Annotated in this window: 45 protein-coding genes and 4 pseudogenes (1 of these 49 running past the window's edge); 19 read left to right on the forward strand and 30 right to left on the reverse strand. The window is 71.2% G+C overall.

Features of this window, described 5'->3' with window-relative positions:
- From ABZ441_RS24510 to ABZ441_RS24555, 10 genes are all read right to left on the reverse strand, one after another.
- Positions 1 to 6,167, reverse strand: a 6,167-nt coding sequence (locus tag ABZ441_RS24510) for a type I polyketide synthase (RefSeq protein ID WP_358977871.1), incomplete at its 3' end; no start/stop codon positions are given.
- A gap of 125 nt (positions 6,168 to 6,292) precedes the next feature.
- Entirely contained in the window at positions 6,293 to 17,131 is a 10,839-nt protein-coding gene (locus ABZ441_RS24515; protein WP_358977873.1) for a type I polyketide synthase, read from the reverse strand.
- A gap of 118 nt (positions 17,132 to 17,249) precedes the next feature.
- Positions 17,250 to 18,503: a methylaspartate mutase gene (locus tag ABZ441_RS24520; protein ID WP_358977875.1), complete on the reverse strand. Its 1,254-nt coding sequence runs from the start codon at positions 18,501 to 18,503 to the stop codon at positions 17,250 to 17,252.
- Positions 18,500 to 18,943: a cobalamin-dependent protein gene (locus ABZ441_RS24525; RefSeq protein ID WP_358977877.1), complete on the reverse strand. Its 444-nt coding sequence runs from the start codon at positions 18,941 to 18,943 to the stop codon at positions 18,500 to 18,502. Before ABZ441_RS24525 ends, ABZ441_RS24520 begins: the two co-directional genes overlap by 4 nt.
- Positions 18,943 to 20,181: a type III PLP-dependent enzyme gene (locus ABZ441_RS24530; protein ID WP_358977879.1), complete on the reverse strand. Its 1,239-nt coding sequence runs from the start codon at positions 20,179 to 20,181 to the stop codon at positions 18,943 to 18,945. Before ABZ441_RS24530 ends, ABZ441_RS24525 begins: the two co-directional genes overlap by 1 nt.
- Positions 20,178 to 21,704 carry an AMP-binding protein gene (locus ABZ441_RS24535; protein ID WP_358977881.1) on the reverse strand — a complete coding sequence of 509 codons (1,527 nt, stop codon included), beginning with the start codon at positions 21,702 to 21,704 and terminating at the stop codon, positions 20,178 to 20,180. The genes ABZ441_RS24530 and ABZ441_RS24535 overlap by 4 nt, the downstream gene beginning before the upstream one ends.
- Positions 21,701 to 23,269, reverse strand: a complete 1,569-nt coding sequence (locus ABZ441_RS24540) for an AMP-binding protein (RefSeq protein WP_358978033.1) — start codon at positions 23,267 to 23,269, stop codon at positions 21,701 to 21,703. Before ABZ441_RS24540 ends, ABZ441_RS24535 begins: the two co-directional genes overlap by 4 nt.
- A 25-nt stretch (positions 23,270 to 23,294) precedes the next feature.
- Complete coding sequence (locus ABZ441_RS24545; RefSeq protein ID WP_358977883.1) at positions 23,295 to 23,546, reverse strand: phosphopantetheine-binding protein; 252 nt, start codon at positions 23,544 to 23,546, stop codon at positions 23,295 to 23,297.
- A 36-nt stretch (positions 23,547 to 23,582) separates the two neighbouring features.
- Positions 23,583 to 24,518, reverse strand: a complete 936-nt coding sequence (locus ABZ441_RS24550; RefSeq protein ID WP_358977885.1) for an acyltransferase domain-containing protein — start codon at positions 24,516 to 24,518, stop codon at positions 23,583 to 23,585.
- 65 nt (positions 24,519 to 24,583) lie between these two features.
- Positions 24,584 to 25,501: a proline iminopeptidase-family hydrolase gene (locus ABZ441_RS24555; protein ID WP_358977887.1), complete on the reverse strand. Its 918-nt coding sequence runs from the start codon at positions 25,499 to 25,501 to the stop codon at positions 24,584 to 24,586.
- 356 nt (positions 25,502 to 25,857) lie between these two features.
- On the opposite strand from ABZ441_RS24555, the gene ABZ441_RS24560 reads away from it, so the two are divergent.
- From ABZ441_RS24560 to ABZ441_RS24575, 4 genes are all read left to right on the forward strand, one after another.
- A complete protein-coding gene (locus ABZ441_RS24560; RefSeq protein WP_358977889.1) occupies positions 25,858 to 27,090 on the forward strand; it encodes a cytochrome P450 in 1,233 nt (410 codons plus the stop codon).
- Between the two features lie 55 nt (positions 27,091 to 27,145).
- Positions 27,146 to 28,381, forward strand: coding sequence for a cytochrome P450 (locus ABZ441_RS24565; RefSeq protein WP_358977891.1), 1,236 nt, complete (start codon positions 27,146 to 27,148; stop codon positions 28,379 to 28,381).
- Between the two features lie 26 nt (positions 28,382 to 28,407).
- Complete coding sequence (locus tag ABZ441_RS24570; protein WP_358978035.1) at positions 28,408 to 28,599, forward strand: ferredoxin; 192 nt, start codon at positions 28,408 to 28,410, stop codon at positions 28,597 to 28,599.
- Between the two features lie 108 nt (positions 28,600 to 28,707).
- Positions 28,708 to 30,069 carry a methylmalonyl-CoA mutase family protein gene (locus tag ABZ441_RS24575; protein ID WP_358977893.1) on the forward strand — a complete coding sequence of 454 codons (1,362 nt, stop codon included), beginning with the start codon at positions 28,708 to 28,710 and terminating at the stop codon, positions 30,067 to 30,069.
- A 63-nt stretch (positions 30,070 to 30,132) separates the two neighbouring features.
- Here the strand turns inward: ABZ441_RS24575 and ABZ441_RS24580 are convergent, their stop codons facing one another.
- Entirely contained in the window at positions 30,133 to 31,008 is an 876-nt protein-coding gene (locus tag ABZ441_RS24580) for an SDR family oxidoreductase (protein WP_358977895.1), read from the reverse strand.
- A gap of 256 nt (positions 31,009 to 31,264) precedes the next feature.
- Between ABZ441_RS24580 and ABZ441_RS24585 the strand changes: the two are divergent.
- The 6 genes and pseudogenes from ABZ441_RS24585 to ABZ441_RS24610 form a co-directional block, all read left to right on the forward strand.
- Positions 31,265 to 31,534, forward strand: a pseudogene (locus ABZ441_RS24585) (hypothetical protein); the annotation flags it as partial.
- A gap of 212 nt (positions 31,535 to 31,746) precedes the next feature.
- Positions 31,747 to 32,178: a hypothetical protein gene (locus ABZ441_RS24590; protein ID WP_358978036.1), complete on the forward strand. Its 432-nt coding sequence runs from the start codon at positions 31,747 to 31,749 to the stop codon at positions 32,176 to 32,178.
- Between the two features lie 18 nt (positions 32,179 to 32,196).
- A pseudogene (locus ABZ441_RS24595) lies at positions 32,197 to 32,859 on the forward strand (RHS repeat domain-containing protein); the annotation flags it as partial.
- 11 nt (positions 32,860 to 32,870) lie between these two features.
- The gene (locus ABZ441_RS24600; RefSeq protein ID WP_358977897.1) at positions 32,871 to 33,440 is read left to right on the forward strand and encodes an RHS repeat-associated core domain-containing protein; all 570 of its coding nucleotides are present in this window, start codon (positions 32,871 to 32,873) and stop codon (positions 33,438 to 33,440) included.
- The gene (locus ABZ441_RS24605) at positions 33,323 to 34,324 is read left to right on the forward strand and encodes a hypothetical protein (protein ID WP_358977899.1); all 1,002 of its coding nucleotides are present in this window, start codon (positions 33,323 to 33,325) and stop codon (positions 34,322 to 34,324) included. Before ABZ441_RS24600 ends, ABZ441_RS24605 begins: the two co-directional genes overlap by 118 nt.
- Before the next feature lie 251 nt (positions 34,325 to 34,575).
- Positions 34,576 to 34,966 (forward strand): annotated as a pseudogene (locus ABZ441_RS24610) (hypothetical protein); the annotation flags it as partial.
- A 68-nt stretch (positions 34,967 to 35,034) separates the two neighbouring features.
- Here the strand turns inward: ABZ441_RS24610 and ABZ441_RS24615 are convergent.
- The 6 genes from ABZ441_RS24615 to ABZ441_RS24640 all read right to left on the reverse strand — a co-directional run bounded on the left by ABZ441_RS24615 (position 35,035) and on the right by ABZ441_RS24640 (position 39,774).
- On the reverse strand, positions 35,035 to 35,565 hold the full coding sequence (locus tag ABZ441_RS24615) for an SRPBCC family protein (protein ID WP_358977901.1): 531 nt from the start codon (positions 35,563 to 35,565) through the stop codon (positions 35,035 to 35,037).
- Positions 35,566 to 36,010: 445 nt separating this feature from the next.
- A complete protein-coding gene (locus ABZ441_RS24620; protein WP_358977903.1) occupies positions 36,011 to 36,883 on the reverse strand; it encodes an amino acid ABC transporter permease in 873 nt (290 codons plus the stop codon).
- Positions 36,880 to 37,524 (reverse strand): amino acid ABC transporter permease, encoded by a 645-nt coding sequence (locus ABZ441_RS24625; RefSeq protein ID WP_358977905.1) that lies wholly within the window; start codon positions 37,522 to 37,524, stop codon positions 36,880 to 36,882. Before ABZ441_RS24625 ends, ABZ441_RS24620 begins: the two co-directional genes overlap by 4 nt.
- Positions 37,525 to 37,540: 16 nt before the next feature.
- Positions 37,541 to 38,452, reverse strand: a complete 912-nt coding sequence (locus ABZ441_RS24630) for a glutamate ABC transporter substrate-binding protein (protein WP_358977907.1) — start codon at positions 38,450 to 38,452, stop codon at positions 37,541 to 37,543.
- A gap of 14 nt (positions 38,453 to 38,466) precedes the next feature.
- Positions 38,467 to 39,210: an amino acid ABC transporter ATP-binding protein gene (locus ABZ441_RS24635; RefSeq protein WP_358977909.1), complete on the reverse strand. Its 744-nt coding sequence runs from the start codon at positions 39,208 to 39,210 to the stop codon at positions 38,467 to 38,469.
- 102 nt (positions 39,211 to 39,312) lie between these two features.
- Complete coding sequence (locus tag ABZ441_RS24640) at positions 39,313 to 39,774, reverse strand: DUF6278 family protein (protein WP_358977911.1); 462 nt, start codon at positions 39,772 to 39,774, stop codon at positions 39,313 to 39,315.
- A 107-nt stretch (positions 39,775 to 39,881) separates the two neighbouring features.
- Here ABZ441_RS24640 and ABZ441_RS24645 point away from each other — a divergent pair, with 107 nt between their 5' ends.
- Positions 39,882 to 40,661, forward strand: coding sequence for an SDR family oxidoreductase (locus ABZ441_RS24645; RefSeq protein WP_358977913.1), 780 nt, complete (start codon positions 39,882 to 39,884; stop codon positions 40,659 to 40,661).
- 54 nt (positions 40,662 to 40,715) lie between these two features.
- Here ABZ441_RS24645 and ABZ441_RS24650 read toward each other — a convergent pair whose 3' ends face one another.
- The 4 genes from ABZ441_RS24650 to ABZ441_RS24665 form a co-directional block, all read right to left on the reverse strand.
- Positions 40,716 to 41,465 (reverse strand): Clp protease N-terminal domain-containing protein, encoded by a 750-nt coding sequence (locus ABZ441_RS24650; RefSeq protein WP_358977915.1) that lies wholly within the window; start codon positions 41,463 to 41,465, stop codon positions 40,716 to 40,718.
- A 132-nt stretch (positions 41,466 to 41,597) separates the two neighbouring features.
- Positions 41,598 to 42,377 (reverse strand): exodeoxyribonuclease III, encoded by a 780-nt coding sequence (locus tag ABZ441_RS24655; RefSeq protein WP_358977917.1) that lies wholly within the window; start codon positions 42,375 to 42,377, stop codon positions 41,598 to 41,600.
- 35 nt (positions 42,378 to 42,412) lie between these two features.
- Positions 42,413 to 43,060: an MBL fold metallo-hydrolase gene (locus ABZ441_RS24660; protein WP_358977920.1), complete on the reverse strand. Its 648-nt coding sequence runs from the start codon at positions 43,058 to 43,060 to the stop codon at positions 42,413 to 42,415.
- A gap of 12 nt (positions 43,061 to 43,072) precedes the next feature.
- Positions 43,073 to 44,356 carry an alpha/beta fold hydrolase gene (locus ABZ441_RS24665; protein WP_358977923.1) on the reverse strand — a complete coding sequence of 428 codons (1,284 nt, stop codon included), beginning with the start codon at positions 44,354 to 44,356 and terminating at the stop codon, positions 43,073 to 43,075.
- A gap of 644 nt (positions 44,357 to 45,000) precedes the next feature.
- On the opposite strand from ABZ441_RS24665, the gene ABZ441_RS24670 reads away from it, so the two are divergent.
- Together ABZ441_RS24670 and ABZ441_RS24675 are read left to right on the forward strand one after the other, a co-directional pair.
- The gene (locus ABZ441_RS24670) at positions 45,001 to 45,426 is read left to right on the forward strand and encodes an NUDIX domain-containing protein (protein ID WP_358977925.1); all 426 of its coding nucleotides are present in this window, start codon (positions 45,001 to 45,003) and stop codon (positions 45,424 to 45,426) included.
- Complete coding sequence (locus ABZ441_RS24675) at positions 45,423 to 47,411, forward strand: ABC transporter ATP-binding protein (protein ID WP_358977927.1); 1,989 nt, start codon at positions 45,423 to 45,425, stop codon at positions 47,409 to 47,411. Before ABZ441_RS24670 ends, ABZ441_RS24675 begins: the two co-directional genes overlap by 4 nt.
- A 138-nt stretch (positions 47,412 to 47,549) precedes the next feature.
- Here the strand turns inward: ABZ441_RS24675 and ABZ441_RS24680 are convergent, their stop codons facing one another.
- The 3 genes from ABZ441_RS24680 to ABZ441_RS24690 all read right to left on the reverse strand — a co-directional run bounded on the left by ABZ441_RS24680 (position 47,550) and on the right by ABZ441_RS24690 (position 49,324).
- Positions 47,550 to 48,158: a hypothetical protein gene (locus ABZ441_RS24680; RefSeq protein WP_358977929.1), complete on the reverse strand. Its 609-nt coding sequence runs from the start codon at positions 48,156 to 48,158 to the stop codon at positions 47,550 to 47,552.
- A gap of 2 nt (positions 48,159 to 48,160) precedes the next feature.
- Positions 48,161 to 48,664: a sigma-70 family RNA polymerase sigma factor gene (locus tag ABZ441_RS24685; RefSeq protein ID WP_358977932.1), complete on the reverse strand. Its 504-nt coding sequence runs from the start codon at positions 48,662 to 48,664 to the stop codon at positions 48,161 to 48,163.
- Positions 48,665 to 49,144: 480 nt separating this feature from the next.
- Positions 49,145 to 49,324 (reverse strand): hypothetical protein, encoded by a 180-nt coding sequence (locus ABZ441_RS24690; protein ID WP_358978038.1) that lies wholly within the window; start codon positions 49,322 to 49,324, stop codon positions 49,145 to 49,147.
- Here ABZ441_RS24690 and ABZ441_RS24695 point away from each other — a divergent pair.
- Positions 49,319 to 49,616: pseudogene (locus ABZ441_RS24695) on the forward strand (IS630 family transposase); the annotation flags it as partial. The gene ABZ441_RS24690 and the pseudogene ABZ441_RS24695 overlap by 6 nt on opposite strands.
- Before the next feature lie 35 nt (positions 49,617 to 49,651).
- On the opposite strand, the gene ABZ441_RS24700 reads toward ABZ441_RS24695, so the two are convergent.
- Positions 49,652 to 50,077, reverse strand: coding sequence for a contact-dependent growth inhibition system immunity protein (locus ABZ441_RS24700; RefSeq protein WP_358977934.1), 426 nt, complete (start codon positions 50,075 to 50,077; stop codon positions 49,652 to 49,654).
- Positions 50,078 to 50,392: 315 nt separating this feature from the next.
- On the opposite strand from ABZ441_RS24700, the gene ABZ441_RS24705 reads away from it, so the two are divergent.
- The 4 genes from ABZ441_RS24705 (at position 50,393) to ABZ441_RS24720 (ending at position 53,694) form a co-directional block, all read left to right on the forward strand.
- Positions 50,393 to 50,767 (forward strand): PadR family transcriptional regulator, encoded by a 375-nt coding sequence (locus tag ABZ441_RS24705; protein WP_358977936.1) that lies wholly within the window; start codon positions 50,393 to 50,395, stop codon positions 50,765 to 50,767.
- The gene (locus tag ABZ441_RS24710) at positions 50,764 to 51,360 is read left to right on the forward strand and encodes a hypothetical protein (protein ID WP_358977938.1); all 597 of its coding nucleotides are present in this window, start codon (positions 50,764 to 50,766) and stop codon (positions 51,358 to 51,360) included. The genes ABZ441_RS24705 and ABZ441_RS24710 overlap by 4 nt, the downstream gene beginning before the upstream one ends.
- 276 nt (positions 51,361 to 51,636) lie before the next feature.
- Positions 51,637 to 52,188, forward strand: coding sequence for a hypothetical protein (locus ABZ441_RS24715; RefSeq protein WP_358977940.1), 552 nt, complete (start codon positions 51,637 to 51,639; stop codon positions 52,186 to 52,188).
- A 384-nt stretch (positions 52,189 to 52,572) separates the two neighbouring features.
- A complete protein-coding gene (locus tag ABZ441_RS24720) occupies positions 52,573 to 53,694 on the forward strand; it encodes a peptidoglycan bridge formation glycyltransferase FemA/FemB family protein (protein ID WP_358977942.1) in 1,122 nt (373 codons plus the stop codon).
- 325 nt (positions 53,695 to 54,019) lie between these two features.
- Here ABZ441_RS24720 and ABZ441_RS24725 read toward each other — a convergent pair whose 3' ends face one another.
- On the reverse strand, positions 54,020 to 54,448 hold the full coding sequence (locus tag ABZ441_RS24725; RefSeq protein ID WP_358977944.1) for a nuclear transport factor 2 family protein: 429 nt from the start codon (positions 54,446 to 54,448) through the stop codon (positions 54,020 to 54,022).
- Between ABZ441_RS24725 and ABZ441_RS24730 the strand changes: the two genes are divergently transcribed.
- Complete coding sequence (locus tag ABZ441_RS24730; protein WP_358978040.1) at positions 54,352 to 54,771, forward strand: hypothetical protein; 420 nt, start codon at positions 54,352 to 54,354, stop codon at positions 54,769 to 54,771. The genes ABZ441_RS24725 and ABZ441_RS24730 overlap by 97 nt on opposite strands.
- 100 nt (positions 54,772 to 54,871) lie before the next feature.
- Here ABZ441_RS24730 and ABZ441_RS24735 read toward each other — a convergent pair whose 3' ends face one another.
- The 4 genes from ABZ441_RS24735 to ABZ441_RS24750 form a co-directional block, all read right to left on the reverse strand.
- On the reverse strand, positions 54,872 to 55,216 hold the full coding sequence (locus tag ABZ441_RS24735; RefSeq protein ID WP_358977947.1) for a VOC family protein: 345 nt from the start codon (positions 55,214 to 55,216) through the stop codon (positions 54,872 to 54,874).
- Between the two features lie 5 nt (positions 55,217 to 55,221).
- Positions 55,222 to 55,902 carry a hypothetical protein gene (locus ABZ441_RS24740; protein WP_358977949.1) on the reverse strand — a complete coding sequence of 227 codons (681 nt, stop codon included), beginning with the start codon at positions 55,900 to 55,902 and terminating at the stop codon, positions 55,222 to 55,224.
- Between the two features lie 97 nt (positions 55,903 to 55,999).
- The gene (locus ABZ441_RS24745; protein ID WP_358977951.1) at positions 56,000 to 57,166 is read right to left on the reverse strand and encodes an ROK family glucokinase; all 1,167 of its coding nucleotides are present in this window, start codon (positions 57,164 to 57,166) and stop codon (positions 56,000 to 56,002) included.
- A gap of 132 nt (positions 57,167 to 57,298) precedes the next feature.
- Positions 57,299 to 57,671 carry the 3' end of an ATP-binding cassette domain-containing protein gene (locus ABZ441_RS24750; protein ID WP_358977953.1) on the reverse strand. 488 nt of this gene lie beyond the right edge of the window, so 373 of the gene's 861 nt are visible here — the last part of the coding sequence; its start codon lies off the right edge, out of view; its stop codon occupies positions 57,299 to 57,301.

Raw genomic sequence — 57,671 nt, forward strand, 5'->3', positions numbered from 1 at the left:
CCCAACTCCGTCCCCGTACCGTGCGCCTCCACCACATCCACATCAGCCGCCGACACACCCGCCGACACCAACGCCTGACCCAACACCCGCTGCTGCGAAGGACCATTAGGCGCCGTCAGACCATTCGACGCACCATCCTGATTCACCGCACTCCCCCGCACCAACGCCAACACCCGATGCCCCGACCGCCGCGCATCCGACAACCGCTCCAACACCAGCACACCGGCGCCCTCGGACAGAGCCGTGCCGTCCGCCGCGTCGGAGAAGGACTTGACCCGGCCGTCCGCGGCGAGGTTGCGCTGCCTGCTGAAGTCGACGAACGTGTCGACGGTCGACATCACGGAGACACCACCGGCCATCGCCAGGGTGCACTCGCCGCGCCGCAGCGCCTGGGCGGCCAGGTGCAGCGCCACCAGGGACGAGGAGCACGCGGTGTCGACGGTGAGGGCCGGGCCCTCCAGTCCGAGGGCGTAGGCGACCCTGCCCGAGACGACGCTGCCGAGGCTTCCGTTGCCGAGGTAGTCCCGGACGGCCTCGGGGACGTCGCGCAGCCGGCTGCCGTAGTCGTGGTACATGACACCTGCGAAAACGCCCGTGCGGCTGCCGCGCACGCTGTGCGGATCGATGCCGGCGCGCTCCAGGGCCTCCCAGGAGGTCTCCAGCAGCAGCCGCTGCTGCGGGTCCATGGCGAGGGCCTCGCGGGGGCCGATGCCGAAGAAGTCGTGGTCGAAGTCGGCGGCGTCGTGGAGGAATCCGCCCGAGCGGGTGCTGCAGTGGCCGGGCTTGCCGGGTTCCGGGTCGTACAGGGTGTCGAGGTCCCATCCCCGGTCCTCCGGGAAGTCGCCGATGCCGTCCCCGCCGTCGGCCAGCAGCCGCCAGAACTCCTCGGGGGTGGTGACACCGCCGGGGTAGCGGCAGGCCATGCCGACGATCGCCACGGGTTCGTCCGCCGCCAGTTCCGTCCCCGGTGCCACGGTCCCGGGGGCGTCCCCGGCGTCGGCGCCGAGGAGTTCCGTCCTCAGATACCTCACCAGGGCGTCGGCGTCGGGGTGGTCGAAGACGAGGGTGGCGGGCAGCCGCAGGCCGACCGCGCCGCCCAGGCGGTTGCGCAGCTCGACCGCGGTCAGCGAGTCGAACCCCGCTTCGCGGAAGGAGCGGCGCGGGTCGAGCACCATGTCGCTGCCGTGGCCGAGGACGGCGGCCACCTGGGTACGGATCAGCTCCATCAGCTCCGCGTCCCGTTCGGCGGCGCCCAGGGCGGCCAGCCGGTCGGCGAGCGAGGACCCGGCGGCACGGGCGGCCGCGGCCCGGCGGACGGGGGCGGGCAGCAGGCCGCGCAGCAGGGCGGGTACACCGTCGGCACGGCGCAGGGCCCGCAGGTCCAGGCCGATGGGCAGCAGCAGCGGCTCGTCGGAGGCGAGCGCGGTGTCGAGCAGCCGCAGTCCCTCCTCGGTGGGCAGGGGCCGGACCCCGGCGCGCGTCATGCGCTCGACGTCGGCGTCGGTGAGATGGGCGGTCATGCCGGTGCGCTGCTCCCAGAAGCCCCAGGCCAGGGAGAGCGCCGGCAGCCCCAGGGAGGCGCGGTGCGCGGCGAGGGCGTCGAGGAACGCGTTGGCGGCGGCGTATCCGGACTGGCCGGCTCCGTCGACGGTGCCCGCGGCCGAGGAGAACAGGACGAACGCCGCCAGGTCCGCGTCCCGGGTGAGCTCGTGCAGGTTCCAGGCGGCGTCCGCCTTGGGGCGCAGCACGGCGTCCAGGCGCTCGGGGGTCTGGTCGGTGACCAGCCCGTCGTCGAGGACACCCGCGAGGTGCACCACGGCGGTCAAGGGATGCGCGGCGGGTACTTCGGCCAGGAGGGCGGCCAGTTGCTCGCGTTCGGCGGCGTCGCAGCGGGCGACGACGACCTGGACGCCCGACTCGGCGAGGTCGGCGAAGTCGTCCGCGGAGGTGCCGCTGCGCCCGGCCAGGAGCAGGCGGCGCACGCCGTGTGCGGTGGCCAGGTGCCGGGCGACCACGGCCCCGAGCACGCCGGTCCCGCCGGTGATCAGTACGGTGCCGTCGGGGTCGAGCGTGGCGGCGCTCCCCCGTACGACGGCGCGGGCCAGCCGGGGCACCCGGACCGTGTCTCCGCGCAGGGCCAGTTGCGGTTCGGCGCTCGCGGCGGCGGCGCGGACTGCGGCTGCGATCCGGTCGTCGCCGTCCACCGTCCCGGGGGCGGTGTCCACGAGGACGACGCGGTCGGGGTGTTCGCCCTGGGCGGCGCGGACGAGGCCCCACACGGCGGCGGCCGCGAGGTCGACGGGGCCCTCCTCGCCGGTGGTGACGGCGCCCGCGGTGAGGACCAGCAGACGGGCGGCGGCCGTCCGGTCGTCCGCCAGCCAGTCGTGCAGCGCGTTCAGGACCCGTCCGGTCTCCTCGCGCACCGAGGCCGCGGGGTCGTCGCCGCCGGCCACGGGCAGGACCACCCAGTCGGGCAGCGGTGCGAGCGCGGCCGTGCCGCCCTCGGTCAGGACGCCGTGGGCGGGGGTCGCGGCATCCGGTACGGGCACCGCGGGCCAGTCCAGCCGGTACAGGTCGTCGGCGCGGACCGGGGAGGCCAGCGCTCCGCCGTCGACCGGGCGGGAGACCAGGGCCTCGACGGCGGCGACCGGGGCACCGGTGGGGTCGGCCAGTTCCAGGGACAGCGTGTCGCCGCCGCGGAGGCGGACCCGCAGGGCGGTGGCCCCGGCCGCGTAGAGCGACACACCGGTCCAGGCGAAGGGCAGCCGGGCCGTCCCCTGACCGTGCGTGCCGAGGCCGTCGGCGTGCAGGGCGGCGTCGAACAGCGCGGGGTGGAGGGCGAAGCCGCCCGCCTCGGCGGGCAGTTCGACCTCGGCGTACGTCTCGTCGCCGCGTCGCCAGGCCGCGCGCAGGCCTTGGAAGGCCGGCCCGTAGTCGTAGCCGAGGGCCGCCAGTCGGCCGTAGGCGTCGTCCGCCGGGACCGGTTCGGCGCCGGGCGGCGGCCAGGCCGCGAGGTCGAAGGCGGGCGGAGCGGCCTGCGGTGCGAGGAGGCCCGACGCGTTCTGGGTCCAGGCGGCCTCGTCGTCGCTCTCGGGGCGGGAGTGGACGGTCACCGCGCGGTGCCCCTGGGCGTCGGCGGCGGCCACGTGCAGCTGGAGCTGGACGGCGCCCCGCTCGGGCAGCAGCAGGGGTGCCTGCAGGGTGAGTTCGGTGACGTGTCCGCAGCCGAGGTCGTGGCCGGCGCTCAGCGCCAGCTCCACCAGGGCGGTGCCGGGCAGCAGGGTGGTGCCGGAGACCGCGTGGTCGGCCAGCCAGGGTGTGGTGGACAGCGAGAGCCGGCCGGTGAACAGGGTGCCACCGCCGGCGACCGGGACGGCCGCGCCCAGCAGCGGGTGACCGGCGCTCCGGAGGCCTGCGGCGGTGACGTCGCCGGTGGCCGCGGACCGGCCGAGCCAGTAGCGCTCACGCTGGAAGGCGTAGGTGGGCAGGTCCGCGGTCCGTACCGGCATCCCGGCGAACACCGGGGCCCAGTCGACCGGTACGCCGGCCACGAACGCCTCGCCCAGCGAGGTGAGCAGGCGCTCCGCGCCTCCGTCGTCGCGGCGCAGGGAGCCGAGGCCGGTGACGGTCCCGTCGGCGGCGTCGGCGGTCTCCTCGATGCTGTTGAGCAGGACCGGATGCGGGCTGCACTCGACGAACACCCCGTAGCCGGCGGCCAGCAGCGTCCGTGTGGTCGGCTCGAACAGGACGCCCTGGCGCAGGTTGGTGTACCAGTAGCCGGCGTCCAGCGTGGTGGTGTCCAGCACGCTGTTGGTGACGGTGGAGTAGAAGGGCACGTCGGCGGGCCGCGCCCGCACGTCCGCGAGGTCGGTGAGGAGCCGTTCGCGGATCGACTCGACGTGGGCGCAGTGCGAGGCGTAGTCCACGGGCAGTCGCTTGGCGCGTCCGCCGTCGGCGACGATCGTCCCGCGCAGGGCGTCGAGGGCGTCGGCGTCCCCGGAGAGCACCACGGAGGAGGCGCCGTTGACCGCGGCCACGGAGACCCGCCCGTCGTGGGCGGCGACGAGTTCCCGTGCCCGGGACTCGGGCAGGGCCACCGACATCATGCCGCCCAGGCCGGAGAGTGCCTCGGCGATCGCCCGGCTGCGCAGGGCCACGACGCGGGCCCCGTCGGAGAGGCTGAGGGCGCCGGCCACGCAGGCGGCGGCTATCTCTCCCTGGGAGTGGCCGATGACGGCGGCGGGACGCACGCCGTGCGCGCGCCACACCTCGGCCAGCGACACCATGATCGCCCACAGTGCGGGCTGTACGACGTCCACCCGTTCCAGCGGGCGGCGTTCGCGCACGGTCCCGAGGAGGTCCCAGTCGGTGAAGGGCGCGAGGGCCTCGGCGCAGTCGGCCATGGTGGCGGCGAACACCGGGGAGGCGTCCAGCAGGTCGGCGGCCATGCCTGCCCACTGGGAGCCCTGTCCGGGGAAGACGAACGCAATGCGGGACTCCCCCGCCGGCGCGCCGCGCACCACACCGGACGCCGGGTCGCTGTCGGCCAGGGCGGTGAGGCCCGCGGTCACGGCGGCCGGGTCCGCGCCGACGACGACGGCCCGCCGGTCCAGGGCGGCGCGGGTGGTGGCCAGGGTGTGGGCGACGTCGGGCACCGGGTCGGTGCCGGTCTCCAGGTGGTCCAGGAGACGGCGGGCCTGCGCGGCGAGTCCCGGCTCGTCACGGGCGGACAGCACCAGGGGCAACGGGCGGTCCCAGACCGGCTCCTCGTCGCGCGGCTCGGGGTCGGGTGCCGCCTCGACGATGACGTGGGCGTTGGTGCCGCTGATCCCGAAGGAGGACACTGCGGCGCGGCGGAGCTCCCCGGGGGCCGGCCACTCGCGCGGCTCGGAGAGCAGTTCGACGGCACCGGCCTCCCAGTCGACCTGGGTGGTGGGCCGTCCGGCGTGCAGGGTCCGGGGCAGCCGGCCGTGGCGCATGGCCATCACCATCTTGATGACTCCGGCGACTCCGGCGGCGGCCTGGGTGTGCCCGATGTTGGACTTCACCGAGCCCAGCCACAGCGGCTCCTCACGGTCCTGGCCGTAGGTGGCCAGGAGCGCCTGGGCCTCGATCGGGTCACCGAGCGGGGTGCCGGTGCCGTGTGCCTCCACGGCGTGGACCTGGCGGGGTTCGAGCCGGGCGTCGGCGAGGGCCGCGCGGATGACGCGCTGCTGGGAGGGGCCGTTGGGGGCGGTCAGGCCGTTGGAGGCACCGTCCTGGTTGACGGCGGTGCCCCGCACGACGGCGAGCACCTTGTGGCCGTTGCGACGGGCGTCACTCAGCCGCTCCAGGAGCAGCATCCCCACGCCCTCGCCCCAGCCGGTGCCGTCCGCGCCCTCCGCGAACGACTTGCAGCGGCCGTCCAGGGCGAGGCCGCGCTGGCGGGAGAAGTCGATGAAGGTGTCGGGGGTGGACATGACGGTCACTCCGCCGGCCAGGGCGAGGCCGCACTCACCGGTGCGCAGGGCCTGCACGGCCAGGTGGAGGGCGACCAGGGAGGAGGAGCAGGCGGTGTCGATGGTGACGGCCGGGCCCTCCAGTCCGAGGGTGTAGGACACGCGGCCGGAGGCGACGCTGCCGAGGTTGCCGTTGCCGAGGTAACCCTCGACGCCCTCGGGAACATCCGTGAGCCAGCTGCCGTAGTCGTGGTACATGACGCCGGCGTAGATGCCGGTGCGGCTGCCGCGCAGGGTGTGCGGGTCGATGCCGGCGCGTTCGAACGCCTCCCAGGCGGTCTCCAGCAGGAGCCGCTGCTGCGGGTCCATGGCGACGGCCTCGCGTGGGCTGATGCCGAAGAACCCCGGGTCGAACCGCGGTGCGTCGTGGAGGAATCCGCCCTCGCGCACGTGGGTGCGGCCCGGCGCGTCGGGGTCGGGGTCGTAGATGGCGTCGACGTCCCAGTCCCGGTCCGCGGGGAAGTCGCCCACGGCGTCCACTCCGGCGTCGACGAGCTGCCACAGCTGTTCGGGCGTGCTGACGCCGCCGGGGTAGCGGCAGCTCATGGCGACGACGGCGACGGGCTCGTGCGCGGCTTCGGAGATCCGGTCGTTGGCCCGGCGCAGCCGCTCGTTCTCGAGCATGGCCTCGCGCAGCGCCTCGACGATCTGCTCGACAGATGTGTCCACGGTCGGTGTCGCTCCCTGCTGACTCGGCGGCGCTGATGATGCGGTGAAGGTGGAGGTGCGGTGGGGGTGCGCCGGACGTGGATCGCCGGTGCCGGACGCGGCGCGTCGTCCGGCACCGGGGCGGGTCACTGGGGGGTGCTGCGGTTCAGGGCGGCCCTCACCAGGTCGGCCACGCCCATGGACTTGATGTCCATGGGCTGCTCGGCGGCGGCCACCGCCGGTGCGGGTCCGGAGAGTTTCAGCAGTCCGTCGAGCAGTCCCGCTTCGCGGAGCCTCGCGACCGGGATGCGGGCGATGAGGTCCCGCACCTCGTCGTCGGCCTGCGGGTCGGCGGGCTCCGGGCCGGCGTCCGGGGCGAACCGGTCGAGCAGGTGGTCCGCCAGGGCCGTCGGGGTGGCGTAGTCGAAGATGAGGGTGGAGGGCAGGCGCAGACCGCTGACTGCGTTGAGCCGGTTGCGCAGTTCGACGGCGGCGAGTGAGCCGAAGCCCAGCTCGGTGAAGGCACGCCGGGGGTCGACGGCCGCGGGTCCGTCGTGGCCGAGGACCGCGGCCACTTCGGTGCGGACCGCTTCCAGCACCGTGTGCCCGTGGTCGGCCTCCGGCAGCCCGGCCAGGCGCTCGCCGAGTGTGCGGGTCCGGTCGTCCTGCGCCGCACGGGCGGTGACACCGGCCAGGGTGCGCAGCACGGGCGGTACGTCGTCACCTCGGCGGCGCAGCGCGGCGGTGTCCAGCCGGACCGGCACCAGGGCCGGGTGCCCGGACTCCAGGGCCGCGTCGAGGAGTTCCAGTGCTTCGGCCGGGTCGAGCGCGCCGATACCGGACCGTTCGATGCGCTGTACGTCGTCCTGGTCGAGGCCGGCGCCCATGCCGCTGCCGGCCCAGAGGCCCCAGGCGAGCGAGGTGGCGGGGAGGTTCAGCTCGGCGCGGTGCGCGGCCAGGGCGTCGAGGAAGACGTTGGCGGCGGCGTAGTTGCCCTGGCCCGCGGCGTCGATGGTTCCTGCGGCCGAGGAGAACAGCACGAAGCGGGACAGGTCCCGGTCGAGGGTGAGCCGGTGCAGGTGCCAGGCTGCGTCCGCCTTCGGCCGGAGCACGGTGTCCAGGCGCTCGGGGGTGAGCGCGGGGACCAGTCCGTCGTCGAGTACGCCGGCGGTGTGCACGACGCTGTCGACGGGGTGGGCGGACAGCAGTGCGGCGAGTGCGGACCGTTCGGAGACGTCGCAGGCGACGACGTCGGTGCGGGCGCCCAGGGCCGCGAGGTCGTGCGCCAGTTCGGCGGCGCCGGGCGCGTCGGGTCCTCGCCGGCCGGCGAGGACCAGGCGGGTCACACCGTGCCGGGTGACGAGGTGGCGGGCCACCAGGGCGCCGAGCCCGCCGGTGCCGCCGGTGACGAGGACGGTGCCCCAGGGGCGGCCGGTGTGCGGGGCGTCCGGTTCCGCGGCACGCGTCAGGCGCGGTGCGTGGGCGCGGCCGTCCCGCCACAACACCTCCGGCTCGCCGGAGTCGAGGACGGCGGCCAGCGCGGCACGGTCGGGCACGGAGCTGTCGGGCCCGGTCCGGCCGACGAGGACGATCCGGTCCGGGTCCTCGGCCTGGGCGGCGCGTACGAGTCCGTGGACGGCGGCGTCGGCAAGGGTGCCGGCGGTGAGGACCAGCAGCACCGAGCCGGACCATCGGTCGTCGCCCAGCCACTCCTGGACGGTCGCGAGCGTCGCGTCCAGCGTGGCGCGCACCGCCCCCGGCACCTGCTCCGCGTCATGGTGGGGGGCGCGTACCGGGAGGACGACGACATCGGGCACGGGGCCGTCGATCGCGGCCAGTCCGGGGTGGGCGGGGGCGCCGAGGCCGGCGTCGTCGGGGCCGAGCACGGCCCAGGTGCGGCGCTCCGGGCGGCCTGCGGATTCCGGCAGCGGTTCGCGCTCGATGACGTAGAGGGATCGTACGCGTCCGGTGAGCCGGTCGGCGGTGACGGGGCGGGTGACGTAGGACTCGACGGTGGCCAGCGGCCTGCCCTCGGTGTCCGTGAGTTCGAGCCGGGTGCCCTCCTCGCCCGGGGTGACCCGGACGCGTGCGGTGAGCGCCCCCCGGCCGTGCGCGGTGACCCCGGTCCAGGCGAAGGGGAGGGCGATCGTACCGGCGGGCGTGTCGTCGCCGGGGCCCTCCTCCGTGAGAGAGGTGGTGTGCAGGGCGGAGTCCAGCAGCGCGGGGTGCAGGGTGTGCCGGGCGGCGTCCTGCCGTGCGTCGGCGGGCAGTTCCAGTTCGGCCAGGACGGTGTCGCCTAGCCGCCAGGCGGCCCGTACGCCGCGGAAGACGGGCCCGTAGTCGTAGCCCTCGCCGTGCAGGCGCGGGTAGAGGCCGCCGGTGTCGAGCGGGACGGCGCCCGGGGGCGGCCAGGCAACGTCCGTTGCCGTTTCCGTGCCGGTGAGGGCGCCGGTGGCGGTGAGGGTGCCGGTCGCGTGGAGCGTCCATCCCTCGTCCTCGGGTGCGTTCGCGGGCCGGGAGTGGATGTCCACGGAGCCGTCGGGCCGCGCGGCGACCTGGAGGCGTACGGCGCCGTCCCCGGGGAGCGCCAGCGGGGCCTGGAGGGTGAGTTCCTCCAGGACGGGCCGGCCGGTCAGCCGGCCGGCGTGCAGGGCGAGATCGACCAGAGCGGCGCCCGGTACCAGCACCGATCCGAGCACGGCGTGCTGGGCGAGCACCGGGTGGGTGGCGGTGGAGATCCGTCCCGTGAGCAGCAGTCCGCCGTCACCGGGCAGGTCCAGTCTGGCGCTGACGAACGGGTGGTCGGCGGTGGCGAGCCCGTGTCCTGCGGCGTCGCCCCTGGCCGCGGTCGTCGGCAGCCAGTAGTGGCGGTGCTCGAAGGCGTAGGTGGGGAGTTCGGTGCGGCGGCCCGCGTAACCGTCGTAAAGGACCGGCCAGTCGACGTCCGTGCCCCGGGTGTGCACGGCGGCGAGCGCGGCGAGGAGGCCGGGGACCTGGGCGGTGTCCTTGCGGGCCGTGGAGACGAACTCGGTCCCCTCGGCATCGGGTAGGCAGTCCGGGCCCATGGCCGTCAGGACGGGTGCGGCGCCCAGCTCGAGGAAGGTGTCGACACCGTGGGCGGCCAGCGTCCCGACGGCGTCGGCGAAGCGCACGGTCTGCCGTACGTGCCGCACCCAGTAGTCGGCGGAGCCGAGTTCGGCGGCCGTCGCCTGGACGCCGGTGAGGGTGGACACGATCGGCAGGGCCGGTTCCGCGGCCGGGAGGGCCGCCATGACCTGGCGGAACTCCTCCAGCATGGGCTCCATGCGGGGTGAGTGGAAGGCGTGCGAGACACGCAGCCGCCGGGTGGTCGCGAAGTGCGCGGCGACGGCGGTGACGGCGTCCTCCTCGCCGGATACCACCACGGCGCGCGGGCCGTTGACCGCGGCGATCCCGCACCGATCGTCCAGCAGCGGCTCCACCTCCTCCTCCGAGGCCTGTACGGCGATCATCGCGCCGCCCCCGGGCAGCGCCTGCATCAGCCGGCCGCGGGCCGCGACGGCGGTCACGGCGTCCTGCAGTGACCAGACCCCCGCGACGTGCGCGGCGGCGAACTCGCCGACGGAGTGGCCGGCCAGCCACGCGGGCCGCACCCCGAACGACTCCAGCAGCCGGTAAAGGGCGACCTGGGTGGTGAACAGGGCGGCCTGGGTGTAGGCGGTCTGCTCCAGGACGTCGGGGTGGTCGCCGAGGACCACCTCGGCGAGCGGCCGTTCCAGGTGCTTGGCGAAGAGTTCGGCGACGCGGTCGAAGTGCTCGGCGTACACCGGGTAGGTGGCGTACCAGTCGCGGCCCATGCCGGGCCGCTGGGCGCCCTGTCCGGAGAAGAGGTGGGCGAGGGTGCCGTCGGTGGCGGCGCCGGTGACGAGCAGGCCGGGCGCCTCGTGTCCCCGGGCCAGGGCGTCCAGCGCTTCGGCGGTCCGCGGCTCGTCGGTGGCCAGGACGACGGCGCGGTGGGGGTGGGTGGTGCGGGTGGTGGCGAGGGCCAGGCCGAGGTCCGCGGGTTCGGTGCCGGTCAGGTCCCGCAGCCTGGCGGCCTGGCCGCGCAGTGCCTCGGGCGAGCGCGCGGAGACGGGCAGGACGAGCACGGGCGGCGCGGTGGCCGGGTCGGGCTCCGCGGTCTCCGGCTCTTCGGCGGTGAACTCCTCCAGGATGACGTGGGCGTTGGTGCCGCTGATCCCGAAGGAGGAGACCCCCGCGCGCCGCGGCCGGTCCGGGGCGGGCCAGGGCCGTTCGTCGGTGAGGAGCCGCACCGCGCCCGCCGTCCAGTCCACCTGGGGCGAGGGCGCGTCGACGTGGAGGGTGCGGGGCAGGGTGCCGTGCCGCATCGCCATGACCATCTTGATGATGCCGGCGACTCCGGCGGCGGCCTGGGTGTGCCCCATGTTGGACTTGACGGAGCCCAGCCACAGCGGCTCGTCGTCAGGCCTCTCCTGTCCGTAGGTGGCCAGCAGGGCCTGCGCCTCGATCGGGTCGCCGAGCGTGGTGCCGGTTCCGTGCGCCTCGACGGCGTCGACGTCGGCGGTGGTGAGCCCGGCGGCGCTCAGCGCGGCGCGGATCACCCGCTGCTGGGAGGGGCCGTTCGGAGCGGTCAGGCCGTTGGAGGCGCCGTCGGAGTTGACGGCGGAGCCGCGCACCGTGGCCAGCACCCGGTGGCCGTTGCGGCGGGCGTCGGAGAGGCGTTCGACGACGAGCATGCCGACGCCTTCGCCCCAGCCGGTGCCGTCGGCCGCCGCGGCGAACGACTTGCAGCGGCCGTCGGCGGCCAGGCCGCGCTGGCGGGCGAAGTCGACGAAGGTGTCCGGGGTCGACATGACGGTGACGCCGCCGACCAGGGCGAGGTCGCACTCGCCCTGCCGCAGGGCCTGCGCGGCGAGGTGCAGGGTGACCAGTGAGGAGGAGCAGGCGGTGTCGACGGTGACGGCCGGGCCCTCCAGTCCGAGGGCGTAGGCGACCCGGCCGGAGACGACGCTGCCCAGGCTGCCGTTGCCGAGGTAGGCGGCGAGGTCGTCGGGTACGTCCGTCAGCCAGGTGCCGTAGTCGTGGTACATGACACCCGCGAACACTCCGGTGCGGGAGCCGCGCAGGGCCGCCGGGTCGATCGCGGAGCGCTCCAGGGCCTCCCAGGAGACCTCGAGGAGCAGGCGCTGCTGCGGGTCCATGGCGGTGGCCTCGCGCGGGCCGATGCCGAAGAAGCCGGGGTCGAAGTGGGCCGCGTCGTAGAGGAAGGCGCCCTCCCGGGTGTACGTGCGGCCGGGGGTGCCGGGCTCGGGGTCGTACAGGGTGTCCGTGTCCCAGCCGCGGTCGGCCGGGAAGTCGCCGACCGTGTCGACGCCGTCGGCGACGAGGCGCCAGAGGTCCTCCGGGGAGCGGACGCCTCCGGGGTAGCGGCAGCCCATGCCGACGATGACGACAGGGTCGTCGCCGGCGGCGGGGCGCGGTCCGGTGGCGGGCTCACCAACAGGCCGTGAGGTGCCGAAGAGGGCGTCCTGGACGTGGTCGGCGAGGGCGCGCGAGGTGGGGTGGTCGAAGACGAGGGTGGCCGGCAGCCGCAGTCCGGTGACGGTGTTGAGCCGGTTGCGCAGTTCGACGGCGGCCAGGGAGTCGAATCCCAGCTCGGTGAAGGCCCGTCCGGGGTCGATGGCGGACGGGGAGTCGTGCCGCAGGACCGCGGCGACCTCGGTGCGGACCAGGTCCAGCAGAGCGCGTTCCCGGTCGGCGGCGGGCAGGTCGGCCATCCCCCGCTCCTGGTGGGCCGCGGTGTGGGCGGCGGCCCGGCGGGTGACGGGGCGGACGAGGCCGCTCAGCAGCGGGGGCGGTCCGTCGGGCCGGCGGCGTACGGCGGCGGCGTCGACCTCCACGGGGACGAGGTGGGGGCTGCCGGAGCGGACAGCGGCGTCGAAGAGCCGCAGGGACTGTTCGGCGGGCAGCCCGGGGATTCCGTACGCGGCCACGCGCTCCAGGGCGGCGGTGTCCAGTGCGGCGCCCATGCCCGTGCCGGTGGCCCACAGGCTCCAGGCGAGGGCGGTGGCGGGCAGTCCGTGCGCCGCCCGGTGGACGGCGAGGGCGTCCAGGTAGGCGTTGGCAGCTGCGTAGTTGCCCTGGCCCGGCCCGTCGAGGACGGCGGCGAGCGAGGAGAACAGCACGAAGTGGGACAGGTCCCGGTCGAGGGTGAGTTCGTGCAGGTGCCAGGCGCCGACGGCCTTGGCGTGGAAGACCTCGTCGATCATGTCGTCGGTGAGGCTCTCGACGATGCCGTCGCGCACGGTGCCCGCGGCGTGGACGACGGAGTCGACCGGGTGCCGGTCCAGCAGGTCGCGCAGCGCCTCCCGGTCTCCGACGTCGCAGGCGACCACGGTCACCTCGGCGCCGAGCGCGGTCAGTTCGGCGTGCAGTTCGGGGGCGTGCCCCTGGCGGCCGACGAGGATCAGGCGGGTGACGCCGTGGGCGCGCACCAGGTGGTGGGCGAGCAGGGCGCCGAGTCCGCCGGTGCCGCCGGTGATCAGGACGGTCCCCCAGTCGGCGGCCGGCCGGGGTGCGCCAGCCGGCTCGACGGTGAGCCGGGGCACGGCGAACCGGCCTTCCGTGAGAGAGAGTTCGGGCTCCTCCGCAGCGAGGACCTGGTGCAGCTCCGCCTCGGAGGGCAGGCCTTCGTGCTCGACGAGGACGTAGCGGCCCGGGTTCTCGGCCTGCGCCGAGCGCACCAGACCGCGCAGCGCGGCGTGGGCGGGGCTGCCGGGCTCGGTGACGAGGACGAGGCGGGTCCCGGAGGCCCGTTCGTCCGACTGCCAGGTCTGCAGGAGACGCAGGGTGTCCAGGACGTGGGCGCGTGCCTCGGCGGCGTCGTCGCCCGCCGGACCGGCCGGGCGGTACACCACGGCGTCCACGGCGGGGCTGTCGAGCAGCGCGTCCAGGGCGCGGGCGAGCGCGTCGCCCGCCGGGGCGGCCGGGTGGGGACCGCCGTCCAGGACGGCGGTGCGCAGGGGTGCGGTGGTCGTCGGCCGGGGGTGGGTGACCCACCGCACGGCGTACAGGACGTCCTCGTCGGGTACCGGCAGGGAGGTCATGGCCTCGACGTCGGCCACGGGTGCGCCGGTGGTGTCGAAGAGGTGCAGTCCTATGGTGTCGCCGTCGCCACGGGTGATGCGTACGCGCAGGGCCGGGGCTCCGGTGGCGTGCAGCCGGACGCCGGTCCAGGCGAACGGCAGGAGTACCTCGCCGCGCGGCGGGGCGTCGAGGTCGGCGGCGTGCAGTGCGGCGTCCAGCAGCGCGGGGTGGAGTCCGAAGCGCGCGGCGTCGGCGGTGGCGTCCCCGGGCAGGGCGACCTCGGCGAGGACGTCCTCGCCGTGCCGCCAGGCGGCGCGCAGGCCCTGGAAGACGGGACCGTAGGCGTAGCCCTGGTCGGCGAGGTCCGCGTAGACCTCCGTGGTGTCCAGGGGTTCGGCGTCCGGCGGCGGCCAGGAACCCGGCTCGGTGCCGGCGGCCGGTGCGGTGCCGGCGGCCGGTGCGGTGCCGGCGTCGGTGAGCAGGCCGGCCGCGTGCCGGGTCCAGGGCGCGTCCTCGTCGGCCCGCGAGTGGACGGTGACGGTGCGGCGTCCGGAGTCGTCGGGTTCCCCGACGGCCACCTGGACGGCGACGTGCTCGTCCGCGGCGAGCACCAGCGGGGCGCCGAGGGTGAGTTCCTCCAGCACGGTGGCGCCGACGTGGTCCCCCGCCCGCAGGGCGAGTTCGACGAAGGCGGTGCCGGGCATCAGCACCCGGCCGGCGATCACGTGCTCCGCGAGCCAGGGATGGGTGCGGGTGGAAAGGCGTCCGGTCAGGACCACGCCCTCCGCGCCGACCGCGACCACGGCCGCCAGCAGCGGGTGTCCGGCCGCGGTCTGCCCCAGTCCGGCCGCGTCGGCGGGGGTGCCCGGCTCCAGCCAGAAGCGACGCCGCTGGAAGGGGTAGCCGGGCAGCTCGACGCGGCGGGTGTCCCGGCCGGCGTGGTGCCGTGCCCAGTCGACGGGAACGCCCCGGGCGTGGGCCGCCGCGAACGCGGTGAGGGCCTCGCGGGCCTCGGGCCGCTCACGCCGCAGAACCGGCAGGAAGGCTGTGCCGGGCGCGTCCGCGCAGTCGGGACCCATGGCGGTCAGCACCGCGTCGGGGCCGATCTCCAGGAACGTCCGTACACCGGCGTCGGAGAGCCACCGCACCGCGTCGTGGAAGCGGACCCGGGCGCGGACGTGCTCCACCCAGTACTCGGGGTCGCACAGTTCGCGGCCGACGGGGGCGCCGGTCACGGTCGACACGACCGGCACGGTGGGTTCGGCGTAGTCCAGCACCTGTACGACCCGGCGGAACTCGTCCAGCATCGGTTCCATCAGCGGCGAGTGGAAGGCGTGACTGACGCGCAGGCGCTTGGTGTCGTGCCCGCGGGCGGCGAGTTCGCTGGCGATGCGCTCGACGTCGTCGAGGTCACCGGAGATCACGACGGAGGCGGGACCGTTCACGGCCGCGATGCCGGTGCACTCGGTGAGCAGCGGTGCGACGTCGCTCTCGGCTGCCCGGACCGCGACCATGGCGCCGCCCTCGGGCAGCGCCTGCATGAGCCGGCCGCGCGCGGCGACCAGGATGGTGGCGTCCTGCAGGGTGAGGACCCCGGCAACGTGCGCGGCGGCGATCTCGCCGACGGAATGCCCGGCGAGGTGGTCCGGTCGCATTCCCCAGCTCTCCAGCAGGCGGTGGAGGGCGACTTCGACGGCGAACAGGGCGGGCTGCGCGTACTCGGTGCGGTGCAGCAGCTCCGCTTCGGGTGTGTCCGGCAGGGCGAACAGGACGCTCTTGAGGGGCCTGGGGAGCTGGAGGTCGAAGTGGGCGCAGACCTCGTCGAGGGCGTCTGCGAACGCGGGGTGGGTGGTGGCGAGTTCACGGCCCATGCCGGGGCGCTGGCTGCCCTGCCCGGTGAACAGGAAGCCGAGTTCACCGCCCGCCCGTGGGGCGGCGGGGGTGCTGCCGGAGGCCACGCCGGTGAGCGCCGCCCGCAGCTCGGCGCGGTCGGCGGCGACGAGGACGGCCCGGTCGGGCAGGGCGGCGCGGGTGGTGGCCAGGGCGTGGGCGAGGTCGGCCGGTTCCGTGGTGCCGGCCAGCGGCAGCAGGTCGGCGGCGCGGGCCCGCAGGGCGGCCTCGCCGCGGGCTGACAGCGGGAAGACGAGCGGGACGTGGACGCGGTCGGACTCCGGGCCGTTCTCGGCGTCGTTCCCCGGGGTCAGGTGTGCGGCGTCCGGGACCAGGACACCTGCCGGGTCCTCGGCGCGGTCCGCGGACTCCGGCTGCTCCAGGATGACGTGTGCGTTGGTGCCACTGACGCCGAAGGAGGAGACTCCCGCCCGGCGCGGACGGCCGGTCCGCGGCCAGGGCGTCGGCTCGGTGACCAGTTCCACGCTGCCGGACGCCCAGGCGGCGTGCGGGGTGGGGGCGTCGACGTGCAGGGTGGCGGGGACCTGCCCGTGCCGCATGGCGAGGACGGTCTTGATCACACCGGCCACGCCCGCGGCGGCCTGGGTGTGCCCCAGGTTGGACTTGACCGAGCCGAGCAGCAGCGGGGCTCCGGCCGGACGGCCCTGCCCGTAGGTGGCCAGGAGCGCGGTCGCCTCGATGGGGTCGCCGAGGCGGGTCCCCGTGCCGTGCGCCTCCACCACGTCGACGTCGGCGGGGCCGAGCCCGGCGACAGCCAGCGCCCGGCGGATCAGCCGTTGCTGCGCGGTGCCGTTGGGGGCGGTGAGCCCGTTGGAGGCGCCGTCCTGGTTGACGGCGGAGGACCGTACGACGGCGAGCACCTCGTGGCCGTTGCGGCGGGCGTCGGAGAGCCGTTCGAGGACGAGGACGCCGACGCCCTCGGCGAAGCCCGTGCCGTCCGCGGCGGCGGCGAATGCCTTGCAGCGGCCGTCCGCGGACAGGCCGCGCTGTCTGCTGAACGCGGTGAAGACACCTGGTCCGCCCATCACCGCCACCCCGCCGGCCAGCGCCAGCGACGACTCGCCCTGCAGCAGCGAGCGGCAGGCCAGGTGGACGGCGACCAGGGAGGCGGAGCAGGCGGTGTCGACGGTGACCGCCGGCCCCTCGGTGCCCAGCACGTAGGCGACGCGGCCGGAGATGACGCTGGAGGCGTTACCGGCCAGCAGATGGGCGTCGAGACCGTCCGGCGCGTCGTGCAGGCGCGGACCGTACTCCTGCACCTCGGCCCCGAAGAACATGCCGGCCGCGGTGCGGCGCAGTGTGGTGGGGTCGATGCCGGCGTCCTCCAGGGCCAGCCAGGAGGTCTCCAGGACCAGTCGCTGCTGCGGGTCCATGGCCATCGACTCGCGGGGGCTGATGCCGAAGAACTCGGCGTCGAACTCCGTGGCCGTGTCGAGGAATCCGCCGGTACGGGCGTAGGAGCTGCCGGGGACGTCCGGGTCCTCGTCGAAGAGCTGCTTCAGGTCCCAGCCCCGGTCCTGCGGGAAGTCCGAGAGGACCTCGCCGCCGTCGATCAGCAGGCGCCAGAGGTCGGCCGGAGTCTCGATGCCCCCGGGGAAGCGGCAGCCGATGCCGACGATCGCCACGGGTTCGTCGGGGCGGCCGTCACCGGCCGGCTCGGGCGGGGCCTCGTCCGCGGCCCGGTCCCCGGCCAGCAGCCGGTCGGCGAGATCGCGCACGGTGGGGCAGTCGTAGGCGAGGCCGACCGGCAGGTCGAGGCCGGTCCGCTCGGTCAGCCTCCGGTGCAGGTCCACCGCGGCGAGCGAGTCGAGCCCCTGTTCCGCCAGCGGTGCGGACGGGTCGAGTGCCTGCGAGGTACCCGGCCGGGCCGCCTCGACCGCCTCGGTCACGGCCGTGCGCACCAGGTCCGTCACCAGTCTGCGGTGCTGCGTCGGTGCGGCCTCGGCGAGCAGGCGCGCCAGGGCTGTTTCGGATCCGGACCCGTTCATCCACGCATCTCCACTTTCGACCGACACCGTTTCCCACCTCTTTTCTCACGGTAATGACGACCCCGGAAAGCCCATACCCTTAGGCACCCCTAGGGGTGGGTCCGGGCTGTTCCCCGCATCACGGAAGGGCGTTGGGGTTATCGAACGAACGGCGTACGTAGGACAGGGAATCGAGCAGCCCCGCGGAGGTGACTGTGTGGGCCGGGCGGGATTCGACGACACCGGACAGCGGCATCTTTCCCACATCGGACCAGCACAGCCGGCCGTCCTCGGCGATATAGCTCCGACTCAGTCCGGCATTGTCGGGATGCAGGCAGTAGGGCACATCCAGCCGGCCTTCGGAGAACGCCTTCAGCAGTGCGGTGCCGAGGTCGTCGTCCAGGTTCAGCACCGCGTCGACCAGCGCGTATGCCTCGGCGTACGTCTCCGTCCCGGTGCCTTCCAAGGGGTTTTGGGCGGTGCGCTCGGCGACCGCGGCCGCGTATTCCAGTGCGGACACGTTCTCCGCCACCGACGGAATACGACGGGATTCCGCGACGGTCTTCACGATAAGACGCTCGGAGCCGCTCTCGACGGCCAGTTCGGCGGCCTGCGCGAGCAGCCCGCGGGCGCCTTGCTCGGTTTCCGGGAACAATCCCATGTAGGCGTAGACGACTACATGCCATTCGGTGTCCGAAAGGAACAGCGTGCACAGGCTGCGTAACGCTGCGACCGCTTCGGAGTCCTGACGCCGATTCGTCTGCTGGGCGTAACTCACCGAAATGCTCCGGATTCCGTGCCGGCGGAAGAACAGCGCCTCGAGCACGCTGACCGCGACGAGCAGGCCGGGCGGGCAGAGCTGGCCGAGCACGCACCCCCCGAAGGTCTCCAGGTGCGGTTCGGCGCCGGTCCGGCGGAACGTGGCGAGCAGTTCGCAGGATTCCGTCCAGTGGACGACGGACTCGCGCAACGGGACTCTGCCGTAGGGGAGGCAGTAGGAGACGGGCCCGCCCTCCGAGGCGTCGAGCCCCACGGCTGTCAGGGCCCGGAAGATGTGCTGGGGCGCTGCCGATCCGTGCCGCACCTGTACCGGGAACCGCGGACCGTGGATGCCGTCGAGGACCCGGCGGGTGGTGGCCGTCTCGTGGCTCACGAGCGGATAGCCGTTGAGGTCGACCCCCTCCAGGACGGCGAGTTGAGCCGACTCCAGGTCGCCGACCCGGGTGTAGCTGTCCAGGGTGAGGGTGCCGACGGTCGTCGCGTCGGCGTCCCGGGTGGCGAGCAGCCCGGCGCGCATGCGCTGCGGGCTGCTCATTCCCATCCGGGGCTGCACCACGAGCCGGCCGGCGTCGTGGGCCCGGCGCACGAACGCACCGAATCCGGCACCGGTCACACCAGGGCCCGCTGGGGCAGGGCGTCGAGCATCCGGCGGAAGGCCGCGATGCCGTCGGCTGTCTCCTCGAACACCGCGTCGTAACCGGCCGCGCGCAGTGCGGCCGCCTCCTCGTCGCCACAGGGTCCGGCGATGCCGAGCTTGCCGCCGATGACGACGGGCACGCCACTGAGGCCGGGGTGCTCGCGCAGCCGGGTGACGGTGCGCATGCCGTCGTGGTAACCGTGCCCGTTGACGCTGCTGATCACGACCAGCGCGGGGTCGCGCACGAGAGTCTCACCGATCAGCAGGTCCTCGGGGACGCAGGGGCCGAGATTGACCACGCGGTGGCCGTGCTCCTCGATCAGGAGCTGGAGGTAGACGAGGTTCCAGGTGTGCGAGTCGGAGATGCCGCCCGCCACGAGGACGGGCTGGTCACCGGGGGTGGGGGGATTGCTCATCACAGGGCCTGTCCGTGTTCGTAGGTTCGGGTGTGCTCGATGCGGGAGACGGAGACGAGGTCGTCACCGCGGACGACGATCTCCGTGGGGGCGGGCCTGCCGAGGAACATCAGGAGACTGGCGGTGGGCCCGTAGGAACCGGCGTTGGGGACGGTCAGTAGGTCGCCGGGGGCCGGGTCGGACAGCGGTACCTGGCGTCCGAGCAGATCGCCCGGCGTGCACAGCGGTCCGGCGAGGTGGGCCGGGACGCCGTCGGTTCCGACGGACTCGTGCGGCTCGATGGAGACCGGCAGGATGCGGCCGAGACCGGACATGCCGCCGAAGGTGTTGATGCCGGCGTCGAGGACGACGTAGCGGGTGCCCCGGCTGTCCTTGACGTTGACGACGCTGGTGAGAAGGGTGCCGCTGTCGGCGACCAGGTACCGTCCCGACTCGCAGGCGATGCGCGGGGCGCCGTCGCGCCAGCCCGGGAAGTGCTCGTCGAGCGACGTGGCCAGGGCTTCGCGCAGTCGGCCGTAGACCGGCCGCCGTCCCTGTACCGCGTACGGTGCGGCGAAGCCTCCGCCGAGGTCGATGATGCGGAAGTCGACGCCCAGGTCCCGCTGGAGTGCGGCGGCGGTGGCGATGGTGTGCTGGAACTCGGCGATGAGGCTCGCCTCGTCCTTGGCGTTGCTCAGCGGGAAGAAGTGCAGCCCGACGAGGGTGGTGCCGGGTACGTCGCGCAGTTCCGCGGCGAGGCCGGGCAGGTGCTCGCCGTCGAAACCGAACTGTGAGGGCACCCCGGTCATGCGGATGCTGGTGGCCGCGGCCCCGGTGGGGTTGTTGACCCGGATCAGGCAGTCGGCGTCGATGCCGAGCCGTACGGCCGTGTCGCCGACGCGCCGCAGGTCGCCGGGCGACTCCACGGAGAACGTCCGCACGCCCAGGGTCATGACCTCGGCCAGCTCCTCGGTGGTCTTGCCGGGGCCGGTGTACAGGATCTCGCTTCCCTCGTAGCCGGCCCGCAGCACGGCGTCGAGTTCCCCGACGGAGCTGATCTCCGCGCGGCAGACACGGGGGCCGCCGGCCCGCATCTCGCGCAGGATCTCGGGGTGCGGGTTGGCCTTGGCCGCGTAGTACACGGCGACCTCGTCGGGCAGCGCGGCGAACAGTTCGTCCCGTGCCGCCGCGACCCGGTCCAGGTCGTAGACGTAGGAGGGGGTGCCGAAGCGCCGGGCGAGGTCGGTGGTGCCGGTCACGGCGTGGTTCCTTCCAGAAGGCTGAGGAGCTGCTTGCGGTCGTGCTTTCCGTGCGCGGTCAGCGGCAGTTCGTCGACGACACGGCTGACGCCGGGCACCTTGGCGGGCTCGAGCCGGAGGGACAGTTCCCGGAGCAGCACGTGCGGGTCGATGCCGCCCTCGGCGAAGACCGCGAGGTCGCGGCCGGGGGCGGGTGGCAGGACCGCGGCGGCGCGGACACCGGGTACGTCCGTGGCCGCGGCCTCGATCTCGGTGGTGCTCATGCGGACGCCCTTGTGCTTGAACACGTCGTCCCGGCGGCCCTCGTAGTACAGGAACCCGTCCTCGTCGACGTGTCCGAAGTCGCCGGTGTGCAGCCGCAGTCCACCGTCGGGCGCGGGCCGGAAGGCGCGTGCGGTCTGCTCGGGCGCGCGCCAGTAGCCGGGCATGACATGGGGGCCCTCGACGACGATCTCCCCGGTCTGCCAGGGCGGCAGCGCGTTGCCCTCGTCGTCGACGGTGAAGGCCCGGGTGCCGGGCAGCGGACGGCCGACGGACTCGGGGCGGGCGTCCTGCTGGTCGGGCGGCAGGACGGAGACGCGCTTGCACTCGGTCTGGCCGAACTGGATGACCACCTCGGATCCGGGGAAGGCCGTGCGGAGGCCGTCGGCGGTGGTCTTGGGCAGCGCGGCCCCGGTGTTGGTGAACATGCGGACGGTGGAGTCCTGCCGCGGTTCACGTTCGGCCAGCGCGCAGATCATGGTGGCCAGGGACGGCACGATGGGGACGACGGTGGCCCCCGTCTCCCGGATGCGGCGCAGCAGCACCAGGTCGGACTCGCCGTCGGCGAGCACGATCTCGCTGCGGCCCGCCGCGGTGAGCAGCACCTTGTAGAGGCCGTAGTCCCAGGAGATGGGGAAGCGGCAGAAGACCACGTCGTCGGGGCGGTAGCCGAGTTCGAGGTTGATGGCCTCGGTGGCGAAGACCATCCGGCCGTGCGGGCAGACGACGGCCTTGGGGGCCGCCGTGGAGCCGGAGGTGTAGACGAGGACGGCGAGGTCGTCGCTGTGGACGGGAGCGCCGTCGCCCCGGGCCTCCTTGTCGCGCAGGTCGGTGACCGCCTGCCAGACCTCGTCCAGGCCGAGGACGGTGACCGGCCCGGCGAGCGTGGAGACGCGGGACACGGCGGTACCGTCGACGACCACCAGTGACGGCTCGGAGTTCTCGACGACGGCCCTGAGGTGGTAGTCCTTCATGCCGGTGTTGACGGGGACGAGGACGGCGCCGCGGCGGGCGGTACCGTACAGCAGGGCGACGAGCTCACGGGTGCTGGCCAGTTGCACCAGGACGCGGTCGCCGTGGCCGACGCCCTGGGCCTGGAGCCACGCGTCGACGGCGTGACTCCAGGCGGTGAGCTCCCGGTAGGTCCACCGCCCGGTGCCGTCGGCGACCGCCGCCGCGTCCGGGTGCTCGGCGGTGGCCTCGTCGAGCAGGTCGTGTATCCGGGCGTCGGTGCGGGCCTGCGCTGTCGGTTCACCGTTCACTGCGACTCCTGCCGTCCTTCGGTCCTGGTCCCGGCTCCGGCGGGCTGCTGTCGCAGGGCCGCGGCGCGGGAGGTGAGCTTCCTACGGTCGGTCTTGCGGTTGGGGTTGAGCGGAAGTGTGTCCAGGTGGTGGTAGGCCCGGGGGACGACCGCGGCCGGCAGCAGTTCCCTCAGGTGACGGGCGAGCCGGGCGGGCGGCACCGGGTCGCCGGTGTGGAAGACGGCGAGTTCGACCGTGCCGTCCACGGGGACCGCGACGGTCACCGCGTCCTCGACGCCTGGGCAGCGGCGTACCGCGGCGTCGACCTCGGCCAGTTCCGTCCGTATGCCGTGTACCTGGACCTGGGCGTCCTGGCGGCCCAGGTACAGCAGGCCGTCGCTGTCGGTGCTGCGGACCCGGTCGCCGGTGCGGTAGTAGCGCAGACCGTCCCGTTCCAGGAAGCGTCCGGTGTCGTCGGCCGGGTCGAGGTAGCCGGGGGTCAACTGGGGCCCCGCGATGCACAGTTCGCCCTCGCCGGTCGTGCTCGGCGAGCCGGTGGCGTCCAGCAGCAGTACCGCGTGGCCCGGGTGCACGGCCCCGATCGGCACCATTCCGTGCAGGTGCCGGCGGCCCGGCTGCCAGCGGTGCGCGGTGACGGTGACGGTCAGCTCGGTCGGCCCGTAGATGTTCTCCAGCACCGTGCCGGAGGCCGCGGCCGCCCAGTCCTCGGCGTCCCGGCAGCTGAGCGCCTCCCCCGCGAAGAAGCTCCTGCGCAGCGAGGCCAGCGCACCGGGTGCGAGGCCGCCGGTGCGCCGCACCAGGGAGATCGCGCTGGGTGTGGAGAACCACACGGTCATCCCCTGCTCGGCCACGAACTCGGGCAGCCGCGCGTACTCCCGCGCGGGGACGGGTACGACGGTGGCTCCGGCCCCCCAGGCGCAGAACAGGTCGAACATCGCGCAGTCGAAGTTGAGGTCGAAGGTCTGCGAGAAGACGTCCTCCGGGCCGAAGTCGTACCGCTCGTCGAGCAGGGAGAAGTAGTGCGCGGTGTTGGCGTGGGTGACCGGCACGCCCTTGGGCCGGCCGGTGGAGCCGGAGGTGAACAGCACGTAGGCGGTGTCGTCCGGGCGGGAGGGCATCGGTGCCTTCAGCACACTGCCGGGGTCGACGGCGAGCTCCGGCATCGGCTGCCCGCCGGGGGCGAACAGGGTGGGCAGGGTGACGCCGTCCCGGTGCAGCGCGGTCAGCGCGGGCAGGGCGTCGTCGTCGGCGAGCAGGGCGCCCACACCGGCGGTCTCGATCATCTGCCGGGTGCGGGCGGCGGGGAAGGCCGGCTGCAGGGGGACGACGGTGACCCCGCTGTAGAGGCCGGCCAGCAGACTCGTGTAGGCCGACGGTCCCTTGCCGGCCAGCACGCCCACGGCGGGCGGCCGGCCGGGAAGGCCGGACAGCAGGGAGCCGGCGAGCAGGAGGACCCGCTCGTGCAGCTCGCGGTAGGTGAGGGCGGCGCCGTCGGCCCGCAGCGCGGGCCGGTCGGGCGCCAGGGCCAGCCCGCGCAGGAACCGTCCGGACAGGGCTCCGTCCATGGTGGCGTCCAAGGGGTCCGTCCCGTCAGCTCGTGGTGCGCTGGAGCATGCTCTCGACGGTCTCCCACAGCACGCCCGCGCTGCGGAAGGTGCCCATGGTCAGCGCGCTGTCACGGAAGCGCACCTGGTACGCCTCCTCCAGCGTGCCGAGCAGCTGGACCATGCCCAGCGAGTCCAGGCCGAGGTCCTTCAGCTCCTCGTCGGTGGTCAGCGGCTCCTGCGGGGGCAGGAAGGGCAGGAAGGTGCGGAGTATCTCTTCGAACTGGGCGTCCCACATGGGTGTGCCTCCTGTGGTCGGGGCGGATCAAACGGTTCAGGCGGCGCGCGAACGGCGCCGTGGGGTCATCGCCAGGCGGGGGTGCGCGGCGACGACGTCGAAGGTGCTGGTGGTACAGGGGACCCGGCCGAAGAGACTGTCGGGGCCGGCGACGCACACGCGCCGGACTCCGGCGTCCCGCAGGGCGGTGGTGACGCTCGGCCAGTTCATGGGGTGGTCGAAGCCGTCGAGCAGCATGGTGCGCAGTTCGACACCTGTGTGCAGCAGCCTGCCGTCCTGGTCGGCGACGACCGGGAGCGCGGGGTCGGCGAAGGTGTAGCGGGAGATGACTTCGCGTTCCGCCTTGGCGCGCAGCGGCGCGAACGCCGACGCGTGCATGGGGGGCCGCATGGTGTAGAGGGGAAGACTCCCGATGCCTCGCAGCCGCTCGCACATCCACTCCACGCGGTGTTCGGCCAGGGAGACCATCCAGAAGCCGTCGTCGATGTGGCAGGAGATCTCGTGCCACTCGCCCGCCTCGTCGAGTTCGGCGAGGATCGTGTCCAGTTCCTCGCGCGGGGCGCGGACGAAGGACAGGGTGACGATGTCCTCGTGGTGTTCGGCGAAGTACGACTCGAGACACCGCGCGATCTCGGCGGTGAGCCGGACCGCGTCGGCCAGATCGAGGGAGCCGGTGTAGGCGAGGGCCGCCTTCTCCCCGAAGCTGGGGCCGGCCACGATGTCGGGGGCGACGTCCAGGTGCTCGGTCGCCCAGTACGCGCTGGCCAGGCAGTTCACGAAGAAGGCGACCTGGGCGGCCTCCGAGTAGTCGCCCTCGGAGCGGCGGAAGGCGTCCACCAGCGAGTAACCGAGGGCGTCGTCGGCGACGGCGACCAGGTCCCGGGCCACGGGGTTGGCCACCATGAAGCGGCCCACCTCGGCGAACGGGACGGGCCCCATGCCGGGAAAGACGAGAGCGGTGTCGTACGCCATGGCGGTGTCCCCGCCTCCTCTCACGGTGGTCTGCGACGTCCGGGCCGGCGTCGTGGCGTGGCGTGTCACAGGCCGGCGAGGAAGTCGGTGAGCACCTCGAAGAACCGGTCCGGTTCCTCCAGGTGCGGCAGGTGGCTGGACTCCTCGAAGATCTCCCAGCGGGCCCCGGGGACACGGTCCATGTAGGGCTGGACGACAGCCGGGGTGGCCTCGTCGTGACGTCCGCTCAGGAGCAGCGTGGGCGTGCTGATGGTGTGCAGTTCGTCGACGATCGACCAGTCCTTCAGGGAACCGATCACGTGGAACTCGGTGGGACCGTTCATCGCGTAGTAGACCGTCGGGTCGTTGTAGGTCTCCATGAAGGAGGAGAGGAAGTCGCGGGGCCACGGCGTGAGGCGGCACACGTGGCGGTCGTAGAAGACGCGCATCGCGGCCAGGTACTCCTCGGACTCGTAGGTGCCGGCCGTCTCGTGGCGCACCAGAGTCGCCTGTACGTCCGGCGGCAGGGAGGCCCGCAGCCGCGCCATCTCCTGGAGCCAGATGGGGTACGAGGCGGGCGCGTTGGCGACGACCAGGCCGCGCAGTCCGGGGGGACGGCCCATGGCGTGCCGTGCGCTCAGCGGGCCGCCCCAGGACTGGCCGTACAGGACGTAGTCGTCGGCGATGCCCAGTTCCCTCACGAGATTGCCGAGTTCGTCGAGGAACAGGTCGACCGTCCAGAAGTCCGGTGCGCTGTCGGGGAGGTGGGTGGAGCCGCCGTTGCCCAGCTGGTCGTAGTGGACGACCGGCCAGCCGTCCTCGGCGAGGCGGGCCAGCGACAGCAGGTAGTCGTGCGTACTGCCGGGGCCGCCGTGGACGACGACGACCGCGGGGCGTCCCGTCCCGAGTTCCCCGGTGACCCGGTACCAGGTCCGGTACTCCCCGAAGGGGACGGTGCCCTTGACGCTGGGGACGAGACCCTGCGCACTGGGTTTCGGGGACACGCTGATCACCTCTGCTCGGCTGCGGAGTGCGACGGCCGTCCGGTCGGAGGGCCGGCCGGGACCGCGGAGTGTGGTGCTGGGCGAACCGTGCTTCCGCCGTGGTCCGCAGCCGACGCTAACCGCGGCCCAGACGTTCGACGGACCCCTAACCGCCCCTAGTGGTAGGGGGAGTGACCGGTACCACGGCCGCACACCTTCGGGGGCCGTGCCGCTAGGGGCACATAGGGGTGGGCCGCCCCCGGCGCCGCTCCTTAGCGTGCGGGAAACGGCCGGCGGAAGCCGCGCCGGCGCCGAGCCCGGAGCCCTCCCCCGTGGTGAACGGCGCGGCCCGCCCCCTCCCGTGCGAAGAGGACACCATGACTGCACCTGCCGAAGCGGCCGCCGAGGGCGCCCTCCCGGAGTTCCCGATGCGCCGGGCCTGCCCCTTCAGTCCGCCGGCCGCCTACACCGAGCTGCGCGAGAACGAACCGGTCTCCCGGGCGCAGCTGAAGGTCAACGGCAAGCCGACCTGGCTGGTCACCCGCCACGACCTGTACAAGAAGGTGCTCGGTGACGCGCGGGTGAGCGCCAACCTGAAGCTGCCGGGCTACCCGCTCCAGGTGCCGGTGCCGGAGGAGATCCTCCAGTCGGTCCCCCTCACCTTCCTCTCCATGGACCCGCCCGACCACACCGTGCAACGCCGCATGCTGGCACCGGAGTTCAGCGTGCGTCGGATGCGCGAGCTGCGCGCCCGGGTGCAGGAGCTCGTGGACGAGCAGATCGACGAGATGCTCGCCAAGGGCTGCGACAGCCCGGTGGACCTCGTCACGGCGCTCGCGCTGCCGGTGCCGTCCCTGGTGATCTGTGAGCTGCTCGGCGTCCCCTACGAGGACCACGCCCGGTTCGAGCAGTGGGCGTGGGCCATCATGAACCACGAGGTCAGCGACGAGGACCGGGGCATGGCCCACTACGAGCTGGACCGCTACGTCGACGGGCTGGTCACCGCGAAGGAGAGCGAGCCCGGCGACGACATGATCAGCCGGCTGATCGCGTTCAACAGGGAGACCCCGGCGGTGGAGCACTCGGACATCGCCAGCATGTCCAAGCTGATGCTGGTCACCGGTCACGAGACCACGGCGAACATGATCGCGCTGGGTGTGCTGGCCCTGCTGGAGCACCCGGACCAGCTGGCCGCCGTGCGCGAGGATCCCGAGCTGATGCCAGGCGCGGTGGAGGAGCTGCTGCGTCTGTTCTCCATCTCGGACGCCGGTACGGCGCGCGTGGCCATGGAGGACATCGAGCTGGGGGATGTCACCATCCGAGCCGGTGACGGCATCCTCCCGCTGAACAACGCCGCCAACCACGACGAGACGGTCTTCCCCGACGCGGACCGGCTGGACGTGCGCCGTGAGGCCCGCAGCCACGTGGCCTTCGGGTACGGCGTCCACCAGTGCGTCGGCCAGAACCTCGCCCGGATGGAACTCGACGTCGTCTACTCCACGCTGCTGCGCCGGGTGCCGACGCTGCGCCTGGCCACGCCGTCCGACGAACTGCGCTTCAAGGACGACGCCATCGTCTGGGGCCTGTACGAGCTGCCCGTCACCTGGTGACGCCAGGTACCCCGATGAGCACCCCTTTCCCCATCGTTCCGTTCGAGAGGCAGCCATGACCCAGTCCGCAGACCCGGCGCACGAGACGGCGTCGCCGTATCCGCAGTTCCCGATGCGACGCACCTGCCCGTTCAGCGAGCCGGGTGAGTACGCCGGGCTGCGCGCGGACGAGCCCGTGTCGCGTGCCTCGCTCAAGGTCAACGGCAAGGAAACCTGGCTGGTCACCCGGCACGAGCACGTCAAGCAGGTCCTCGGGGACCCGCGCGTGAGTTCCAATCTCAAGCGCCCCGGCTACCCGCACCAGTTCCACATCTCCGAGGAAATGCTGGCCCATGTCCGGCTGATGTTGCTGTCCATGGACCCGCCGGACCACACCGCGCAACGCCGCATGCTGATACCGGAGTTCACGGCGCGGCGGACGAAGGAGATGCGCCCGCGGATCCAGGAGATCGTCGACGAGCGCATCGACGCCATGCTGGCCGCGGGCGGCCCCGTGGACCTGGTCCAGGCCCTCGCCCTGCACGTGCCCTCCCTGACCATCTGTGAACTGCTCGGCGTCCCCTACGGGGACCACGCCCAGTTCGAGGAGTGGTCGGCGGCCCTCATGAACCACGACCTGAGCCCCGAGGAGTACGGGGCGGCGGTACAGGCCCTGGACATGTACCTCGACAAGCTGGTCACCCTCAAGGAGACCGAGCCGGGTGACGACCTGATCAGCCGTTTCCTGGAGAAGAACCGCACCGAGCAGGCAGCCGACCACGTCGACGTGGTGACCATGGCCCGGATGATGCTGGTGGGCGGCCACGAGACGACGGCCAACATGATCGCGCTCGGTGTGCTGGCCCTGCTGGAGCACCCGGACCACATGGCCGAGCTCCGGTCGGACCCCTCGTTGCTGCCGAACGCGATCGAGGAGTTGCTCCGGGTCTTCTCCATCTCGGACTCGGGCACCGCACGCGTCGCGGTCGAGGACATCGAGGTGGGCGGCGTCACCATCCGCGCCGGTGAGGGCATCCTCGCGCTGAACAACGCCGCCGACCACGACGAGACGGTCTTCGCCGACCCCGGCACCCTCGACTTCCACCGCAAGGAGGCGCGCAGCCATCTCGCCTTCGGGTACGGGATCCACCAGTGCATGGGCGCGAACCTGGCCCGCGCGGAGCTGGAGATCGTGTACGGCACCCTGCTGCGCCGTGTTCCGGGCCTCAGGCTGGCCGTGCCCGCGGAGGAACTGCGGTACAAGGACGACGCCATGGTCTACGGCGTCTACGAGCTGCCCGTCACCTGGTGACGGCCGATCCGATCGGAATGACTGCCATGCGTGTCACCACGGACCACGACCGGTGTGTGGGCTCCGGCCAGTGCGCGATGCAGAGCCCTGAGGTCTTCGACCAGGACGACGACGGTCTCGTCGTCGTCCTCCAGGAGAAGCCGGGGGCGGACCTGCTGGAAGAAGTCCACCGCGCGGCGGAACTGTGCCCGTCACAGTCCATCCACGTGACCGGCTGACCCGACCCCGGACTCGGCGCGCCGTGGTGCCGTGCGGGCGTCGCCCGGCACCAGGGCGCGGGTGCGGCATCACGGCGCGCACGACGACGACGACCGAGGACGTGACCCGTGGTGACGAACCGACCTCGCTCCTCCGCATCGGGACTGCCCGTCGAGCCGGTCCACGCGCCCGGCACCGGGCCGGGCCGGCCGTACGGGTTGGACCGGTACACCGGTTCCGGCACCGCGAAGGAGTCCAACACCCGGTACAGGCAGCTGATCGCCGGCGGCACGACGGCCCTGTCGGTCGCCTTCGACCTGCCCACCCGGATGGGTCACGACTCGGACGCCCCCGTCGCCACCGGCGAGGTCGGCAGGACCGGCGTGGCCGTCGACTCCATCGACGACATGCGCGTCCTCTTCGGCGGGATACCGCTGGACAGGGTCTCCACCTCGCTGACGGTCGACGCCCCCGCGCCGCTGCTGCTCCTGCTCTACCAACTGGTCGCGGAGGAGCAGGGGGTCGCAGCCGGTCTGCTCACGGGCGCGGTCCGGAACGACGTGCTGCAGGAGTACGTCGCGCGCGGGACGTACATCTTCCCGCCGAAACCGTCGCTGCGGCTGGCCGCTGACGTCTTCACCTACTGCAGGGCCGAGATCCCGCAGTGGAACACGATCTCGGTCTCCGGCCACCGCATGGCCGAGGCGGGCGCGTCGTCCGTGCAGGAGATCGCGTTCACCCTGGCCGACGGCATCGAGTACGTGCGCACGGCGGTCGCGGCCGGTATGGACGTCGACGAGTTCGCGCCGCGGCTCTCCTTCCTCTTCATGGCCCGCACGACATTCCAGGAGGAAGCCGCCATGTTCAGTGCCGCGCGCCGGATCTGGGCGCGGGTGATGCGGGAGGAGTTCGGGGCGAGGAACCCCGGATCCCTGATGCCGCGCTTCCGGGCGCAGGCCGCGGGCGGGCAGTTCACCGCGCGGCGGCCCGAGGCCGATCCGGTCCGGGTCGCCCCGCAGGAGCCGGGCGTGTCCCGCATCGGCGGGACCATCGACGACGTCGAGGCGGCAGCGGTCGAACTGATGCGGAGAATCGAGGACTTCGGTGGGGCCGTCGCAGCCATCGAACACGGCTACCAGACAGGCGAGATCGAGGGCAACGCCTGCCGCGCCGTCGAGGAGGCCGACTCCGGCGAGCACTTCGCCGTCCAGGTCAACCGCTTCCGGCTCGGCGAGGGAGAGTTCCACGAGCCCTTCCTCATCGCCCCCTGCATCGAGGACCGCCAAGCCGAACGTCTCGCCAAACTCCGCGCCTGGCGGGACCAGGACCGGGTGGACCGCCACCTCGCCGGCCTGCAGAAGGCGGCGGCCGGGGACGACAGCGTGCTGTACCCGATGAAGGACGCCCTGTCCGTCGGGGCCACCGTGGGCGAGGTCTGCGACGCGTTGCGCGAGATCTGGGGCACATGTGCACCGAGCGGTCCCGTCTGACCGGACGTCAGACGGGTCGGGCCTGCCGGAGCACGCGGCCGGCACGACCGGCGCGGAGGCGCCTCACTCCGGGCCGCCCGCTCCGGGCCGGGGGCCGACGAGGGACTGGGCCTGCTGGAGGAAGAGCGGCAGCCACTGCTCGTAGGAAGCGGTGCCCAGGTACTCCAGTGCCGTCTCCGCGTCCTTGCCGACGGGCGTGTGCAGCGGCGTCCCGGGGTCGTCGACGGCGGCGACGACCGCCTCGGCCACTTCGCCGCAGTCACCGGCGCCCTCCTGCACCCGGGCGAGGAACCGCGCGGTCCACGCCCGGTCGGCGGTGTACGGGTCGGCCGCGGACGGGCCCGGCGGGACGGTGCCCACGGAGCTGTCGCGGTTGATGCGAGAGGCGAAGCTGCCGGGCTCGAGGCATACCACCCGGATCCCGAAGGGCCGTACCTCCGCGGAGAGCGCCTCGCTGAGCGTGCCCAGGGCAGCCTTGCTGGCGGCGTAGAAACCGCCGTGCGGCACGGCGAACGTACGGCCGGCGAGGGAGGAGACGTTGACGATGACGCCGCTGCCACGTGCGCGCATGCCCGGCAGTACCGCCCGCACGGTGCGCAGCGGCCCCCAGAGGTTGGTCTCCAGCACCGCGCGCGCATCGTCCTGCGGCATGGTCTCGACGGTCCCTGTGCGGTCGATGCCGGCGTTGTTGACCAGCACGTCGATGGCGCCGTGCTGTTCCTGCACCCCGTGGACGGCGGCGGCGACAGAGGCGTCGTCGGTGACATCGAGCCGGGGCACGTCCAGGGTGAGGTTCTCGGCCCGGGCACGGCCGAGCAGTTCACCTGCGGTGGCGGGATCGCGTACACAAGCGTGGACGCGGTCCCCCCTGCGGGCGAACGCCAAGGCGGTCTCCAGGCCGATACCGCTGCTGCAACCGGTGATGAGGACCGACGTCATGGTTAACCGCCTGCTTTCAGGGCGTCGGGTGGCGGGATTCGGTCGGCAGCCTACGAACGCTCCCCTCGGGCCGCAGCCCCTACTTCCCCCTACGCGGTCGGCGGGTTCGTGCGCGGCGGTGCAGCCGGTCGCGCCGACGGCGTTCCTCTCCCGGCTCAGCACCTCGATAACCGTCCGCCGAACTGCCGCTGCCAGAGGGTCTGTTCGGCCGCGCTTCCGCCTCGGGCTGCCCGGGAACGCCGGTCCTGCTGGCGCGTCGCGTCTCGCGGGCGGCCAGGACACCCGCCCGGTCTTCCTCCTCTGCGGCCAGCGTGCCATCACACCCGGCCCCGTCCCGCTGTCTCATGCGCAACCACGAGAAGCTGCAACGCAAGCACCGTGGCGGCTCCTTCGTCCTCCTGCTGAAGGTCGTCAACTCCCCAGGCGTACGGCCCCGATGTCGTCGAGCCTGGTCGGCGACGTGACCCGCGCCGGGCAGGCCACGCCCCCCGCCGCACCCCGGGCCTCGCACCGCGCCACCGGCTGAGACCTGGGCGCGGCTCGACCATTTCTGCCCGAAGACCCACCGCGCGCGGCAACTCCACCTTCTCCGCGAAGAACCCCGCCCGCCCGGTCGTGGGAGTAGGAAGTGACGGTGCCGTCAACGTCTTTGGAAGTAACGCGGCCGGCGGCGTCCAGCCAGTGGGTGACGGTCTGGCCGAGCGCGTTGGTCCTGGCGAGGAATCTGCCGGCGAGCGGGTGGCGTGGCCGTCGACGGTTTCTGCGGCCAGGCGCCCCATCCCGTCGTATTCCATCATCAGGTTCGAGTGGGGTGAGCGGGCTGCGACGAGGTTGCCACATACGACGCCCATCGGCCGGTGCACCGGCCGGGTGACGCCGGGCGGAATCATCACCACCGAGGACTACGACGCGGCCGGCAACCGCATACGCATGACCGTCGCCGGCCGCCCCCTCGACTTCACCCACGACGCCCTGGGCCAGGAAGTGGGCCGCACCACTGGCACCACCGAAGGTTCCTTGACCTTCACCACCAAGAGAGACCCGCTCGGCAGGATCCGCGAACACTCCTTGGCCGCCCAGGGGCGAACCCTGCGCCACCAGGCGTACACCTACGACGGCGACTACCTGACGGCGACGACCGACCGCGTCAAGGGCCATACCCGTACCTAACTTTCGGACGCCCGCGGACGGCCGCTCGACATCGAGGAGCCCGGCTGGCGAGAGAGCTATCGGTATGACAGCGAAGGCAACCAGACCGTGGCAGAGTGGCCCGACCGGGCGCCGCACCCGGAGTCCCGAGGTCTCCGCTCGTACGACGGAACACGGCTACGTACCGCCGGCGCACTGAGCTATACCTACGACGCCGCCGGCCGCATCATCGAGCGCCGCAAGAAGCGCCTGTCCCGCAAGCCTGACAACTGGCGCTACACCTGGGACGCGGAGGACAGACTGGTCTCCTGCACCACCCCGGACGGAGTGCTGTGGACCTACACCTACGACGCCCTCAGCCGACGGACCGCCAAACGGAAGCACGACGCCGACGGGTGCATCGTCGAGGAGACCCGGTTCACATGGGACGGCAGCCGTCTCGCGGAGCAGACCGACAGCGCCACCCGGACCAGGCTGACTTGGGAGTACGAGGGCAGCCACCCAATTGTCCAGACCGAACACCGCATCACCGCCCCGCCACCCCGCGGCGCGCCGGATCCCGAAGAACGACCGGACGCCGAGTCCGCCGGGTCCGACACCGACGCGCGGTTCTTCGCGATCGTCACAGACCTCGTCGGAACACCCACCGACCTCGTCGATGACGACGGGACCATCACCTGGCAAAGCCGCAGGGCCGAGTGGGGCAGCACCGCATGGAGCCGCACAGCCACTGCGTATACACCGCTCCGGTTCCCCGGCCAGTACGCCGACCCAGAGACCGGGCTCCACTACAACTACTCCGTCACTACGACCCCGAGGCCGGCCGCTACGTCACACCGGACCCACTCGGCCTGGCCCCCGCGGCCAACCCGGCCGGATACGTGCACGCCCCGTCCACCACGGCCGACCCCATGGGACTCGCGCCGTGCATGGACACCATGCTGGACCTCGCGACAAAGCTCAACAATGTGCTTCCTGAGGGACAAGCACGCCAGAAGCAGGTCGTCGCCATCATCCACGCCGAGACTCCCGAGGGGCCGACCACCTTCGTTTCGGGAACCAGCATGAGCAAGCTCACACCTGCGCAGGTCAAGCTGGCCAAGTCAATGGGGCTGGTGCCCCTGCCCAAGGGCCAGCACGACACTCACCAGGGTAGACAGACCACATGGAATACACGCCCCTTGCCGCCGAACTGCTCGCCGAGGACGAACTGCCGAACGTCGGCGAGGCCCTGGGACGCAACGACGGCTTTCTGGTTCGCAACGGCGCCTGCTGGCTGGTGAGCGAATCCGACGGCCAGATCCTGGTCGGGCACGTCGACACGAACACCTCCCGCGTCTTCGCCCAGCAACGCCGCTGGCCCTCGCCGCGCCCGCAAGGCCCCGGCTTCACCTCCCCACTCCCCGACGGCGGCCTTGCCGTGACAACGGCCGGACTCGTGACGGCGTACGACGCGGACGGCCGCGTGCGCTGGACACACCCACTCGACACCTGGGACGACCCCCAGATCGCCTCGAGCGCCTGTACACCGGATGGAACCGGACATCTGCTCCTGGTCACCGCCCCCGGCCCCACAAGGAACGCCTCGTACGCGGGGGACCTCTGCCTCGCCCTCGACATCCAGAGCGGCAAGCCGGTGAGCCACACGGTGCTGCCTTCCGCCTCGGCCGGATACATCTTCCAGCAGTCGCTCACAGACCCCGGCCGACTGCTCCTGGATGCCGCCCAAGGCGACACCTTCTACTCCCTGGCCGTCCGGGTCGAACCCGGCGCACTCCATGCCGAGCCGGTTGGGCTGGAGGATGAACCCTTCGCCGGCCTGAACCTTGGCAGCGCCGCCCTCAAGCTCGACGTCGGCGGTGAATGGCTGGGCCTCTACCAAGCCGGCCGCCCCGACGTCAGCGCAGACGCGGAGGATGTCCTCCCCGAAGGAAGGCGCTTCGTCGGCCACCGCCCGGGATTCCTGGACACAACCCGCGTCCTGGCAGCCGTGGCCGAAGAGCAGTGGTCCGACGTCGCCCAACACCTCATCCTCGACGCCCTGTCACTCCAGCCCGTGGGCGAGCTCCACTACCCCGGCACGACCTGCCTCGACCCGCTGGCTCTCGGCGACGGCACTTGGCTGACCATCCACGGCCACTCCGTCCGCCGCTGGCGCACCTTGTGAGCGCCACTCTCACCGAGGCGTGAGGCTCCGGCGCAGCGGCAGGGGGCCGCCGGGCCTGCAGGAGCGGCCTCAGCGCCGGCGTAGCCTCGTCACGTCACCGCCAAGGACAACGGGTCGAAGGCTGACCAGGACTGTCTCCCACCGACGGCGCCCTATGATCATGTTCCCGCCGAAGCGGGAGCCTCGCGATTCCGCAGGTCAGGCGCCTGTCACGAAGCCGAGTTCAAGGTGGGACCTTGGGAACGCGTCCGAACCGCCGCACGGCCTCGCACCTGCAGTCCCTGCTGCCGGGCGTGAAGGCCGACACCGGGCCCGAGCCGGGTCCCGCCCGGCCGGCCTTCCAGGTGGGTTCGGAGCGCTACCGGCTGGAGCCGGGAACGTCCGAGCACGTGCTGCTCGCGTGGCTGACGGGCGGCCAGGACGCCCGTCCCGTCTTCCTTCTCTGCGGCCGGCGCGCCATCACCAACCAGGCCGGCATCGCGATATTTGACGCGCAACCACGAGAAGTCGCAGCGCAAGCACCGCAACAACTCCTTCGTGCTGCTCCTGAAAGTGGTCAACTCCCAGGCGTACGGGCCCGATGTCGTCGAGCTGGTCGGCGATGTGACACGGGCGGCACAGGCTCAGCTGCCCACCGCCCCCGCACGTCGCACCGGGCCACCGGGTGAGACACGTGGCACCGCGGCGCCACGTGCCGGCGGGCGGCGCCGTCAGTCCTGCTGCTCTGCAGCGTTCTTGATGCCCTGGAGGGTCGCGTCCATGCCCTTGCCCAGCTCCCCGATGCGGTAGGCGATGATCGCTTCCTCCTTCTCGGGCGTGCGCTCGATGTAGGCGTTGACTCCGCTGGGACCGGGACCGATCGTGACCGACTGCCTCAGCACGACGCCGTCGGCGTCCGGGGCGAGCGTGAAGGACCAGGTGGCCATCCGGCGATCCGGGTCCTCGGCCGGCTCGCCGTAGCGGCCGTCGACGTCCAGGACGCACCAGGTGAGGGTCCGGACGGGATCGAACTCGGTGAAATGTGCAATGGTTCGCCAACGGCCGTTCACGGGATTCTCGTTGTGCCCGATGTAGCGGGCCGCCGCCGCCGGCGAGGTGGCGCCGTCCTGCCATTCCACTGCCATCAGCTCGGGACTCCACCCGGCCATGGCCTCGACATCGGCCAGTACCCCCCAGACGCGCTCAGGGCTCGCGCAGATCCGGACCTCACGACGCGTGCCGGGCCCGTCGGCGTAGCGCATTTCAACAACTCCCCCAGCGACAGCGGTCGTTCGCCGCCGCCGCGGGAAGAATCCTACGATCGTCACCCCGGGCCGTGGCTACGGCACACCGGTCTGCCCTCCGTCGCGTCCCGTGTGCGGGAAGGAGCGGAGCGGCCCCGTGCGTCCCTTCGGACGACACGGGGCCGCTCTGCTCCGGCGGACTGCCCTGCGACCGCCCCCTCACCTCTCCACGGGCCGGGTCCCGGACGGCCGTCCCCCCGTGAGCGTGGAGTCCGACTCCATGCCCACGGCGTGCGGCGCTCCCGGATGTCACCCTGTGCCCTTCGCCGGCCCTCATCGCATCGGCAGCGTCCCGGCCGGCGCGCAGCTGACCTTCTCCCGCACCGGGCACGGACCCGGTACTGCACCGGTTCCGCGGTGCGGGGAGTGATCACCGGCTGCTGCCGGGCGGAGCATCCGAAGGCTACTGCGGACGGCCCGGCAGCAGCGTGCCCGGTTCGGCGGCGGCGACGCCCGTCCCTTCCGTCTTGGGGTTGCGCCGCTGTCTCTTCGCCACCCAGGTCGCGAACCAGGAGAGCAGCATGCACATGCCGATGTAGATGGGCGAGATCACCATCACGACGGGGATGAACGGCAGATCGTAGTCCAGGTTCGACGCGATCAGCTTGCCCGCGTGGAGGAACTCCTCGTAGGTGATCAGATAGCCGAGCGACGTGTCCTTGAGTGCCACGACGAGCTGGCTGATGATGGTGGGCAGCATCGCGCGGACGGCCTGCGGGGCCAGGACGTGCGTGGTGACCTGTGTCTTGCGCATGCCCAGCGCGAACGCCGCCTCACGCTGCCCCCGTTCCACGGAGTTGATCCCCGTACGGAAGACCTCCGCGAGCACGGACCCGTTGTACAGGGTCAGCCCGGTCACCAGTGCCGGCAGAGGCTGGACCTTCAGCGCGACGAAGACGAAGAAGATCATCACCAGCACGGGCATGGCCCGGAAGAACTCGACCAACAGCGTCGAGATCCAGCGCACGGGCTTGTGGTCGGAGAGCCGCCCGACGGCGAGCAGCGCTCCGAGTGCCAGCGAGAGGACCGCCGCGTAGGCGAAGGCCTTCAGGGTGTTGCCCAGCCCGCGCAGCAGCAGCTCCTGAATGCCCTTGTACGTGAAGGGCGTCCACTTCTCGCTGGTGAACTGGTCGGTGTCGAAGAGCAGGTAGAGGATCCATCCGAGCAGCGCGAGGATCACGGCCGTCGCGAGGATTCCGTAGAGGAAGTGCCGCTTGCGGGTGACCGGCCCAGGGATGTCGTAGAGCGCGGTCGCGGAGGCGGTGGCGTGGGTCATCGGGCGACTCCCCAGCGCTTCTCCAACACGTTGAAGAGCGCACTGATGGCGAGGGTGATGATCAGGTATCCGACGGCGATCCAGACGAAGGACCAGATGATGCTGTAGCCGAGCTCGTTGAGCGTCTTGTAGGTGCCCAGCAGCTCGGTGACGCTGAAGGCCCCGGCGATCGCGCTGTTCTTCGCGAGGGCGATGAGTGTCGAGCCCACCGGGGGGATCACCGACCGGAACGCCTGTGGCAGCACCACGTTGCCCAGCGTCTGTCCGAAGGACATCCCGAGGCTCCGGGCTGCTTCACCCTGACCCGTGGGCACGGTGTTGATGCCGGAGCGCAGGGCCTCGCAGATGAAGGCCGAGGTGTAGCAGCCGAGGGCGAGGACCGCGAAGACCTGGAAGGGCAGGACCAGGCCGAAGCGCGGCAGCCCCAGCAGCACGGCGAAGAACAGCAGCGTCAGCGGGGTGTTGCGGAGCACCGCCACCCACACGGTGCCGATGACCCGGAGCGAGCCGACGGGCGCGACCCGGAACGACGCCATGACGAAGCCGAGTACGAGTGCCAGGATCGAGGCGTAGACGGTGAGTTCGACGGTGCCGAGGAAGCCCTTGCCGTAGAGGGACCAGTTGTCTGTCAGTACGTCCATGGTGGTGGCCCGCCCCTCAGTTCGCCGGGTAGCGGTCGATGGGCGGCGGTGTCGGCGCGGGTACCCCGGACAGGCCGAGAGTCGCTTCGAACGCCTTCTTCCAGTTGCCGTTCTTCTCGTTCTCCTCGAGTGCGTCGTCGAGCGCGAAACGCAGCGCGTTGTCGCTGCGCGGGACGCCGATGCCGTACGGCTCCTCCGAGAAGGGCTTGCCGACCACCTTCATCTCGTCCGGCGCTTTTGCGGCGAATCCCAGCAGGATGGCGTCGTCCGTGGTCACGGCGTCGACCTGGAAGGTCAGCAGGTTGTCGACGCAGATCGAATAGGTGTCGTACGCGACGAGATCCGCCTCGGGGTAGTCGGCGGCGATGCGCTGGTACGGCGTGGAACCGGCAGCCGAGCAGACGGTCTTGCCGGCCAGGTCCTGCGGCCCCTGGATGTCGTTCTCGTCCGTACGCACCAGCAGCCCCTGTCCGGCCATGTAGTACGGCCCGGCGAAGCCGACGAGCTTCTTGCGCATGTCGTTGATCGTGTAGGTGCCGACGTAGTAGTCGATCTGTCCGTTCTGGAGTGCCGTCTCCCGGTTGGCGGAGGCGATGGTCCGGAAGCGGATCGTCTCCGGCTCGAAGCCGAGCGAGGCCGCCATCATGCGGGCGATCTCGATGTCGAAGCCCGAGTAGACGCCGGTGGCCGGGTCCTTCTCCCCGAGGTAGGGCTGGTCCTCCTTGGCCCCGACGACGAGATACCCACGCTTCTTCGCCTTCTTCCAGGTCTTCGACTCCGGCAGTTCGAAGCCTGTGTCGACCTTGTACTGGGGCAGCTCCTCGGCCTTCGGCCCCTTGACCGGGGGGCTGCCCTCCCTGCCGCAGCCGGCGGAGAGCGCGGCGATCAGGAGGCAGACCAGCACGGCCGCGATGTTCCTCGTACGCACAACGGTGCCTCCTGTCAGTGCTTGAGGATCTTGGACAGGAAGTCCTTGGCGCGGTCGCTCTCCGGTGAGGTGAAGAAGTCCTCCGGAGTGCGGTCCTCGATGATGCATCCGTCGGACATGAAGACGACGCGGTTGGCGGCGGACCGGGCGAAGCCCATCTCGTGGGTGACGACCACCATGGTCATGCCCTCTCGGGCGAGCTGCTGCATGACCTCGAGGACCTCGTTGATCATCTCGGGGTCGAGCGCCGAGGTGGGCTCGTCGAAGAGGAGTGCCTTGGGGTCCATGGCGAGGGCGCGGGCGATGGCCACGCGCTGCTGCTGACCGCCGGAGAGCTGCGCGGGAAGCTTGTCGGCCTGCGAGGCGAGCCCGACGCGCTCCAGCAGCTCCCGGGAGCGCTGGTCGGCCTCGTCCTTCTTGCGCTTGCGGACCTTGAGCTGGGCGAGCGAGACGTTCGCCAGCACGGTCTTGTGGGCGAACAGGTTGAACGACTGGAAGACCATGCCCACTTCGGCCCGGAGCTCGGCGAGTCCCTTCCCCTCCTCGGGAAGCGGCTTGCCGTCGATGGCGATGTGCCCGGACTCGATCGTCTCGAGTCGGTTGATGGTCCGGCAGAGCGTTGATTTACCCGATCCGGAGGGGCCGATGACCACCACCACCTCCCCGCGGCCGACGGTGAGATTGATGTCCTGAAGTACGTGCAACTTCCCGAAGTACTTGTTGACGTCCCGCAGTTCGATCAACGGATCGACGGCCATACGCTGCCCTACCCACTTATCGCTTGTGTCGAAGTCAGCGCAAACTATCCGGGGTGGACACGCACTTCGGGGCCGACACGCACCGGCGGAGCATAAGGCTGTTTATCGCGTTTTGGCCTCGGGGCCGCTCTCCGCGGACTCCGCGTACATCTCGGAGAGCTCGGGGCTGCCCGACATCGCCCAGTCGAGACCTGCGGCGACCACATCGATCTCGCGCCCCGAAGTCAGCCGCACGACCGGCCTTCCACCCGCCAGGATGTCCCAGGCGGCTCCGGGGACGGTCCGGACCAGCACGGTGCCGAGGTAGAGCCCGGCGTCGTTGCCCACCCAGGGCAGCTCCTCCGGGTCGTCGCGCCAGATGGGCGGCAGTTGGTCGAGCGCGGACAACGAGACGGGACTGTCGTCGAGCTCGAGGCCGCACTGCCCTGCCCGGGCGCGCAGCAGCTCACATTCCGCGAACAGCTCGGCGACGCCGTCCGGATCGGTCTCGACGGCGGCCGCGAGAGCCATCTCCCGTGTACCGCCCTGGCGCTTACGCCAGTTGTCCAGAAAAGGGATGTTCATGCCACCAGGATCCCATCCCTGACGCCTTCCGCATCGCAGGGCGCGCAACCGTGCCGGTTCCGGTACCTCCCCCGGACATGGCCTGGTCACGCATCTAGGGTACGAGCATGACGTCCCAGAACTATCTTTCCGAACTCTTCTCGCTGGAAGGCCGGGTCGCCGTGGTGACCGGTGGCACTTCCGGCATCGGCCGGGCCATCACGGGGGCACTCGCGCACGCCGGAGCGAGCGTGGTGGTCGTGGCGCGCAGGGAGGCGGAACTGGTACGCACCGTCGGCGAACTCGACGCCGACGGCTGCCGGGCGGCCTGGGTGAGCGCCGACCTCGGGACCGCCGAGGGCGTGCGTGCGGCCGGTGACGGGGCGGTGGCCGCGTTCGGTGAGCCGGACATCCTCGTCAACTGCGCGGGCGTCAATCTCCGTCCGCCGATGAGTGAGCTCGACGAGGACGTGTGGGACACCACGATGACGGTGAACCTCAAGGCGCCTTACCTGCTGGGCCGCAGGTTCGGCCCCGGCATGGCCGAGCGCGGCTTCGGGCGGATCATCCACATCACGTCCCAGCAGGCGCACCGGGCGTTCGTACGGAGCGGGGCGTACGGCGTCTCCAAGGGCGCGCTGGAGTCACTGGCCCGTTCGCAGGCCGAGGCCTGGTCGCCGCACGGTGTCACCTGCAACACGCTGGTGCCGGGGTTCGTGATGACACCGCTCAACGAGCAGCTGTCGTCCGACCCGGAGCGGGTGGCGGCACTGGCCGCACGCACGATGGTGGGACGCAACGGACTGGCCGGGGACTTCGCGGGTGCCGCGGTGTTCCTGGCGAGCGCCGCCTCCGCGTACGTCACCGGGCAGTCGCTCTTCGTCGACGGCGGGTTCTCGGTGCACTGAGGTGATCCGGCGCCCGGCGCGGACATTCTCCGCGCCGGGCGCCGGACGGCCGCTTCAGCCTTCGGCGTCCGGCGTCGCGCCCTCCGTCGCGGCGGCGACCGCGGCGGCGACGTCGGACGATGCCACGTCCTTGTCGATGCCCAGACCCGACAGGACGCCCGCACCCCCTTCGTATTCCAGCACGGCCAGAACGATGTGCCCTGTCCCGACGAAGGGGTGACCGAGTCGCAGCGCCTCCCGGAAGGTGAGCTCCAGCACCTTGCGGGCCCCGGCGTCGTACGGGATCAGCTCCGGTACCTCGCCGGCCGCGGCCGGCAGCGCGAGTGCCGCCGCCTCCCGGACGGCCTCCAGCGGGACCCCCTGCCCTTCGATCACCTGGGCGCCGAGGGAGTCCGGCTCAGCCAGGAGACCCAGGACCAGGTGCTGCACCCCCACCTCGTCGTTGCGGGCGGCGTGGGCCTCGTTGTTCGCACCCATGACGGCGTTCCTGGCCTGCGTGTCGAACTGACCGAATCCCTGGCTCGGATCCAGGTCCGAGGCCTCACCGGGCGTCTTGGGTACGAACCTCTTCTGAGCGGCCTGCCGGGTGACACCCATACTCCGGCCGATGTCCGTCCACGACGCACCGGAGCGGCGCGCCTGGTCCACGAAGTGGCCGATGAGGTGGTCGGCGATCTCGCCCAGGTGATCCGCGGCGACCACGGCTCCGGACAGCTGCTCCAGCGTGTCTGTGTGGGTCTCCTTGATCGCGTCGATCAGGTCGTCGAGACGGATGGGCGGATTGGCGCGCAGCGGCTTCGTCATGAGGCAACCCTAGGTTGACACTCCAGAGGCGTCAACCTTGAGTTGACACCCCTGGACGTCAGCCGCCCATGCCTTGAGGTGCGGCCGGCGCGGCACACCGACAGCCGAGGTCCGGCGTTCCTTACGGCGCCGTCAGACCTCGAGGTCCACGACCACCGGGGCGTGGTCGGATGCGCCCTTGCCCTTGCGCTCCTCACGGTCGACGTAGCTGTCCTTGACCGCCGCCGCGAAGGGGGCGTTGCCGTAGACGAGGTCGATGCGCATGCCCTTGTTCTTGGGAAAGCTGAGCTGGCGGTAGTCCCAGTAGGTGTAGGGGTGGTCGTACTTGAGGGGGCGCGGCACCACGTCGGAAAGCCCTGTCCCGCGCAGGGTGGCGAGCGCCGCCCGCTCGGCGGGCGTGACATGTGTGGCGCCCACGAACTGCTCCGGGTCCCAGACGTCCTCGTCGGCCGGGGCGATGTTGAAGTCGCCGAGGACGGCGAACGGCAGCGTCCCCGCCGCGTCCGTGGCGACCGCGTTCCGCAGGGCCTCCAGCCAGCGCAGCTTGTAGGCGTAGTGGTCGTGGTCGACCTCGCGGCCGTTGGGGACGTACACGGACCAGACGCGGGCGCCCCCGCAGGTCGCCGAGATCGCCCTCGGCTCCTGCACCCCCTCGTAGTCCGGACCGTCGGGCAGGCCCGTCACGACGTCGGTCACCCCGACGCGGGAGAGCAGCGCGACGCCGTTCCACCGGCCCGTGGCGTTGACCGCCGACTCGTAACCCACCTCTCGCAGCGCTTCGGCGGGGAACTGCTCCAGGGTGCATTTGGTCTCCTGGATGCACAGCACGTCGGTGCCGCTGCTCTCCAGCCAGGCCAGGAGCCTCGGAAGCCGGGCGGTGATCGAATTGACGTTCCACGTGGCGATGCGCATGCAGTCAACCTAACCGCTCCCACTGACAGCGGGGGTCAGAGGCGGGTCTCGTCACCCGGGGCCAGCCGGCCGTGGTCCGTTCCGCCCAGGGCTCCGATCTGACTGTCGTAGATCGGACGGGCGAGGTCGGTGAGCAGCGCGTCGTGGATGTCGATGGCGCGGCGCGGCTTCACCTCGCGCACGTAGTCGATGACCTCGGACAGCTTGCTCCAGGGGGCCATGACCGGCAGCATCAGCGTGTCCACGGGCTGGTCGGGCACCGTGAGGGCGTCGCCCGGGTGGAAGACCGAACCGTCAACGAGGAAACCGATGTTGGTGATCCTCGGGATATCCGGATGGATCACCGCGTGCAGCTCGCCGTGCACCTGGACCTCGAGCCCCGCGGCGGTGAACGTGTCGCCGTGGCCCACTGTGTGCACGCGCCCCGGGAACGCGGCCGACACCTGCTCGGCCACGCTGCGCAGTGTCCAGACGCGTGCGGCGGGGTTGGACTCCAACGCGGCGCGCAGCCGCGCCTCGTTGAAGTGGTCGGGGTGTTCGTGCGTCACCAGGATCGCGTCGGCACCGACCGCGGCGTCGTCCTCGGTGAAGCCGCCGGGGTCGATGACGAGCGACTGCCCGTTCCGCTCCAGACGGACGCACGAGTGGGTCTTCTTGGTGAGTGTCAGAGAGGAAGCGTTCATGCCCCCATACTGCTACGCGGGCGGGGTCGTTTCCTCCTGGATCACGGACCGGGCGATCTCGAACGCTGCGCCCGCCGCCGGGGTGCCGCAGTAGACGGCGGTCTGGAGCAGCACCTCTTTGATCTCGACGGGTGTGAGCCCGTTGCGCAGCGCCGCTCTGACGTGCTGGGCGAGGCCGCCCAGGTGTCCGGACGCGACGATCGCGGTGAGCGAGACACAGCTGCGGGCTCTGCGGTCGAGACCCTCCCTGCTCCAGATCTCTCCCCAGGCGTAGCGGGTGAGGAGCTCCTCGAAGTCCTCGGTGAAGCCGTCGGAGGCGGCTGCGGCGGCGTCCACGTGGGCATCGCCCAGCACCTCGCGCCGGACCTTCATCCCCTGGTCGTACCGGTCACTGCGCCCCGTCGGCGAAACGTCGGGCAGCTCGGCCGCGGCGGCGATCTCCGCGACGGGGACGACCGGGGCGAACGGGGCGGCGAAGCCGGGGAGCGGCGGTACGGGGATCGACGCCTGGGTGTCCTGCCAAGCGGTCGAGAAGTGCATCAGCAGCAGGTCGGTGACGGCGGCCGGCTGCTCGACCGGTGCCAGGTGGGAGGCCCCGGGAACGAGGGCCAGCCGGGCGTCCGGGATGCCCGCGACCAGGGTGCGGGCCTCGGCAGGACCGGTGACCTTGTCCTCGGCACCGACCAGCACGAGGGTCGGTACCCCGATGCGGGGCAGTTCCGTACGGATGTCGAAGGCGGCCAGGGCCTCGCACGACGCGATGTAGCATCCGGGGTCGGTGGTGCGGACCATCTGGACGGCCCACTCGACGATGGCCGGCTGGGCGGCGGCGAAGCCGGGCGTGAACCAGCGTTCCGGGGAGGTACGGGCGATCGGCTCCAGGCCGTTGGTACGGACGATCACTCCGCGCTGCCGGAATTCGTCGGCGGTACCGAAGCGTGGTGACGCGGCGACGAGCGCCAGGGCGGCGACCCGGTGCGGGTGGCGCAGCGCGAGGTCGGCACCGACGGCACCGCCTATGGAGCAGCCCGCGTAGCCGAAGCGCTGCACGCCGACGCTGTCCAGCGTGGCGAGGAGCCGGTCGGCGAGGTCGGTGACTGCGGCGGCAGGGCGGGCGGGCGCTCCGCCGTGCCCCGGCAGGTCGTAGCGGAAGATCCTCCAGTGCTTGGAAAGCTCGGGTATCTGGCGGTCCCACATGTGCCATGTGGTACCGAGTGAGGGCCCCAGCACCAGCACGGGTGCGTCCTCTGGCCCATCTACCTGGTACTTCAACGTCTTGTTGCCTGTCTCGCTCACACTCACACGCTCCCACGTCTCACAGCCGTCTCACACACCGCCCTCCTGAGCACTGTGAAGACCGCCCCATGTCGTAGCAGCTCCACGAAGATCCTCTACGTCCGGCCTCACGTACCAGCGCTTGGTGATCTTCACGTGGTGTGCCCCGCCCATCGTGCCAGTAGGTGATCCGGCACCCCATTGTTGGCCAGGTGGGTAAAGCACGATGCACGCGCGTCGTGGAGACGCACCTGGCGGAGTCCGATGTCTGCCATGAGCTTGTAGGCGCGAGTACGGTCTGCCGCTCCACCTTTCTAGCTTCGAGGCGTTCCTGCGCGAAGACCTGGGCCTCCAGGTCCGGGCCGTGCCGCCCTTCCAGCGCGTCCGACACCACATCCAGTGCGAGTCGATGCGCACCGGACACGTCTACGGCATCTTCCTCGACCGCCGCACCCTCCTGGCAGCCCCCGGCAATCCCCCGCAGGAGGTACCGCAACCCACACGAGTGATCGAACACAGCATCACAACCGGCCCCACTCGACCACAGAAGGAGAGGACCCGCTATTCGAAATCAGGTTCCAGATTTCGCCCGCGCCCACCCGTTACGGCGACAGCAGACCCGCCGTTACCCGATCACCTGTCCGCATCCACCCCGAGGAGCCCACATGCATCCCGTACGCCGCCCTGCGCTCGTTCATCGTGAGTTCGAAAACACCGCTGCCTCCTCGGGCGTCGGCCTTCACCTCGACTCCGACCGCGCCGTCGGCGAACCGCACAACCACGCCGCGCGGCGCGAAGCGGAAAAGGAAACGGGGGTCTGCATCAGCGTGGGGCAACAGGAGTTCTGCGGCCTCATTCACCACCACGACCGCGGCGACGGCCCAGATCGGATCACCGCCGTCTTCGTCGCCCAGTCGCGGGCGGGCGAGCCGCACAACGCCGAGCCGGACAAGCACGAGGGCTTGTTCCGAGTCTCGATGGAGAAGCCCCCGCCGGACTGCCACCCGTACACCACCGCCATCTTCCACATGATCACCCACGGCCCGTCCCACCGGGCTCTGAACCGGCCGACGCCGGGAGGCAACGAGTGAAGCGATTCTTCGGCAAGGTCCGCATGGCGGAGCCCCAGGTATCCGAGGCAGAACGCGAGCTCTTCGGCGGGCCGTTGCGCTACGACATGGGCTGGTCCCAACATGAGCATGCGGGCCTGGACTTGACCATGCGATCCGCTCTGCGCCAGATGCCCGGACTCGTCGGCGCTGCCCTGCGGATGGCCTGGAGCGCGGATCGCCGCGCGCTCGTGGCAGTGGCGATCAGCGAACTCGGCCAGGGCATCGCCGCCGCGGTCGGCCTCCTTGCCGTCAACGCGGTCATGCACGCGCTGTTAGGGGGAGGAGACGCTGTCGAGCGGCTGCACGCCTTGCTGCCGGGACTGCTCGCCGCCGCAGGCGTGGCCGTCGTCAACTCTGCCCTGGCCGGCTGGTCGACCTCTCGGGCCGGCCGCCTGGAGCCAAAGGTCGAGCGGATCGCCACCACCCAGTACCTGGCCGCGGCGACCTCGGTCGAACTCGAAGCCATCGACGACCCGGACTTCCGTCGTCTGATCGACATCGCCCAGTACGGTCCTGCCTCCGCTCGGCGGATGATCGGCGCCTGTGTCTCCGCGCTGAACAGCAGTATCTCGCTGATCGCCACGGCCGGTGTGCTCACCGTCCTGCATCCGGCACTGCTGCCCATGCTGCTGGTCATCGCCGCGCCCCGCGGGTGGGGCGCCATGCGGGTGGCACAGGAACGCTACGTGTCGATGATGAGCTGGATCGAGCACGTGCGGGCCAGCCGCCTCATCGGCAACCTCCTCACCGAACGCACCGCCGCACAAGAAGTGCGCATCCACGCCGTCGGTCCCTTCCTCCTCGACCGGTACCGGCGCATGGCCGACAGCGCAGAGACGGAGCAGGAACGTCTGGCCTCCAGCAAGGCCGTCACCGAATGGGTCGCCTCCGCACTGTCCGGACTGGCCATGGCCGCCACCTACGGAACGATGATCTGGCTGATCATGGCCGGACACATGAGCCTCGCCGTCGCCGGCACCGCTGTAATCGCGGTACGGACCGGGTCAGCGAGCCTGGGTGCCCTGGTGATGAACATCAACCAGCTGCACGAGGAATCCCTCTACGTCCGGGACCACGGACAGTTCCTGGTCGAAGCTGCGCAACGCGCCATCCCCCAGACCGGCAGTCCCGTCCCCACCCAGGTCAAGCAGGTCTCCCTTGAACACGTCACCTACCGTTACCCCGACCGCGACGTGCCGGCCCTGGACGACGTGACGCTCACCTTCCCCATGGGGTCGGTCGTCGCCGTGGTGGGCGAGAACGGCTCCGGCAAAAGCACCTTGATGAAGATCCTGTCCGGTCTGCTCCTTCCTCACGCCGGGTCGGTGAGGTGGGGCGAGTCCGACGTATCCGGGCTGAAGCGCTCCCAGGTCTTCGACCGCGTCTCGCTTCTCACGCAGGACTTCCAGCGCTGGCCCGTAACCGCCGCGATGAACATCCGCATCGGCCGCCCCGGCCACGACGCCTCGACGCATGACCTGCAGACGTCCGTCGACTACGCCGGAGCCGGATCCGTCACCGCCAAACTCCCCAACGGCCTGGAAAGCATGCTCGGCCGCATGTTCCGCGGAGCCATCGAACTCTCCGGCGGCGAATGGCAGAAGGTGGGCCTGGCCCGCACCCACTGGCGCAGCTCGACATCGCAGGAGGACAGCATCCTCATCGTCGACGAGCCGACCTCCGCGCTCGACCCCGAAGCCGAGATCGCTGCCTTCGACCGCATCCGCCGCCTCGCCGCCCCGCACCGGGCCGTTGTCCTGGTCACCCACCGCATGTCCGGCGTCCGCCATGCCGACCACATCTACGTCCTCAACCAAGGGCGCCTCGCCGAGCACGGCACGCACGACGACCTCATCGCCGCACGTGGCCGATATGCTGCCATGTTCGACACACAGGCCGACCAGTATGCCCCGGCCCCGAACGTCCCAAAGCCTGCTTCACCCAGAGTCGTAGACACGGCATGACACGCCCCACCGAGTGGAGGCGATCTGCCTGCCGTGCCCGGCTCGGAAACACCGTCACTACAAGCACCAATTACCACATCAGCAGGCAACCCCACGCTAGGACTTTCCCGGCCAGAGCGGCGAACAGGCAGGCATCCTTTACGGGTGGGTCTGGCTCCAGAACGCCGGGCACGGGGTGTGCGCCGCTTCGTCCAGGTGACCCTTGACGAGGGCCCGGTACTTGACCAGCTCGGCGCCTTGGAAGATGCCCAGCTCTTCATCGTAGCGACGAGGGACGACAATCAGTACGTGTTGACCCGGCTCGACCCTTTTCTGTTCGTCGGCCTGAGCGGGATCGACGACGTCGAGGGTTATCTTCTCCTTTCCCTCGTGTGGCTTGATCCGCTCCGTGACGTTGAACTCGACGGTGATGCGGCCGTCCCTGGACCGATCGTCCTGGACTGCGGTGACGTCCCCCACAGCGATCGTGCTCGCGCAGGAAATCCACTCCGTAAGGGTCTGCCCCTGCCCGCTCTGCTGTGCTGGAGACTCGTCTCCTGAGGGGACGAGCAGGATCACGGTAATGGTCGCGGCCACCGCGACCGCCGCGAGCGACACGACTGCCATGCGGCGCCGACGACGGGGCCGCCCGAAAGGAATCGGTGCCTCTGCGGGAGTGGACCCGGGATCCGGTCGTCCCGCTTCCTGCCCGATCATCCTCAGGGCGCGTGCCACGACTTGCTCGTCCATCTCGTTCCGACTGGCCATAGCTAGAGCACCTCCATATCGCGCAACCGCTGGCCGAGAGCGGCCACAGCGGTATGCAGTCGGCTCTTGACCGTTCCTTCTGGAATGGACAGACGTTGCGCAATGTCCCGCACGGTCAGGTCGGCGTAGTGACGCAGCGCGAGAACCTGCCGCTGAGCTGCCGGGAGGTCGTCCAGGCCCCTGGCCACGGCGAGCGCGAGAAGCCGCGCGTCCTCCGGCTGATCCAGCGACCGCCGGTCGCTCCAGCGCGCCGCGAGCTTCTCGCGCAGCGACTCGTCCCTGGAACGGGACCGGTGCCAGTCGACAGCGACCCTCGACGCGACAACCGACAGCCACGCCTGCAGATTCCGGATCTCTCCCTTCACTTCGAGCAGCTTGACCCGAATCTGTTGTACGCCGTCCTCAAGCTCTGCCCAAGGCACACCTCCGAGGGCCAGCATTGCGCGGACGAGCTCAACGTCGGAAGGCTCCAGCAGTTGTTCGGATCTGTGCCTGCGTGCTATCAACCGATCGTCCTCTCGCTCCCCTGTTCCTGGTCATCCGACGGAGCAGTCCCCAGGAACGTTCAATGGCTCCGACGTGAAACAGCGATTCCGCGTCCCCCTCATACTCAAAGCTCATGCCTCCTGCCAGTGGGCAGGCACTACGCTGGCGCCCGAGGCCGCCGCGTGATCATTGGTTGTCCACACAACACCTAGTGATCAACGGCGCCTCATCTGCTCGGTTGCCACCGGAACCAGTAGTTGAGCCCCTCGATCCGGTAGCGAGCGCCGGCATCGAACCACAGCTCGGCCACAAGCCGCCGCGTCGCGTCCGGCGCATGGCGGTGCTACGCCAGGCCAGGTCCAGTTCGTCGGCGCGGGTGTGGATCCCGCCGTGACCCGGATGGCTCTCCGGCCCGGCCGTCCCGGCTTCATAGCCCTCTTCCACCTGGCGAAGATCGCCCACTGCTCGCGCTCCAGCTCCACCACGGCCTTGCTCGCGGGTCAGACACGGTGCTCGTCGGTCACGTCGGCGTGGTTGTAGTCGTCGTTCAGGAAGTAGTGGGGCTTGCCATCGATGTCCGCGAGGCCGACTCGACGAGGCCCGTCGTACCACTCCAACTCGGCGTACACACGCTCGAAACCGTCCGCGACCAGTTGCTCTTCGACCCCTGTCTCAGCCACGCGGGCAGGCTCGGTCAAGAAGTGGCTGCTGGCCCACCCGCGATTCCACCTGCACTTCACACCCACCAGTTCATCCGGGCTGAACCTGGTGGAACGGTGGTTCGCCGAACTCACGCAGAACAAACTCAAACGCGGCGTCCACCGATCCGTCCAGGCACTGGAACGTGACATCCGGGCCTAGGTCGCCGACTGGAACGACCACCCACGGCCCTTTATCTGGACCAAGACCGCCGACGAGCTCCTCGGCAAAGTAGCCGCCTACTGCCGGCGAATCTATGGTTCAGAACGTTGAACGCCTGCGGATCCCCTCTCTCAGTCTTCATCAGGTCAGCGAAGGGACTCGGGCCGCGCGACGAAGCGGGCAAGCGTCTCGGCTCCGCCGCGGGGCAGGTCAATGACCGCTGTCTCCGGCAACGTAGTAATCACGGCGCGCAGCCTCGCATTCAGGTCGGGTAGCAGCGCCCAGGCTGACGCAGGGGCGCTGACGGCAGCGAGCAGCAGATCCCCTTCGTAGAACGAAGCGTCAAGCAGCGGCTCCTCGATCAGCAGGCGCACTGTGAGTGGAAGGACGCAGGGCAGCGCCACCTGCTGTGAGATGAGGATGCGCAGGTCCGCCGGGCCGAGTTCCCTCTGGCGCACACGCCGCAACTCATGCACCTTGCGCATCAGATTGGTCGCGTCAGCGGCAGGGGGCGCCCAGCAGGGTGGATCCAGTTCATCGAGTGTCCGGTCCAGGTGCAGCAGACGATGCATGAGGTCCATTTTCACCAGAACAGGCAGAAAAATTTTCGACTCAGGTCACCAAGGGGGCCCACCCCTCTGTCTCGTACCCAGATGAAAGGGCAGGACCCCCGACCCGGATTGCGCACCGCCCCACGTGGGGCAGCTCCACGAAGCCCCGATGCGACCTCGAGGGGCCGGGGCCGGGCAGCAGGCGGAGCGACGCAAGATCGGCAGATCAGCCCGCGGTTCAGGGAATTGCGACGCCCGGCACGCCACTGGCCCGCTTCGGCCTGGTCGCGGGAGGCCGCTAGCCATTTACTTGCTCCGCCAGGTATCTTGCATTGCATGGAACCAGGCGATTCGACCAAGCAGGTCCGGGCAGCCGCCCAGCTGCGCAAGGGCGTCCTGGAGTACTGCGTACTCGCCCTGATGCGGGACCGTCCCCGTTACGGCGTGGAACTCCTCCGCTCCCTGGAGGAGTCCGGTGCCCTGGCCACCAGCCAGGGCACGGTCTACCCCCTGCTCTCCCGGCTCCGTCGCGACGACCTGGTCACCACCACCTGGCAGGAGTCCGCCTCCGGACCACCCCGTCGTTACTACGCGCTCACCGACAGCGGCAGGGCCGCGCTCGACGAGTTCACCCGCGTCTGGCCAGGCTTCCGCGACGCCGTCGACACCTTCCTCGCAACCCCACCCCCCTCCACCGGAGACCTCGCATGAAGACGCCTGCCGACCCCGTACGCGACTACCTCTCCGCCGTCGAGCGCGAGGCCTCCGCGCTCCCCGCCGACCGTCGCCAGGAACTCCTTGCCGACCTCGCCGAACACATAGAGGTGACGCGCGCCGAACGCCCGGACGCCCCGCCCGGAGAGGTTTTGGCAGCACTGGGAGACCCCCGCACGATCGCGGCGACGGCGCTGGCCGAGTCAGGGAACGGGGCGACCGGGGCCGGGCTCCCGGACCGTGCCGGTGCGACCACCCGGCGCGGCAAGGTGCACCCATTGGTCCCGCTCCTCATGCTGACCCTCTCGCTGCCCTTCCTGATGGTCTTCTCCGAACAACCCGGCCCACTGTTCGGCGTCATTTTCCGCATCACCGGCGCGGTACTTCTCTGCACCTCCGTGCACTGGACCGCCGTCCAGAAGACCACCGGTGTACTTCTCACCGCCATCCTGCCGAGTGCCGTCATCGCCACCTGGAACCTGTCCGACGGCGGCCCGGCAGGCGACATTCCCGCCCTCCTGGCCAACCTGGTGACGTTCGTCCTGCTGGCCGGCACGGCGACATGGCTCTGGCGGGTCCGCCGCGCCTGAGCTGTTGCCCCCCGGCTGCGGCTTCACCACAAGCCGCCGGGGCGACCGGTGCGGTGGCTGAGGTCAGCGGGTGCGGCAGGTCATGGGGTGATCGCCGGCTCTGGTCCACTTCTGCTGATGGCGTGACAGTCCGTCACGGGTTCGCGCGAGTGGGCAGCGCGGAGCATGACGTGGCGGGGTGCAATGATCCTGCCCTTGGCGCACGAGGCGGGACGGGGAGGACGAGTGGATCGCTGCACAGCCGATCAGCTTCGAGGAATTTCGTTCGAGGAGCACGTGCGGGCCCGTCCGGCTGTGTACTTCCGTGTCGAGCGGGACAGCCCCGAGCTTCCCACCGAGGTGCTTCAGCGTGTGGTCCGGGATGCGCTGCACCGCCGTGACGGCACGCATGGGCTGATCAGTGTGGAGATCACGTCTGACCTCGGTTTCACGGTGGAGGACGATCGACCTCACAGTGCCGACGAGCACCGACGCCCCCTGCCCGGGTTCTATGAATCGCTGCTCGACAAGGATCGATGGGCTCCTGCAGCAGCCGCGGCACTCAGCGCCCGGACGGTCGTTGAGGTCTGGCTGGACAACCGTGGCTACCGCCAGGAGCTGGCCGGGGCGGCTCCTACGGGCGCCTGGCAGGAGTTCCGCGCGCACAGGCCGCACGGGACCAGGACCACGTTCCACCTCGATCCCTCGTACTTCGGTCCCGGGGAGGCCATCGGCTGGGCATTGAGAGCAGAGGAACTACACGGAACAGGATGCGAGGCACATCCCTCACCTGCGACGTTCGTGATCCACGACCTGCGCTCGGGAGGCGACCGCTCAGCCGGCGAGTAGGACCCACGCGGGTCCGCTCCGCGAAGCTTGCGGGGCACCGCGGGTGGCGCCTTCGACGTAGAGGAAGCACCTACGGCCAACGGCATACCGGGCTCGTCTGCCTGATGGCCTGCAACATGCCGCTGATGGCCTAATCGAGGTTGCGGGCTTGTGTGGCCGGTCACGCTGTGCTGCGTCGATCCCGGTCGCGTCAGGAGCCCGTGGGCGTACAGGGCGCGTGAGGGGGCCTGGTACACGGAATAGTGCGCTCTCGACGAGTACCTGACGGCGATCGGCACGACGCAGGAGGCCCCGGACGCCCGCAGTTGCAGTGCATGAGCAGACGGGACTCAGGCACTGCAAGACCCTCAGTTGGCTGACGCGTCGAGCAAGGGAGCACTGGACATGAGTTTCCGCATGAAGGCGATCAGCCGTGAGGAGCATCTGGCCTTCATCATGGCCATGCCCTCGGCAAGTCACATGCAGGTTCCCTCTTGGGGGGATGTGAAGCCGGACTGGCGGGCGGAGAGTCTGGGTTGGTTCAACGACGATGCCCGGCTCGTCGGCGTGGGGTTGGCGCTGTTCCGGCCATTGCCGAAGCTCAAGCGGTACCTCGCCTACCTGCCGGAGGGGCCGGTCATCGACTGGGACGCGGCAGATCTTCAGCAGTGGCTGGAGCCGATGCTCGCACATCTGAAGACCCAGGGCGCCTTGTCGGTGAAGATGGGCCCGCCCATCGTCGCCCGACGCTGGAGTGCGGATGCGGTCAAGACCGCGATCGCCGACCCGCAAGCCGGACAATTGCGTGATGTCAAGGCCACGGCAGACGAGCCACAGGCCCTCCATATCGCTGAGCGGCTTCGGCGGATGGGCTGGCAGCAGACCGAGCCAGGCAACGGGGATGGCTTCGCCGCCGGTCAGCCGCGCTATGTGTTCCAAGTCCCCTTCGCCGGACGCTCGCTGGAAGACATCCAGCGCGGCCTCAACCAGCAGTGGCGCCGCAACATCAAGAAGGCCGAGAAGGCCGGTGTCAAGGTCGTCGTCGGCAACTACGACGACCTGCCCGCCTTCTACGAAATTTACGTGGAAACGGCCGAACGCGACCGGTTCATCCCGCGCCCACTGGCCTACTTCCAGCGCATGTGGACGGCGCTGACGGCCGAGGACCCCGACCGCATGCGGCTCTACCTCGCCCACCACGAGGGCGATGTGCTCGCGGCAGCGACGATGCTGACCGTCGGCGAGCACGTCTGGTACTCGTACGGAGCCTCCACCAACCGCAAGCGCGAGGTCCAGCCGAACAACGCAATCCAATGGCGGATGATGTCCGACGCTCATGCACTCGGCGCGAGTGTCTACGACTTCCGTGGCATCACTGACACCTTGGAGGAGAGCAACCACCTCCTGGGCCTGCTTCGGTTCAAGGTCGGCACCGGCGGTCAGGCCGTGGAATACCTCGGCGAGTGGGACTTTCCGCTCAACAAGTTGCTGCACAAGGCCCTCGGGCTCTACATGTCCCGCCGCTGATCCCCAGCCCCGGAACGGAGCCGGGTCTTCCAGCACCAGGCCTGTCAAGGACGTAGTGCGGCAGGACCCGTGATCGCCAAGCCGTCGGCACCCCACTCGCCACCACGTTCCGTAGGTCGGTGTCCGCCCTCACGCCCGGCCCCCTCGCAGTGAGGGCCTCGCGCCGGGAGACATGGTCGCCCCCCGCCCGAGGACTTTTCGGGATGCGTCCGGCGCGGAGCACCCGGCCCGACCTGCGGCTGTGCCGTGACTGCTGGAGCGCAGGTCCGGATGGGGCGGCCACGGCGTGTGGTGCGAGGACCGGTGACGGCGAACGGTCCCGTTCTCAGATGCCGGAGAGGACGGTGGGGTCACCTTTGGTCCAGGCATTGTCGACGGTGACGTGCCGGATGACCCACACCTCGCCCTGTCGCGCCAGGTCGACGTCGTAGCGGTTCGTCATCAGGACATGACGTGAGTGGTCCTCCCGCGGCAGATGCTGGCACGCCATGATGCCTTCGAGGTGCGCCGTGTCACCGTCGAGGCTCACCCGCGGGTTGCTCAGCGAGTGCGTGGTGTCCAGGTGACCCAGTGAGCCCAGCAGGGCCGTGGCGATGGTCTCCCTCCCCTTGATCGGCGGGTACTCCTGGCCACTTCGACTCGGTCGAAGAGGCCGCGGTGCACGTGATCGCGGACGACTTCCGCGCCCTTCACGACCTGAACATCGGCGACAGGCAGCGGGGCGCGGACCCGACCGAGGTGGCCGTGGCGACACTGGACGCCATGCTCGACTCCCTCCGGCAGCGCAGGAGCCTGTTCCTGCTGGCCTCGACCTGGCGCTCACCGAGCGGCCTGATGGGCATCGGCGACCTCCTCCTGGAGCAGCTCCACGCCCTGCGGCGCGACCTCGGTACCGACGAGTGGGAATCCGGCCCGCACAACTCGGTCGAGGACGTCTACCCAGCCTCCGGGGTGCACGGAGTCTTCTCAGCCGCCGTCGGGGGTGACACCGACTGCGACCCCGCTGAGATCGCGGGCCGCCTGTTCGCCCTGCTGCCCGCCTGTATCCGTCAGCCACCGCGGTCGTCGATGTCCTGAGCAGACGGCGCGGCATGACGGCCGGGCCTGAGCCGTCACGCCGTGGCGTACGTGACCGCGAAGTGCGGTGAGCGCGGCGAGGTGCCCGTCGCAGTCCGCTTCAGAGGGTGATGCAGAAGGGATGGCCCGCGGGGTCCAGAAGGACGCGGCGTCGGCCGGGCATGGGTTGCGCGTCGGCTTCGACGGCTCCGAGAGCGACGAGGCGGGCCTGGGCCGCGTCCAGATCATCCACGCCCAGTTCGAGATGGCACCGCTTCGGTAGCGAGGAGTCCGGCCAGGTGGGGCGCCGGTGGTCGTCCAGGCGGTAGAAACCCAGACCGGGAGAACTCTCATGGCCCACCAGCACGAAACCATCGGTGGGAAGGGCGACGGGCAGGCCGAGTACCGCGCTGTAGAAGCGGGCCGACTCGGCGGGATGTCCCCGGGGGACGGGCGGACCGCCCAATCCCGTCAGGGGGTCGACGCGGAGACCACGTACACGACCGGGGCCCCAGGGTCGGTCATGTTGACGGTGATGTTCTGGGTGGGGCGCGGGTCCTTGTTCTTGTGGACCGTGCCCGCCCAGTCGACGCCGGGCCCGAAGTACCAGCCGGTGATCTTGATGTCCCGTCCGCTGATGGTCACCTTGCCGGTCTCCAGCGCGGCGCGCCCAGTACCGACACCGCTCAGGAAGCGGTCGAGTCCGGCCGAGGTCGTACGGAACTTCACGTACATACGGCTGGCTTTCCAGTTGTTCGTCTCGTAGTACTGGACTCCCTGCGCATTGCCCGGAATGGGCAGTTCGAAGATCCGGCGCTGCATGCCGGACGGCCAGTCCTCGCGGAGTCCCTGAGCGGCCGCCTCGGCCTCCTTGTCCTTACCGGAACGACGGCTCTGACCTGCGGAGATCACCAGGTATCCGGCGGGGATGCCGATGAGCAGGACGATGATCGTCAACGTGATCAGGCGCCGTCGGATCACCCTGCGCCGGTCCGGAGGAGGCGTCCCGCCGCCGTCCCCACCTGAGGTACCGGTGGGACCTGAGGAACCGGTGGGACCGGCGGAGTCCGAGGAACCGGATGATCCGGAGGCCCCGGAAGGGCCGGACGAAGGGGGCTGGCGCGGCACGATGTGGTGCTCGGCTGCGGTCATGGTCGGTCATCCCTCGAAGCTGCGGTTCAAAGCGGAGTGAAGCTGCGGTTCGGAGCGGACGCGGGTGGCCTGGCGCCGCGGCGCGCCGCCCCCGGGTTCAGTCGGCGCTACGGGTGCCCCGCGTGTTCCGGATGGTGGTGGCGGCCTGGTCGTAGAACTGCGCGTACCGCTCGTAGCGCTCGACCCGGCGGCGGTTGGTCCGCCGGAACCTCCGGGCGACCAGGCGCGCCAGGTCGGCGGCGCCGACCATACCCGCCTCGGGACCGAGCTGCGCCTTCGCGATCCGGGCCTCCGGCCGGTAGCCGCGGCCGGTGAGGTGGCGCTTGAAGGCGTCCCTGGCCGGACCGATCAGCAGGTCGTCGGCCGCGCTGACACCGCCGCCGATGACGAAGCAGGACGGGTCCAGGGCGGCCGCGAGGTTGGCGATGCCGACTCCGAGCCACTGGCCGATGTCCTGGAGGAGCTCGACGCACATCGCGTCGCCCTCGCGGGCCAGCTCGGTGATGAGTGGCCCGGTGATGTCGGGGATGTTGCCCTTGACCCGCTCGATGAGGCCGTGAGCGACCGGGGAGTCCGCGGCGGCCAGCTCCCTGGCCTCACGCACGAGGGCGTTGCCCGAGCTGTACTGCTCCCAGCAGCCGCGGTTGCCGCACGGGCAGCGGTGCCCGCCGGGCACCACCTGCATATGGCCGAACTCACCCGCGACCCCGTACTTGCCGCGCTTGACGTGCCCGTCCTCCAGGATCGCGCCGCCGATGCCGGTGCCCAGCGTGATCATGACCAGGTGGTCCTCGCCACGGCCCGCGCCGAAGCGCCATTCCGCCCAGGCCGCGGTGTTGGCGTCGTTGTCGACCATCACGGGAACCACCAGCCGGGAGGCGATGGCGTCGCGGAGGGGTTCGTCACGCCACGCGAGGTGCGGGGCGAACAGCACCTTGGAACGGTCCGCGTCGACCCAGCCCGCCGCGCCGATCCCGACGGCGTGCACGTCGTGCCGGTCGGAGAGGTCGAGGACCAGTTCGACGATGGTGTCCTCGACGACCTTCGGGCTCTTGGACTTGTCGGGCGTCTCGGTGCGCAGGGTCTCCAGGATGTTGCCGTCGGCGTCGACGACGCCGGCCATGACCTTCGTCCCGCCGATGTCGATGCCGACGGTGGGAACTCTCGGCGCCGTGAGGTGCGAGCGCCGCTCCCTGGTGCCGACGGTCCGCAGGACGGTGGCGCGGGCGGAGCCGCGGTGTGTGAAGTCGCGGTACGTGCTCATCGTCCCTGCGCAGGTCGGGGGGCCGGTCGGTGGTCCGTCCGGCGGCGGACGGCGCCCGCCGTGCACGATTCTGCCATTCCCCCGCCCCCGGAACCGGTCTTCGGGTCGGGGACGGGGGGTGCGAAATCGAACTTATGGGGCGTCGTCCCCGGTCGCACGGCCGCCGAGGTGGTCCGGTGCGGGGGCTCTTTCGAGCTCGTGGCTGAGCTCGTCGAGCTCGCTGCCACCCGCCATCTGGCGGGTCAGTTCGTCCAGAGTGACGTTCTGCTTGGTGTGGCTTCCGGACATCGCACCACGCTTGAGCAGCACGAACCGGTCACCCACGAGATAGGCGTGGTGGGGGTTGTGCGTGATGAGGACCACTCCGAGCCCGGCGTCCCTGGCCGCCGCGACGTACTTGAGCACGACCCCCGACTGCTTGACGCCGAGCGCGGCGGTCGGCTCGTCGAGGACGAGGACCTTCGCACCGAAGTACACGGCACGGGCGATGGCCACGCACTGGCGC

The organism is Streptomyces sp. NPDC005752 (assembly GCF_040630715.1).
Classification (GTDB): Bacteria; Actinomycetota; Actinomycetes; order Streptomycetales; family Streptomycetaceae; genus Streptomyces.

Bases quoted from the DNA above. Each gene is read 5' to 3' on its own strand.
- ABZ441_RS24740 (WP_358977949.1), bottom strand. From the start codon at position 55,902: ATGACCGCAGCCGAGCACCACATCGTGCCGCGCCAGCCCCCTTCGTCC.
- ABZ441_RS24580 (WP_358977895.1), bottom strand. From the start codon at position 31,008: ATGACGTCGGTCCTCATCACCGGTTGCAGCAGCGGTATCGGCCTGGAG.
- ABZ441_RS24640 (WP_358977911.1), bottom strand. From the start codon at position 39,774: ATGAACATCCCTTTTCTGGACAACTGGCGTAAGCGCCAGGGCGGTACA.
- ABZ441_RS24620 (WP_358977903.1), bottom strand. From the start codon at position 36,883: ATGACCCACGCCACCGCCTCCGCGACCGCGCTCTACGACATCCCTGGG.
- ABZ441_RS24680 (WP_358977929.1), bottom strand. From the start codon at position 48,158: ATGGCCAGTCGGAACGAGATGGACGAGCAAGTCGTGGCACGCGCCCTG.
- ABZ441_RS24605 (WP_358977899.1), top strand. From the start codon at position 33,323: ATGGAATACACGCCCCTTGCCGCCGAACTGCTCGCCGAGGACGAACTG.
- ABZ441_RS24670 (WP_358977925.1), top strand. From the start codon at position 45,001: ATGCATCCCGTACGCCGCCCTGCGCTCGTTCATCGTGAGTTCGAAAAC.
- ABZ441_RS24700 (WP_358977934.1), bottom strand. From the start codon at position 50,077: ATGCATCGTCTGCTGCACCTGGACCGGACACTCGATGAACTGGATCCA.
- ABZ441_RS24645 (WP_358977913.1), top strand. From the start codon at position 39,882: ATGACGTCCCAGAACTATCTTTCCGAACTCTTCTCGCTGGAAGGCCGG.
- ABZ441_RS24660 (WP_358977920.1), bottom strand. From the start codon at position 43,060: ATGAACGCTTCCTCTCTGACACTCACCAAGAAGACCCACTCGTGCGTC.
- ABZ441_RS24710 (WP_358977938.1), top strand. From the start codon at position 50,764: ATGAAGACGCCTGCCGACCCCGTACGCGACTACCTCTCCGCCGTCGAG.
- ABZ441_RS24570 (WP_358978035.1), top strand. From the start codon at position 28,408: ATGCGTGTCACCACGGACCACGACCGGTGTGTGGGCTCCGGCCAGTGC.
- ABZ441_RS24600 (WP_358977897.1), top strand. From the start codon at position 32,871: ATGGAGCCGCACAGCCACTGCGTATACACCGCTCCGGTTCCCCGGCCA.
- ABZ441_RS24525 (WP_358977877.1), bottom strand. From the start codon at position 18,943: ATGAGCAATCCCCCCACCCCCGGTGACCAGCCCGTCCTCGTGGCGGGC.
- ABZ441_RS24540 (WP_358978033.1), bottom strand. From the start codon at position 23,269: ATGGACGGAGCCCTGTCCGGACGGTTCCTGCGCGGGCTGGCCCTGGCG.
- ABZ441_RS24545 (WP_358977883.1), bottom strand. From the start codon at position 23,546: ATGTGGGACGCCCAGTTCGAAGAGATACTCCGCACCTTCCTGCCCTTC.
- ABZ441_RS24565 (WP_358977891.1), top strand. From the start codon at position 27,146: ATGACCCAGTCCGCAGACCCGGCGCACGAGACGGCGTCGCCGTATCCG.
- ABZ441_RS24515 (WP_358977873.1), bottom strand. From the start codon at position 17,131: ATGAACGGGTCCGGATCCGAAACAGCCCTGGCGCGCCTGCTCGCCGAG.
- ABZ441_RS24720 (WP_358977942.1), top strand. From the start codon at position 52,573: ATGAGTTTCCGCATGAAGGCGATCAGCCGTGAGGAGCATCTGGCCTTC.
- ABZ441_RS24705 (WP_358977936.1), top strand. From the start codon at position 50,393: ATGGAACCAGGCGATTCGACCAAGCAGGTCCGGGCAGCCGCCCAGCTG.
- ABZ441_RS24635 (WP_358977909.1), bottom strand. From the start codon at position 39,210: ATGGCCGTCGATCCGTTGATCGAACTGCGGGACGTCAACAAGTACTTC.
- ABZ441_RS24650 (WP_358977915.1), bottom strand. From the start codon at position 41,465: ATGACGAAGCCGCTGCGCGCCAATCCGCCCATCCGTCTCGACGACCTG.
- ABZ441_RS24550 (WP_358977885.1), bottom strand. From the start codon at position 24,518: ATGGCGTACGACACCGCTCTCGTCTTTCCCGGCATGGGGCCCGTCCCG.
- ABZ441_RS24615 (WP_358977901.1), bottom strand. From the start codon at position 35,565: ATGCGCTACGCCGACGGGCCCGGCACGCGTCGTGAGGTCCGGATCTGC.
- ABZ441_RS24560 (WP_358977889.1), top strand. From the start codon at position 25,858: ATGACTGCACCTGCCGAAGCGGCCGCCGAGGGCGCCCTCCCGGAGTTC.
- ABZ441_RS24655 (WP_358977917.1), bottom strand. From the start codon at position 42,377: ATGCGCATCGCCACGTGGAACGTCAATTCGATCACCGCCCGGCTTCCG.
- ABZ441_RS24745 (WP_358977951.1), bottom strand. From the start codon at position 57,166: ATGAGCACGTACCGCGACTTCACACACCGCGGCTCCGCCCGCGCCACC.
- ABZ441_RS24625 (WP_358977905.1), bottom strand. From the start codon at position 37,524: ATGGACGTACTGACAGACAACTGGTCCCTCTACGGCAAGGGCTTCCTC.